Genomic DNA, 54,420 nt, shown 5'->3' on the forward strand with positions numbered 1-54,420 from the left:
CAAGCGATTCGTGTGTCATCTCCAGCGTAGAATCACAACCGATTCCGCGCCGCAATACCTATCTTAGCGCCTATGCCTCAAGGGGGGAGAAGGGGAAGCGCTACTCCTCCAGGTCGATCTCCTCGGTCTGGCCGCCGCTGCAGGTGTAGCAGCAGTCCTCGCAGGTTTCCTTGTTGTTGGGGCCGACGCCCCAATAGGTTTCCTCGTCGCCGTCGACCCAGGCGCCGTAGCAGATCTTCTCGCCCTCATTGCAGGAGATCGGCAATTGCTTGGTCTCGCCGTCGTCGAGATAGAAATCCTTGCCGTCGCCCGGCCAGACATAGTCGCGGTCTTGGCTGTAGAGCTCGACACGCATGGCGTTGGGATGATTGTTTTTGATCTGGAAGGTGACGTCGCCGGCACGGGCGGCGGGCACGATGAGGACGGCTAGCGAAAGCGTGGCGGCAACGCGACGCGCAAAGGTGGAAGACATGAAAACCCCCGAGGTAGAATCGGCCCTCACGGCCGATTGCGCGATGATGGCATGGCGCCAGCCGATGCCAAGGGGCGGGGCGAAAATAGCTGAGATTTTGGGGAAAGCGCCGCGTTACTCCGCCAGGTCCACCGTCTCGGTGGAATGCTCGGTGCAGATGAAGCAGCAGGTGTCGCAGGGCTGGTCGTTGTCGGGGCCGACGCCGGCGGTGACGGAATCGTCGCCGTTCACCCAGGCGCCCCAGCAGATGTGCTCGCCCGGCTCGCAGGAGATCGGCACGGATTTTCGCGCCTTCGGCCGGATGAGGAACACCTTGTCGTCGCCCGGCCAGACTTTTTGGCTGTCGCGGCTGAACAGCTCGACCGCGACCCCGTCCGAGCGCTGGTTGCGCACGAAGACCGACATGTCGGCGGCGAAAGCCGGCGAGGTGAGGAGAAGGAAGGCGAGCAGAGCGCGAATCATGGCGAGGTCCCCAAGGGGAGTAGAGCATGGGTTGAGACGGGGCGCGACCTCCCCTTCCCCCCTTGTGGGGGAAGGTGGCTCGGCGCGTAGCGCCGAGACGGATGAGGGGTGTTCCAGGGAAAGCCGACGTCTCACTCCGCTGGAACACCCCTCATCCGGCCGCTTCGCGGCCACCTTCTCCCACAGGGGGAGAAGGGGAAGTCAGCGCTTGACCACCACATGCGGCGCGAATGTCTTCACCGCGTCGACCATCTCCTCTCCCCGCACGTCGAGCGAGGAGATTTCCATATGCACGATGTTCCGGCCGAAGGGCATCAGGCCGAAGGCGTTGGCGGAGGAATAGCGGATTGCGTCCGGCGCCTCCTCGGTGAGCTCGAAATTGAGCATCGCCGCGCCCTTGCCGCCGGCGGCGAGCCGCACGCTGGTCACCTTGCTCCACGGCACCAGCACGTCGCCGGCGCGACTATCGCGGAAACCGCGCTGATCCAAGATCACCTTGACCGAATTGTCGAAGGCGCCGCGCGCGATTGATACGCCGAGCCCTAGGCAGGCGGCGCCAAGCAGCGCGATCCACAGCACATGCCCGCTATTCGCCCCCGAAGCCACGCCCTGCAGCGCGCCGAAGCCGAAAATGCCGCCAAGCAGGAACGGTCCGACGGCGGGCAGGATCTTTCCCGAAGGGCTGTTGCGGAGTTCGAGCGGCGCGGCCATCGCCTTTGCACTCAACGCTCCGCTTTCAGCAAAGTCCAGATCCAGCCGATGAAGGTCAGCACCAGCAACGGATAGCCGAGCGCCGGCAGCGGCGCCGAGGTGGGCAGCAGCGGCGCGCCCCACAGGATCATGAGGACCGAGGCGGCGAAGAGCAGAGCGGCGACGGACGCCGTGAGCCGCATCCACAGCGCGAATGTGGCTTGAGCGCTGACCATCACCAGCCCCGCCGCCCACAGCGCAATGCCGCCGGCATAGGAAGGCACGCTCGCCTGCAGGCCCGCCGCATTGCCGGCCAGAAGCAGGCTTTCGCCGGCGAGGAAAGTCAGGAAGCCGGCCGCGACGAGATCATTTCCTAGCCGCTGGTATTTCATCGTCAGCAGCGCCGTGGCGACAACGATGCCGACGCCGTCGATTGTCCACAGCGTCTCGCGCAGCGCGTCGCTGGCAACGAAAGTGCCCGCCATGCCCAACGCGCCGCCGATGGCGAGGCCGACCGCGGCGACGGTGTCCGAGGTGGAGCGCATGTGATGTCTCCCCAAGCCCGGGAGAGGATAGCGCAGACCTGCACGCATTTAAAAGGGTTGGCGCGGTTTCGGGATTCCGAACGGATGCGCTTGCGACTAAAATAGCCTCGTGATTCTGCGGCTGACGCGCAAGCCAATCGCTGATGGAGTTCAAAATTTTCCGGTTCGATAAACTTCAGATAACATCTCCAAAGCGCGACAGACATCCTCAAACAGGATGGGAGGCGTTCTTTCCATATTATGCGGGTTATCCGGAAGATTTCGTAAGAAATCTTCTTGTAAGTGCGAAGTTGACTCCCAAGGCTACGATCCTCGACCCTTGGAATGGCAGTGGAACATCTACGTTTGTTGCGTCCCGCCTCGGGTATGCAGCAACTGGCATTGATATCAATCCGGTAATGGTTGTGATCGCTCGCGCGAGAATGCTTCCATCGAGTGAGGCGGACTCTCTTGTCCCGCTCGCGCTCACGCTTACTGAGCAAAGCTCCCGCCCCCTGCCCTCGGCCTCTGACGATCCCTTGAACGACTGGTTTGTCCCCGAGAGCGCCAACGCAATACGTCAGATCGAAATGGCTATCCGGGAAAGCACCACAGGCGGCGTCGCTCACCTTGACGGCAGTGTTAGTGTGGGTCGCATCTCCGGCTTGACTGCAACGCTCTATCTGGCGCTCTTCGCTACGTGTCGGTCGCTGAGCCGTGACCATCGCTCAACCAATCCGACATGGTTGCGTCGGCCAAGATCGGACGCGGATAGAACAGCTGTACCTCGCGAAGATGTAGTCTCTACGTTTGTAGGCAATGTTAAAGCGATGGCTAACGAACTGGCTGCTGTAAGCCAACCGCTTACCGCGACACTTCATTGGAGTATCGAAGTCGCCGATACTACAAATGCGAACTTGACACCGGAAAGCGTTGACTTCGTTGTTACGTCACCACCCTACTGTACCCGAATTGACTACACGGCTGCGACCCGTATTGAATTAGCCGTCTTGGGACCAATTTTGCAGGAAGCTCGAGAGGAACTAAGCCGTAACATGATAGGGTCGATCAGGGTTCCGACTAGATCGATCGAACCGTCGCAAGAATGGGGTAAGACCTGTATCGAATTTTTGTCCGATGTTAAAAGCCACATTTCTAAGGCATCGTCTACCTACTATTATAAAACTCACCTTGACTATTTTGACAAACTCAACAGATCTCTGCGACGCATTTCATCGTCTCTTCGACCAAACGGGGCGGCTTGTGTGGTCGTCCAGGACTCGTATTACAAGGATATACATAATGATCTTCCGACAATAGTTACGCAGATGTGTGACCGGCACGGCCTGAGGCTTCGTCGGCGAGAAGAGTTTCGCTCAAATCGGTCGATGGTGCGCGTGAACCGGCATACAAAAATATATGGCCGGCCGTCGGAGCCAACCGAGGCGGTTTTGTGTTTTGAGAAAGCGTTCTGATGGCCGACAAACCAGACCTGATTGCAGCAATAGCTGCGAGCGTTCGCCAGGCGAACACTGCTGCGCTTGACGTGTCATTTAACGAACTGCTGGACATGTGGGAAAGCAAAGAGCTCGACATTCAACCCGACTATCAGAGGTTGTTTCGATGGACGCCCGCCCAGCAGTCACGCTTCATAGAGTCGCTTCTATTGGAAATGCCAGTCCCTCCGATTTTTGTAATCGAAGAGGAATCGAATACCTATCAGCTGATTGATGGGCTCCAGCGAATTTCATCGTATCTCCATTTGAGAGGCAAGCTAGAGGCCCTGCAGGCCAATCCGCCCGTCAAGATTGGTGATCTTCTCGTCCTGGAAGAGTGCGATATCGTGCCCGAACTCAATGGACTCACTTATGACGACTTACCGACTGCTCTGCAAATAAGGCTCAAGCGCCGATTTATTCGGATGGAGGTCGTAAGGAAGGAGACGGACAGACGCTTCAAGTATCACATGTTCAAGCGCCTTAACACGGGGGGTGAGACGCTATCCGCGCATCAGGTTCGAAACTCCGCGATGAGGATGCTTAGCGATACGTTTCCGAACTTTATCGTTGAAATGGCAAAGGTCAGTGATTTCAAGGCCTGCACCGAATACCTGACGTATGAACGCCGAATGTCGGCTTTCGATGAAGAGCTGGTTCTGAGGTTCTTCGCGCTTAAAAATCAGCGGTCAGAATTCAAACACGAGGTAACGGACTTCCTGGACGAGTACATGGAGGCAATTTGCGACCCATCCAGAAATGCTCCGTTTGATTATACCAAGGAGGAAGCGATCTTCAGAAAGACATTTCAGGCCCTGTGGTTATCTTTAGGCGAATATGCATTTGCATTTGCGAATCGCGACAAGACTGCTCTAAGCTTGGGCTTTAGCATCTATCATTTCGAAGGAATAACCCTTGGAATTCAATCCGTCATTGATCGCATCGATCTATCTGACAGCTCAGCATTGGAGCGCCTAGCAGCGGCATTGAAAGCAATCAAGTTGGATCCGGGCTTTATAGCAATCACGACAGGTGGTGGAAAGAATTCGCCCGGACCTTTGAACGCAAGAATTTCGTTTGTTTCTGAAAGACTTGAAGTTGCGTTCCCCTAACGAAATTTTCCAGGAACTCGAATCCGGCCGCGCATTGCGGGAAGCAGAGATTCGCCTGCTACAAAATCTCGCCGAAGGCGAGGACGATGAGAGTAGGCAAAAGGCCATCCGACGATCTTTGGTTCTGGTGACATACGCTCACCTCGAAGGCTTTGCGAAATTCGCCATGGAAAGTTACGCCTCCGCGGTCAACTCGGCCAAAATCCCTTGCAGCAAGGCTGCCGCGCCTCTCGTAGCAGCAACCTTACACAAGGCCTTCACGGCACTTAGGAACGTGCAGTCAAAGCACCCGGTATTCGTAGGACCATCGCCCGACGACTCTGCGCTCCATATAGCATGGCGAGAGCAGCGATTTGTACAGGAACTCGATGCCTTGATGGCAACCGCCGTCGAGATTCCGGATAGCTTCGTCAATACAGAATCAAACCTCAGCGCAGTAGTTCTGAAAAAGAATTTGTATAAGCTTGGGCTTGCCTTTGATGCTATCGACGGACACGGCAGAACCATTGGAATGCTGTTGGGCAAGCGAAATCAGATTGCTCACGGAGAAATGGTAACGCCGACAAAAGCCGACACAGATCGTTACGTCGCAGCTGCGTTCGATGTAATGAAGTTTGTTCAAGCAGAGGTCTACGAAGCATTGAACAACAGAGCGTATCAAAAGTCGGTAGCCGCCTGATCGAAGCGAATCTTCAATCCCCCATCTTCAGCGCCTGGATAAACGCCTCCTGCGGAATATCCACCTTGCCAAACTGGCGCATCCGCTTCTTGCCCTCTTTCTGCTTGTCGAGCAGCTTGCGCTTGCGGGTCACGTCGCCGCCATAGCATTTGGCGGTGACGTCCTTGCGCAGCGCCGAGATGGTCTCGCGGGCGATAACCTTGCCGCCTATTGCCGCCTGGATCGGGATCTTGAACAGATGGTGCGGGATCAGCTCCTTCAGCTTCTCGCACATGGCGCGGCCGCGCTTTTCCGCCGCCGTGCGGTGCACCAGCATGGACAGCGCATCGACCGGCTCCTCATTGACCAGGATCGACATCTTGACCAGGTCGCCCTCGCGATAGTCGGTCAGGTGATAGTCGAAGGAGGCGTAGCCCTTGGAGATCGACTTCAGCCGGTCGTAGAAGTCGAAGACCACCTCGTTGAGCGGCAGGTCGTAGGTGAGCATGGCGCGTTTTCCCACATAGGAAAGATCGGCCTGGATGCCGCGCCTGTCCTGGCAGAGCTTCAGGATGCCGCCGAGATAGTCGTCGGGGGTCAGGATGGTGGCGCGGATCCACGGCTCCTCGATCGAGGCGATCTTGACCACGTCGGGCATGTCGGCCGGGTTGTGCAGTTCCTTCACCGAGCCGTCATTGAGGTTCAGCCGGTAGACGACGGAGGGCGCCGTGGCGATGAGGTCGAGGTTGAACTCGCGCTCCAGCCGCTCCTGGATGATCTCCAGATGCAGCAGGCCAAGGAAGCCGCAGCGATAGCCGAAGCCGAGCGCGGCGCTGGTTTCCATCTCATAGGAAAAGCTCGCATCGTTGAGGCGCAATTTGCCGACGGCAGCGCGCAAATCCTCGAAATCGGCGGCGTCGACCGGGAACAGGCCGCAGAACACCACCGGCTGCGCCGGCTTGAAGCCGGGGAGCGCCTTTTGCGTCGGGCGGCGGTCCTCGGTGATGGTGTCGCCGACGCGGGTGTCGGCCACTTCCTTGATCGAGCCGGTGAAGAAGCCGAACTCGCCGGGGCCGAGCTCGTCGACATTGACGCGGGCCGGCTTGAAGACGCCGGTGCGCTCGACGAGGTATTTTGCGCCGGTGCCCATCATGCGGATGGTCTGGCCCTTCTTCATCACGCCGTCGATGATGCGCACCAGGACGATGACGCCGAGATAGGCGTCGTACCAGCTGTCGACCAGCATGGCCTTGAGCGGTGCCGCGATGTCGCCCTCGCGCGGCGGCGGCAGCTGATGGACGATCGCCTCCAGCACGTCGGGCACGCCAAGCCCCGTCTTGGCCGAGATCAGCACGGCATTGGAGGCGTCGAGGCCGATCACCTCCTCCACCTGCTCGCGGATGCGCTCGGGCTCGGCCGCCGGCAGGTCGACCTTGTTCAGCACCACGACGATCTCGTGGTTGTTGTCGATGGCCTGGTAGACATTGGCCAGCGTCTGCGCCTCGACACCCTGGCTGGCGTCGACCACCAGCAGCGAGCCCTCGCAGGCGGCCAGCGAACGCGACACTTCATAGGCGAAGTCGACATGGCCGGGCGTGTCGATGAGGTTCAGCACATAATCCTCGCCGTTTTTGGCGCGGTAGTTGAGCCTCACGGTCTGGGCCTTGATGGTGATGCCGCGCTCGCGCTCGATATCCATCGAGTCCAGCACCTGCTCCTTCATGTCGCGCTCCTCCAGCGCGCCGGTGAGCTGGATCAGCCGGTCGGCAAGCGTGGATTTGCCATGGTCGATATGGGCGACGATGGAGAAATTGCGGATATGGTCGAGGGGCGTCGTCATGCGGCGGGCTTTAGCAGGGGCGGGGTTGAGGGGCAAGCGGAACGCCCTTTTCCCCTTCTCCCCTTGTGGGACAAGGTGTCGCCGAAGGCGACGGATGAGGGGTGCTCCAGGGAAAGCCAACGTCTCACTCCGCTGGAACACCCCTCATCCGTCTCGGCGCTCCGCGCCGATCCACCTTCCCCCACATGGGGGAGGGGAGACCTTGCGCCACTTCACATCCCGCTCACGAAACATTCAAAGCCGCTTAAATGTTCATACACCGCTTTCGCGCATGCTTCGCGCCCGGATGGTAAATCGACTTAGCCGCGACGACGAAGGCCCTGAAATGCCCAGTTTTGCCCGAAAGTTCCGCCCGGTCGCGCTTGCCGGGACGTTGAAGCAATTTCTCGCGCGCCGCGACGGCTCGATGATGCCGATGATGGTGCTGCTGACGATCCCGCTGGTGGCGGGGGTCGGGTTTTCGGTCGACTACACCTCGGCGGTGACGACGCGCAGCGACATGCAGAACGCGCTCGACGCCGCGATCATCGCGGTCACCACGCTGCCCACCTCGACAAGCTTCTCCGATCGCCAGACGGCGCTGCAGCAGGCCTACGCGGCCAATGCCGGCCAGGGCACGGCGACGCTGACCGGCGTCAATGTCGATGCGACCGGCGCGGCCACCTTCACCGCAACGGCAAGCTACCCGATGCCCACCACTTTCATGCAGGTCGCCCGCATCGATGCGGTGCAGGTCGGCGTCGGCGCCTCGGTGCGCAAGACGCCGGCGCTGGTGCAGACCACCTTCAAGGTGACGAAGGTATCGGGCTATTGGGCAAAGACGATGACGCTGTGGGGCACCAAATTCGGCCAGACCACCCCTCAGAAGCTGATGACGATCAGCTACACCTATAATGGCTACGGCGATCCGAAGGGCTACGGCACCACGACCGTGAACACGGTCAACGGCTTGACCTCGACCACGGTGCAGAAGCAGGCCTGCACCACCGGCACGCTGAAGAACCTGCAGAAATCCGTGCCCACCGGGACGACCATCCAGACCGACAACTACGGCACTAGCTATTATTGCGTCGATACGTTCTATCCGGCCAATGGTTCGGGCGCGGTGATCGACGTCAGCCAGATGGACCAGCTCTATCTCGAAATGGACGTGCCGTCCGGCAACCCGAAGGTGCTGAAGTCCAGCGATCCGACCACCTCGAACCGGCTCTATATCGGCACCAGCTTTGCCGACATGCCGGAAGTGGCGACCGGGCAAAAGGTCGACATCTTCACCGCCGTGCCCTGCGGCCAGACCGGCTACCAGGCCTGGGAAGACGGCGGCAATGCCGTGCCGGCGCCGGTTTCCAACGCCGACTTCTTCTACACCGTGCAAGGCAAATGCGACTACAACCAGCGCCCGTCGGCGACGGTGCTGACGCAGTAGAGTTGCCGCCTCTCCTTTCCCCTTGTGGCAGCTGAGACCGATTCCAACGCCGCGATCCTTCACACCCCCCTCTGGCCTGCCGGCCATCTCCCCCGCAAGGGGGGAGATCGGATGTCGCGCAGGCTTTCGCCAATCTCCCACGCTGGACGGAGGGCGCCGGCGTTGGAGCTGCCAATCTCCCCCCTTGCGGGGGAGATGCCCGGCAGGGCAGAGGGGGGTGCTGTCCCTCCAACATTGCGCACCGAGGCGCCCCAATCACAAACCGGTGAAGCTGTAACGAACCTCTCCACCCCGGCGAAATGGGAGCATGACCCAGTGGAGACTGCTTCCCATGACCGGATTGAAGACAAGCCTGCTCGCCGGCGCGATGCTTGCCGCCACGCTCGGCGCCGCTTCCGCGCAGCCGCTCACCGTGGTCGAGCTGTTCACCAGCCAGGGCTGCTCGTCCTGCCCGCCGGCCAATGCCAACCTGATCAAGGTCAAGGACCAGCCGGGCGTGCTGGCGCTGTCGTTCAACGTCACCTATTGGGACTATCTCGGCTGGAAGGACACTTTTGGCCGCAAGGAATTCACCGAACGCCAGGTGACCTACGAGCCGTCGCTCGGCCATGACGGGCCGTTCACGCCGCAAGTGGTGGTGAATGGCAGCCACGACGCCGTGGGCGCGGCACCGGGCGAGATCCAGAGCTTGATCGCCAACAGCAGCCGCGCGCAGGGGCCGGAGCTTTCGCTTGGGCAGGGCAAGGTCAGCATCGGCGCCGGCAAGGCGCCGGGCGGCGGCGCCGATATCTGGCTGGTGCGCTACACCAGAGGCGTCGTCGAGGTGCCAGTGGCGCGCGGCGAGAACACCGGCCGCACCCTGCCGCACGCCAATGTCGTGCATGCGCTCACCAAGCTCGGCAGCTGGAACGGCGAGGCGACGACTTTGCCGCTGCCGGTGGCCTCGGGTGGCTTGAGCACCGCGGTGCTGGTGCAGGGTCCGAACGGCGGACCGATCCTCGCCGCCGCCGCCAACTGATTTCCTTCTCTTCGCGCGGGGCCGCCTGAAAGCGGCAACGCTTCACCATGGCCCGCATGCGCGCGCCCAAACCCAAGGAGTACGACCCATGACCAAGTTCCTCACGCTGCCGGCGCTCGCCTTCGCGCTTTCCGCCTCGGTCTTCGTTGCCGGCGCCCGCGCCGATGATGCGACCAATGCGATGAAGCCCGCCAATGCGATGGCGACCGACGCCATGAAGCCGGCGACGGACGCGATGAAACCGGCCGACGCCATGAAGCCCGACGCGATGAGCACCGAGGCGATGAAGCCCGCGGATGCGATGAAGCCCGCCACCGACGCCATGAAGCCGGCGGACACCACCGCTCAGTAAGGTGAGCTTGGCACTGCCCCTCACCCGGATTGCCAACCGAATTGCGAAGAGCAATTCGAGGCAATCCGACCTCTCCCCGGCGGGGAGAGGTCGCGGTCGGCACCGGCGCTCTCTTCTCCCCACCGGGGAGAAGGTGGCCCGAAGGGCTGGATGAGGGGGAGCGCCCTCGGCCATTGGCCGCCGCACGGCAAAGTGAGAACCGCTTCGCGGCTGCGTTCGTATATAATGGAGCGACAACAAGGAGACCCAACATGACCGGCATTGAAAAGAAAGCCGCGCAGCGGCCATTCCTTGCCAAGGGTGCGCTGGCGGCGCTGGTGCTCAGCGCGGCCGCGGCCATCTTCTGGCAGAGCCCGGCCCGATCGGCCGAGGACGCGGTGGTGATCCCGCCGCCGGCTTTGGACGAAAAGGCGACGAGCGGCACCGAAAAGGCGATCTTCGCCGGCGGCTGCTTCTGGGGCGTCCAAGGCGTGTTCCAGCACGTCAAGGGCGTGAGCAAGGCCGTCTCCGGCTATACCGGCGGCAGCGCCGAAAACGCCGTCTACGAAGTGGTCGGCACCGGCCGCACGGGCCACGCCGAATCCGTCGAGATCACCTACGACCCGTCGAAGGTCACCTATGGCCAGCTCCTGCAGGTCTATTTCTCGGTCGCGCACAATCCGACGCAGTTGAACTACCAGGGACCGGACCGGGGCACCCAGTACCGCTCGACGATCTTCGCCGAGAATGACGAGCAGAAGAAGGTGGCCGAGAGCTACATCACCCAGCTCGACAAGGCCAAGGTCTTCCCCAAGCCGATCGTCACCACGATCGAAACCGGCAAGACCTTCTACCCGGCCGAGGATTACCATCAGGACTTCCTGACGCTGAACCCGACCTATCCTTATATCGTCTACAACGATCTGCCCAAGATCGAAAATCTGAAGGCGCTGTTCCCTAAGCTCTACAGCGAGAAGCCGGTGCTGGTGCTGGCCTCCAGCAAGAGCTGAGGAGGAGAGCCGGCCAGTTCCTGGCGCACGGATCTTCGTTAGATATCGGCAGCTGACATGCCTTGCGATTGGCGAAGCCCTCAGTCTCGTCATTCCAGGGCGAAGCAGCCGCGAAGCGGCGTCGCGGAGACCCTGGTATCCATTACGTAACCCTGATCGTAGAATGCAGCGGAGCAGAATTCTGCACCGCAGCAGCGCTCTTAAGTCACGGAATGGATCCGCGGGTCTGCGCGCGTCGCTTCGCTCCTTGCTCCGCCCGTGGATGACGAGGTTCGGGCGGCTTCCGCCAATCTCCGGCGCCGGTGCTGATCGCCGGGTATGTCTGCCCGAAACCGGGAGAAAGACGCGCCCACTGTCCAGAACTGTCAGCAGCAGCGTCGATTCCAGTTGCGCCGGACAACAGCCGACCTATATCAGGTCACCTTTTCCAGCCGGCCGTATTTCAGCATGTCATCCATCATCTCGATCTCCGGTGTCACGAAAACTTATGCCACCGGCTTCAAGGCGCTGAAGGAAATCAATCTCGACATCGAGCGCGGCGAGATCTTCGCGCTGCTGGGGCCGAACGGCGCCGGCAAGACGACGCTGATCTCGATCGTCTGCGGCATCGTCAACCGCTCGTCGGGCACTGTCACCGTGAACGGCCACGACATCGGCCGGGATTACCGCGCGGCGCGCAGCCTGATCGGGCTGGTGCCGCAGGAACTCACCATCGATGCCTTCGAGACCGTCTGGGCGACGGTGAACTACAGCCGCGGCCTGTTCGGCAAGGCACCCAACAAGGAGTTCGTCGAAAAGGTGCTGCGCGACCTCTCGCTGTGGGACAAGAAGGATTCCAAGGCGATCACGCTGTCGGGCGGCATGAAGCGCCGGCTGATGATCGCCAAGGCGCTGTCGCACGAACCGCGTGTGCTGTTCCTCGACGAGCCGACGGCCGGCGTCGACGTGGAGCTGCGCCAGGACATGTGGGCAATGGTCCGTCGCCTGCGCGAGGAGGGCGTCACCATCATTCTCACCACGCATTACATCGAGGAAGCCGAGGCGATGGCCGACCGCGTCGGCGTCATCAACAAAGGCGAGATCATCCTGGTCGAAGGCAAGGCCGAGCTGATGCGCAAGCTCGGCCGCAAGCAGATGAATCTGGAGCTGCGCGCGCCGCTTGCCGCCGTTCCGGACAGCCTGTCGCACTATTCATTGGAGCTGTCGGACGACGGCAACCAGCTCACCTACACCTATGACAACCAGAGCGACCGTCCGGGCGTCGCCTCGCTGATCCGCGACCTCGAGGCGGCCGGCGTCCAGTTCCGCGACCTCGAAACCAAGAACAGCTCGCTCGAAGAGATTTTCGTCAATCTTCTGAGGCAAGAGCCATGAACCTGCGCGCTGCCCCCAATTTTCGCGCTGTATGGGCGATCTACCGGGTGGAGATGGCGCGCGCCTTCCGCACGGTTCTGCAGAGCATCATCTCGCCGGTCATCTCGACATCGCTCTATTTCGTCGTCTTCGGCTCGGCCATCGGCTCGCGCATCACCGAGATCGACGGCATCGCCTACGGCGCCTTCATCGTGCCCGGTCTGATGATGCTGTCGCTCTTGACGCAATCGATCTCCAACGCCTCCTTCGCTATCTATTTTCCGAAATTCGTCGGCTCGATCTACGAGCTCCTGTCGGCGCCGGTCTCCTATCTCGAGATCATCATCGCCTATGTCGGGGGTGCCGCGACCAAGTCGGTCATACTCGGCCTGATCATCCTGGCCACCGCGGCGCTGTTCGTGCCGCTCAGGATCGAGCATCCGTTCTGGATGATCGCCTTCCTGGTGCTGACGGCGGTGACCTTCAGCCTGTTCGGCTTTATCATCGGCATCTGGGCAAAGACCTTCGAGCAGCTGCAGCTGGTGCCGCTCTTGATCGTCACGCCGCTCACCTTCCTCGGCGGCAGCTTCTATTCGATCCACATGCTGCCCGGCATCTGGAAGACAATCACCCTGTTCAACCCGGTCGTCTACCTGATCAGCGGGTTCCGCTGGAGCTTTTACGGTAAGGCGGATGTCTCGGTCGGCGTCAGCCTCGGCATGACGCTGGTGTTCCTGGCCATCTGCATCGCGATCGTCGCCTGGATATTCAAGACGGGATACCGGTTGAGGAACTGACGAGTTCCTCGCCCCCGAAGTGGGGAGAGGTGGCCCGGCGAAGCCGGGACGGAGAGGGGAGGCCTGCTCTAAATCGCCTTCAGCAGCCGCAGCAGGCCTAGCATCTCCATGAAAGTCCCTTTGCGGAACGCGATATAGGTCGGCTCCTCGACGCCGTGGAAGCGGCGCTTGAAGGCCGCCTGACCCTGCAGGTTGAAGCGCGAGCGGTTGACCCAGGGCGAGTTGTAGGCGCGCTGGAAGGCGCCGCGCCAGAAGCTCGATTCGGCAAAGCCGCTGGGCTCGATATCGAGCAGCGGCGAAAGGCCGAGCGTCACCTCGGAGATGCCTTCCTCGCGAAATCGGTCGACGGCGAATTTGGTCAGGCCGATCTCGGCATGCGGCGTGGCGTCGGTCTGCTTGCGCTTGAACGAGGTGGTGTAGCCGATGACCTTGCCGTCGCGGAACAGTGGGTCGAAGTCGAGGATGGCGAGAAGCCGGCCCTCAGGGCTGTGCAGGAGGAAGCGGCGCATGTCGACGCCGAGCTCTTCGGAAAAGCGGCGGTTGAGGAAACCCATCTCCCAGCGCTTGATGATGCGCTGCTTGCGCCAGTCGGCGGAAAGCTGGACGATCTCCTCGTGCAGCCCGTCGCCCCTGTCCTCGGCGATGGTAAAGCCCTTCTTCGTCAGCCAGCGTTGGGAATAGCGCACGGTCTCGTTGCGCTTGCCGGAAAAATCATGCGCCGGCAAAACCAGCCTCGTATCGATGCCGAGGCGATTCACCATGTAGCCGAGGCCGGCGAGCACCTTGGCCGTGTCGGCGCCGATCTGGACGAACCAAGGGCCGCCGGCGGCTTCGACGAAGCGCTTGATATAGGCCGCGCGATCCGCCGGATCGACCACCGGATCGCCCAGCGCGAAATGCCGGCCCATCTTGGTGCCGAAGGCGATATAGCCGTCGCCATCGCTGAAATAGGCCAGTTTCTGCTGCACGGCCGTCGAATAGGCCAGCGAGAAATCGCCGTATCGGCGCACCAGCGCCAGGCGTTCGGCATCCGTCAAGTCGCGCCGCGGAACCTTGGGCGCCACAGCGTCGAGAAGCCTGTCGAAATAGATGCGCAGGGGCGCCATGAGCTCCGCGTGCCAAGAAGTGATGACCTGCCGCCCTCAGGTCGCGAATCGCTGGCGACCGCTGCCGGCCGCGTGCGTCAACGCGATATAGGATGCAATTGACCGCGAATGAAGGGCAAACGTCCGAAGGCGGTGCTGTCACTCATCGGCTGCCGCAACGGATATGCGAAAGATCGCCTTGATATTTCCATGCATTGTTATATATCAAGTTATCAATATGCGACGAGGCTGCTATGGAAGACGTTCTCCGATCCCTCGGCTTTCTCTGCCTCGGCAGCCGGATGAAGCGCATAGGCGAGCAGTTGCAGGCCGACACGCAGCACGTGCTCGACCGCCTGGATGTGCGCATCCAGTCGAGCCAGTACCCGTTGCTTGCCGCGCTTGACAGGCTGGGCCGGCTGCCGGTCGGCGAGCTGGCCCAATCCTTGGGCATCGCCCAACCCGGCGTGACGCGCAGCGTGGCGCTGCTTTCCGAGCTGGGCCTGGTCGAGGTCAACCCGTCGGAAGACGATCAGCGGCGCAGGATCGTTTCGCTGAGCCGCAACGGCCGGCATCTGGTCAACCAGGCGAAGCGGGAGATCTGGCCGAGCATCGAGAATGCCGTGGCGGATGTGTGCGCCGATCTTTCCGGGCCGCTGCTTAGCCAGCTTGCGGCAATCGAGGATCGCCTGGCCGCAACGCCGCTCCATCGCCGCGCCGAAAATGCCAGGGTGGCCGCGTCATGAAACATGTTCTCGACCGCCCCATCTGGAGCGCGCTTGCAACGCGGCACCAGACCTTCGCCGAGGGCGGCGCCCTTGCCCGACGATATCGCCCGTCGATCGTGCCCTTCGCCGCCACTGCGGCTGACGATGTGGACAGCCTGCGGGCGCTGGCCGGGCTTCTCCCGCCGGGCGAAACAGCCGTCCTGGTCCAGGCGCATGAGATCGCCCTGTCGCCGGAAATCTCCGCGATCTCCGCAGCGCCGCTGGTGCAGATGGTCGCCGAAGCGCCGATGCCCGCGACGTCCGATGAGCGCATCCGGCAGCTGACAAAAGACGATGCCGAGGAAATGCTGGCGCTCGCCTCGCTCACCAAGCCCGGCCCTTTCACGCTGGAGGCGCTGAGCCTCGGCGATTTCTGGGGGATCAAGATCGACGGCAGGCTGGCGGCAATGGCCGGCGAGCGTATGAAGCAGTCCAGATACTCGGAACTCAGCGGCGTGTGCACGCACCCGGATTTCCGCGGCGGCGGCCTTGCCCGCCTGCTGTCGGTGTTCGTGGCCGGCCGGATCGCGGCACGCGGCGAGGTTCCATACCTGCACGCCTATGACAGCAACGAAGCGGCGATCAGGCTTTACGAGTCCATCGGCTTCCGCTTGAGAAGCAAGATGAACATGGCCATGGTTCAACGCGCGGAGTGACGAAAGGGAGGATTTGATCGAAATCTTCCCTCTCGACGCCTCAGCTACAAGAGGTCACACCGCGATCTTGCCGCCGCCCTGCTTCGTAATCGCAACGACGGACGGACGCACCGGCATGTCCGGCTTGAAGTCCGGCCAGCGGGTCGACGGATCCTCGTAGTAGGAGGGGCGGCCGAACCCTTCCCAGTCCTCGCCGCCATCGCCCGGATGCTGCACGGCGACGAAAGCCGTCTGGTCGTCGGGCGCGAAGAGCGGACCGCACATTTCGGCGCCGATCGGCACGCGGAAGAACAGCTTCGACGTTGCCCGCGCCGCACCCTCGGTGTCGACGGCCCAGAGGCCGTCGGTGCGGCCGGTGGCCTTCGGACCCTGGCCGTCGGTGGCGACCCACAGGCGCCCGGCGGAATCGACGGCGCAATTGTCCGGCATGCCGAACCAGCCATGGGCGGTGGTCGCCGTCGAGAAGGTGGCGCCGACATCGGCCACGGAAGGATCGCCGCATTTTAACAGCACTTCCCACTTGCCCTTGGTTGCGGCGAAATCGCCGCCGTCCTCGACGATCTCGATGATGTGGCCGAAGGCATTGTCGGCGCGGGGATTGGCGGCGTCGACCTGCGCGGCCTTGCGCTTGGAATTGTTGGTCAGCATGACATAGACCTTGCCATTGCCGGCATTGGGCTGGATGTCCTCCGGCCGGTCCATCTTGGTGGCGCCGAGCAGGTCGGCGGCGCGCCGCGTCTCGATGAGAACGTCGGCTTGGGAAGCAAAGCCGTTCTCCGCCGTCAGCGGCGCCTTCCCGAACACGATCGGCATCCATTCCACCGAACCGTCCTCGGCGAATTTGGCGACATAGAGCGTGCCGTCGTCGAGCAGGTTCATGTTGGCAGCGCGGTCGTTGGGGTTGAACGTGCCGGCGGTGACGAATTTGTAGACATAGTCGAAGCGCTCATCGTCGCCGAGATAGAAGACGACGCGGCCGTCCTTGGCGACGATCGACTCGGCGCCCTCATGCTTGAAGCGGCCCATGGCGGTGCGCTTTCTAGGCACCGAGTTCGGATCGTTGACGTCGACCTCGACGATCCAGCCGAAACGATTGGGCTCGTTCGGCTCCTTGGCAAGGTTGAAGCGGTCGTAATGCGCGCCCCACTCATAAGCGCCTTCGGGGATGCCGAGGCGCTTGTAATTGGCCGCTTCCCTGTGGCCCTCCGGCAATTCGCCCGAGAAATAGCCGTGGATGTTCTCCTCGGCCATCACATAAGTGCCCCAGGGCGTGACGCCGCCGGCGCAATTGTTGAGCGTGCCGAAGACCTTGGTGCCGGACGGGTCGGCATTGGTCTTGACGCGGTCGTGGCCGGCGACCGGGCCGGACAGTGCCATCTCGGTGGTCGACATGATGCGGCGGTTGAGCTTGCCGTCGCGCACCACCTGCCATTTGCCGTCTTGCTTGCGGATCTCGACGATGGTGCCGCCATGCGCGGCCATCTCGACATCGACCTGCTCCTTGGAGAGCGGCGCGACCTCGGCCTTCTTCTTTCCGTCCTTCTCCACGATCGAAACGATGTCGGGGAACATCAGATGCGGATTGGTGTATTCGTGGTTGACGACCAAAAGGCCATGCTCGGCCGAGCCGTCGATCGGGATATAGCCGACATAGTCGTTGTTGTAGCCGAACTGTTTCGCCTGGGCTTCGGCCGACTGCTTCAGCGGGTCGAACTCCGGCGAATCGCCAAACAGCGGATCGCCCCAGCGCAACAGCACGTCGGCATCATAGCCCTGCGCGACATGGTGCTTGTCGTCGATGCCGGCTTCGAGCTCGTCGAACTTGAAAGCCGAGGCCTCGGTGGCGCGCGCTTCGTCGGCGGCGACCAACGCCAGCGGGCTGACGGTTGCGGCGATGGCCGAGACGGCCAGCGAGCCCTTCAGGAAGCCGCGCCGCGAGAAACGCGCGGCGATGATCTCGCCCATGGTGCGGTTGTCGGTGGGATTGACGGGCGGGCCGTCATTGTCCTCGAGCTGGCTGGTGCGGAAGCGGGTCTCAGGGGTCACGGTCATAGCTGTTCCTCTGGCTTCTTGAGGTGGCTGGGATTTCGACCTCTCGACCCCTAAAGCGCGCCGATCACATTTTCGTGACATCATTGTGATTGAATCGTAATGGCTGTTTGCCGGCTGAGCAGCGGCGGCCGGCTTGGATCCTCCAAATGGGCGAACGATCGACCGCGATCGGCTTGACGGCCTCGCCCGCTTCGGGAAACAAGGGCTGCGGCAGGCGTGGCGACGGCACTTGAAAAGGGGATGGCGGGTGAGTTTCTGGGGACTGGCGCAGCTCGGCATTTCGACCGTGATGTTCCTGCTGGCGGCAATGGCGGCCAAGCAATGGGGGCTGGCGCCGAGCTTGGCCAAGCTGCTTTTGACGCTGGCGCTCTACTCGGCCGGCAATCTGATCATGCTCAGGCTGGTGCGCGAATTCGGCATGTCGGTGTCGTTCAGCCTGTCGGCGGTGATCCAGCTTGTCGCCGTCAATGTCGTGGCGCTCGCCTTCTACGGCGAACGGCTCAATGCCTTGCAGGCGACCGGCATCGTGCTGGCGATCGCCGCCGTCGCGCTGATCACGCTCGGGCCCTATATTCAGCGGCTGTAGCTGGACCCGAAGGCCCGAATGAAATCGACCGCCAACGCGCTCCTCAACAAGTTGGAATTCCCGGTGCTGCTGGCCGGGCTGGTGATTGCCGGCGGGCTATGGGGCCTGGTGGAACTCCTGGAGCTGGCGCGCGCCACGACCCCGCACGCCTTCGACACGGAAATCCTGCTCGCCTTCCGCCATGCCGGGCAGCCGGACAGCCCGATCGGTCCGCCTTGGCTGGAGGGCGCGGTGCGCGACGTCACCGCGCTGGGCAGCACCGCTGTGCTGGTGCTGATCACGACGGCGACCATCCTCTATCTGCTCTTGATCCGCAGACCTTCGACAGCGCTGTTCATGTTCGCGGCGGTGGCGGGCGGGCAAGTGCTTTCGAGCCTGCTCAAATTCGAGGTCGACCGGCCGCGGCCCGATCTCGTCTCGCATCTCGTCAACGAGACGTCGCTGTCCTTTCCGAGCGGCCACGCGATGCTGTCGGCGGTAACCTATCTGACGCTCGGTTCCTTGACGGCCCGCTTCCTGCCGGACCGCAGGACGAAGGTCTTCGTGCTCGGCCTCGCGGTGCTCACCACCGTGCTGGTCGGCGCCAGCCGCGTCTATCTCGGGGTGCACTGGCCGTCCGATGTGCTTGCCGGCTGGTGCGCGGGCTTTGCCTGGGCCATGCTGTGCTGGCTCGCGGCGCGGCTGCTGCAGCGACGCAAGGTCGTTAAGGATAGCGAATAACCAATGTCTCATCTACATTAAATGACGCTTGAAACATCACTATGCTTGTATTACCCATTGATATCGCAGACTCAGACAAAGGTTCTGGCCGATGATCACTGCTGCGCAGATGCGCGCCGCAAGGGCGTTGGCCGGTATCGACCAGCGAACGCTTGCCGAGCGCGCCGGCGTTTCGCTTCCGACGATACAGCGTATGGAAGCGAGCGAAGGCGTCGTGCGAGGCGTCGTCGACACGCTAATGAAGGTCATCCATGCCCTCGATGAGGTCGGGGTGGAATTGATCGGCGAGAACCAGACCAGCGAACGCGGCGGCAGGGGCGTGCGCCTCAAGGCCACCGTGGCACAGAACCCGCAGGGCTGAGCCGCAACCGCATCCGCCTCGGGAACCGTTACCGGTTTTCGGGCAGCGATGCGGCGTCGCAACGGTTTATCGCGACGGCGACCGCCGACATCCAGCCGACGATCCCGCCGCCCTGTGGAGCGGAAGCAGTTCATGGATCAGGCGCGGCGGGCAATTCACCACCAAGCACGGCCGACCTTCGCCGAGCTGTTCACACCAAAGCTGGTGACGGTGCTGCGCGAGGGCTACCACCTCAAGCAGCTGAGGGCCGATGTGATCGCCGGCCTGACGGTCGCCATCGTGGCGTTGCCGCTGTCGATGGCGATCGCGATCGCCTCGCATGTGGAGCCCGAGCGCGGACTGTTTACGGCGATCATCGGCGGTTTCATCGTCGGCGCGCTTGGCGGCAGCCGTTTCCAGATCGGCGGGCCCGCCGGCGCCTTCATCGTGGTCGTGGCCTCGACGGTCGACCGGCACGGTGTCGACGGGCTGATCCTGGCAATGCTCATGGCCGGCGCCTTCCTGCTCGCGGCCGGCTATCTGAGGCTCGGCGCCTATGTGAAGTTCATTCCCTATCCGGTGACGGTGGGTTTCACGGCGGGCATCGCCGTCATCATCCTGTCCAGCCAGTTGCACGACCTGTTCGGCCTGGCGCTGCCAGGCAAGGAACCAGGCGACCTGCTGCCGCGGCTTATCGCGCTCGGCAAGGCGGCCCGAACGGCAAATCCGGCGGCCATTGCGCTCGCCGCGCTGACGATAGGGATCATCGTGGCCATGAAGCGCTGGCGCCCTTCGTGGCCGGGCCTCCTGATCGCGGTGACTGCGGCCTCGCTGGCGACGACGCTTCTCGGTCTTCCCGTAGAGACGATCGGAACGCAATTCGGCGGCATTCCGCGGATGTTACCGGATCCGGCTCTTCCGGCGCTCGATGCGCAGAAGCTCGTCTCCGTGGTGCCCGACGCAATTTCCTTCGCCCTGCTCGGAGCAATCGAATCGCTGCTTTCCGCCGTAGTCGCGGACGGTATGACCGGACGACGGCACCGGTCCAACTGCGAACTGGTGGCGCAGGGCATCGCCAATATCGGCTCAGCGCTGTTCGGCGGGATCTGCGTGACCGGACTGATCGCGCGCACGGCGACCAACATCCGCGCCGGCGCGCATGGACCGTTGTCGGGAATATTCCATTCCGCCTTCCTGCTGCTGTTCATGCTGGTGGCTGCGCCGCTTGCCAGCTACATCCCGCTGGCGGCGCTTGCCGGGGTGCTGGCCACGGTGGCCTGGAACATGGTGGAGAAGCCCGCCTTCCTGGCGCTGCTCCGATCGTCCTGGGGCGACGCCCTGGTGCTTCTGGTTACCTTCGGACTCGTCATCTTCCGCGACCTCACTACCGGCATCGTGGTCGGCTTTGCGCTGGGCGCTCTGCTGTTCATCGGGCGGATGGCGCGTTCGGTCGAGGTGGAGGCACATGTCCCGCCGGTGACGGAGGACCGCGCCGACGCCGCAAATGGCGGGCGCGTTGCCTATGACCTCGCCGCCGCCACCGATCCGGATACCGTCATCTACCGCATATCGGGGGCGTTCTTCTTCGGCGCTGCGGCAACGATCGCGACCGTGCTGGACCGTATCGCCGACCAGCGCAGGAACTTCATCCTCGATTGCTCGGCGGTGCCCTTCCTCGATTCGACCGCGGCAAACGTCATCGAAAGCACCGCGAACAACGCAAGGCGCGCCGGAGGACGCTTCATCATCGCGGGCGCCTCGTCGCAAGTCAGGCGCACCCTGATAAGCCATGGCGTCAAGCGGCCGCTGGTGACCTATGCGGCGTCGATCCGGGACGCGCGGGCGCAGCTGGACGGAAAAGCGGAGACGGCGTAGGCGCCGTGATCAAACGGCCGCTTCGATCGGCTCGGCAAGCTTGGGGCTGGCGCGTGCGGCGATCAGGCAGCCGGCGACGATGAGACATGCGCCCGCAAGCGTGGTCCAGGCCACCTTCTCACCGAAGAAGAACCAGCCAAGCGCGATCGCCCAGATGAAGGCCGAGTACTCTGTCGGGATGAGATATTGCGCTTCGGCACGGGCGTAGGACCAACTCATCAGGAATTGGCCGGCGAGCGACAGCAGCGCCACGCCTGCCAAGGGAAGCCAAAGTTCTCTCGGCAGCGCGACGGCAAGCCAGGGCGCCGCGCAACCAAGAATAATCCCGACGAAGATATTCTGGAACAGCATGATCTCGACCGGCTTGGCCAGAAGCGCCTGTCGCCGGGCGAGGATCAGATTGTAGCCGTAGAAGACCGTCGATACGAGCACGGCGACCGTGCCCAAAAGCGCATCCTGCGAATGGCCTGCCTGCCCGAACTGGCCGGCCAGTATGATCAAGACGCCCGCGATACCGGCCAGCGACGCCCACATCGCCTGCCGCCTTATGCGCTCGCCCAGCAGCAATGCGGCGAGGAAAAGCGCAAACAACGGCGCGACGAAGCTCAGGCCTATAGCCTCGGCGAGCGGCAGCCTGGCCAGACCCCAGAAGAACGAGACTAGGACGATACCGACAATGACGGCGCGTAGCGCATGCAGACCGAGCACCGGGAAGCTCGGTTTCGAGCGTGGCCCCGTCGACCAGGCCGCGCCCGCGACCACGGTCGCGACCATGCTGCGCCATAGCACCGTATTGTAGACGCCGACCGCGATGACCAGCGACTTCATCGCCGCATCCATGCCTGACAGCAGGAAGATCGCCAGCGCGCAGACGAGCACCGGGATCGTCGGGGAAACGGCGACGTTCAGGCTTGATGTCTTCACGGCTTCGCTCACATGACGGATTGCCGCCGAATAGTCCGGAGCGGCCGGCGAAACCAGATGGCAGCCGCCACCGACATTGCGGTCCAATCGCGATTGGCGAGGTGAAAAACTCGCCTCGCCGTTGAGTGCCGAGATGCGAAACGCTGCCCCGCCGGCGTTGCAATGCTTCTCCGCCGCGACATGCTCAATCCAGTGACAGCGCCACGACCTCGCCCTCGCCCATCAGCGGCACGAAGATCCTTTCGCCGTCCGTGCCGATATCGGCGCTGCCCGGCTTGAAGGTCGCTACCACCGTCGGCGCGCCGCCGGGCTTGTAGCTGTAGAGCGTGCCGGTCATGTAGGCGGTGGCGTAGATAGTGTCGCCAATGGCGATGACGCCGTCGAGGTCGGCGAATTTTTGGGCGCCGGGCAGCGGCGTGACCTTCTTCGTGGCAAGGTCGACCGACAGCAGGCCGCCGGGCTCCGCGGTGCTGAAATCGGTCGTGTTGATGCGTTTGCCCCAGGAAGCGACAATCAGCCTGCCGCCATCGGCGAACACGCCGTTCGGCGAAGCGAGCAGCGCATCCTTGACGAACAGTTCCGGCCTGTCGCCGTCGATGCGGTAGATCGTGTCGGCCAGCATGTCGCTGACATAAACCTTGCCGGCGCTGTCCTGCGTCATGTCGTTGAGGAACACGGCGCCGGGCACATCGATGGTCTCGACCAGTCTGCCGCTGGCGAGATCGACGACGCGCACCTTGGTGATATCGGCGGCGTAGAGCCTGCCGCCGGCGATCGCCATGCCCTTGGGCGCGTCCAAGCCTTCCACCCAGTGACGCGCGAGGACCTGACCGTCCATCGACAGCAGCGACAAATAGCCATTGCCGTCCGCCGCGCCGGGATTGCCGACGATATTGGATATGACGATGCGGTTGTGGGCGGCATCGACAAGCGCGGATTCCGGCTGCTCGAAGCCGGTGGCGCGCCAGAGCTCCCCGGCCTGCGCGGCGGATATGACGGAGATGGCGGCGAAGGCGGCCGAAGCGATGAGATATTTCATGGATGCTCTCCTGTGATGACGGCCGAGAGCTAGGCTTTCCGATACTTTCCGAGAAGCCGGAACAGGACTAGTATCGTAATTCAATACGAATTCGCACGAATGAGGCGCAGTCCATGAACGGTCCGATCTTCGAGGCGCTGAAACGGACGCTGAAGGCCAAGGGCCTGACCTACCGGACGCTCGCCGAGCGCATGGGCGTTTCCGAGCCGACGGTGAAGCGTATTTTCCATGAGAAGAACTGCAAGCTCGACCGGCTGATGGAGATCTGCGCCGCGGCCGGTGTCGAGTTGGAGAACGTGCTCGGCGCAATGAACCGCGGGCCGGGTCCGGCCAACCGCGTCGCGCCGGAAATCGAGCGCCGGCTGGCGGCGCGGCCGGCCCTGCTCTTCGTCTTCGTCATGCTGTCGGAGAAGTTCACGCCCGAAGGCATCATGCGCTCGCAAGGCCTGAGCGAAGCCTCGATGTTCCTCTATCTGCGCGACCTCGAGGAGCTCGGGCTGGTGGCGCTGGGGCGCGGGCTGTCGGCAAGGCTGCTGGTCGACGCGCCGATCCAGTGGGATTTCGAGGGGCCGCTGAAGCCGCATTTCGAGATGACCAACAAGAACTTCATCGGCTGGGCGATCGGCCATATGGAGCAGGCCGCGACCTTCATCAGCTTTTCCAGGCGGATGCGGCCCGAAACGGCGGAAATGCTGCGCCGCGAGGCCGACGAGCTCGCCGAACGCGCCAGGCTGCTTGCCCATCACGACCAGCACACCACGCCCGAGGACCAGCTCACCGGCTACAAGTGGACCTTCGCCTTCGGCGCGACGCCGTTTCCGGCGATCATGCCGATCGGGCCGCATCCGAGGGATGCGGGCGCCAGGGCTGCGAAGGAGAAACGGGCATTGCCGGCGTAGCGGAGCGCCTTTTCCTTCTCCCACAAGGGGAGAAGGTCAGGGCCGGCGTCACGCCGCTTTCGCTTCTTCCTGCGGTGCGGCGAGGTCGTCGCGCGCCTTGCGGGCAAGTCTTTTGGCCGAGCGTTTCGGGCTGTCGCCGAATAGGTCGGCGGCATCGGCAAGGCAGGCCTTGGCCAGGCTCTTTTCGGCACGCTTCAGCAGCCTGCGCAGAAGCTTCGTCTCGTCGGCGGGGCCGAGCGGCTCGCCTTCGGCGTCGAGCAGGGCGCAAATGACGAAGACGTCGTGCAATTCGCCGAGCTGCTCGCCGAGCCTGTCGACCGCCTTGCGACGCGCCTTGATCGGCGTCGGCCACAGGCGGCCGAGCAGCGACAGATGCATGCTGTGCGTCTTTGCCGCCTTGCGCAGGTCGTGAAAATCGTCGGCCGCGCCGCGCGAGCCGGCCTTGTCCAGCGCCTTCCTGGCGCGCCGCAAGGTGGCGCGGGCGCCGTCGGCCAATATATCGGCCGCCTGCTCGGGCTGATCGGGCAAGGCCAGCCTGTCGACGCGTTCGAGGCCTTCCCGGCAGGCAGCTATGGCCGCATTGATGGCGGCGTCGAGGCCGGGACCGGCATGGAGCTCGTGCTGGCGCAGCACCAGCCGTTCGCGCACGGGGTCGAGACCGCCGCCTGCGGATTGTTCCGGAAACACATCTGCCAGACGATCGATAGTCTCGATCAAGGCAGTCGCCTCGCGTGGACCGGCAAGCAGCGCCGACACCTGCTTATAGCATTCGTTCTCGGTCTGGCAGAACGGTTCGTCTCCGGAACGAACCAGGCGCAGCAAGGCTCGCACGTTCTTCAGCCGCTTGCGGCATTTGTGCAGTCCCTGCTCCGGCTTCTCGCGCGCCATCTCGAGATGAGCGACTGCCTTGCCGATCTCGTCCGCCAATATGCGCCTGACCTCGCCGGTAAGCGGCAAGCGCGGATCGATGCGGAAGCTCATGCGGCGATCTCCGGAATCCCCTTGAAAGCCAGCGACGCGTTGTAGAACCTCGACTCGCCGGTGACCTCGCGACCGAGCCAGTCGGGCAGCATTTCGTCAGATACGTCCTCCGGCGTCTCCAGCTCCGCGATCACCAGCCGCGCGAGCTCGCCGCCGAAAACATCGACCTCATAGAGATAGCCGCGGTGTCTAACATGGTGGCGTGTCTTCTCGATGACACGTCCGATGGCGAACGCCATCAATTCCTCAGCCTCGGCAAGCGGGATCGAATATTCGAATTCGTCGCGCTCGCGCGCCCTGTCGCCGAACTTCAGCGTGAGCTTAGCGGAGCGCCCGTCGCTGATGCGCACCCGCACCGTGCGGCCGGGCTGCGCGGCGACATAGAATTGACGAATGCGGATTTCCGCCCCGACCTCATCGCGCCAGGCGGGACTGGAGACCAGGAACTTACGCTCGACTTCCTTGCCCATGGCCGCGCAATAAAGCCTGTGGGGGTCGCGAAGGCAAGCCGACTCAGCCGTCAACTTGACTTTAATCAATCGATTGATTAAATGCGATCCATGAACAAGCAGCCGCACGCAAGGAAGCATCAGCGCGAAGCCACCGCCGCCGACCAAACGCGCGCGGCGCTGGTGCATGCGGCGCTCAAGCTGTTCGGACGGCAGGGTTTCGATGGCACCTCGACACGCGAGATCGCGGCCGAGGCCAAGGCCAATATCGGCTCGATCGCCTACCATTTCGGTGGCAAGGAAGGCCTGCGCGCCGCCGCCGCCGACTTCATCGTCGAAACCATCCAGGGCATCGCCGGCCAGGCGCTGGGCGCAACCCAGGCGGCCGCCCCGGCAAGCCCGGACGCTGCGAGAGCACAGCTTTTCGCGGCACTGGAGCGGATGGTGGGCTTCGTCGTGGCCAGTCCGCAGGCCGGCGAGATCGTACAATTCGTACTTCGCGAACTCTCGCATCCGACCGCCGCGCTCGACCGCATCTATGCCGGCGTGTTCGAGCCGACGCACCGGCGGCTGTGCCAGATCTGGGACCAAGCGACCGGCGAGCCAGCCGAGAGCGAAGCGACCAAGCTCACCGTCTTCACGTTGATCGGCCAAGCCATCTATTTCCGGATCGGCCGCGAGGCGGTGATACGCCGGATGGGCTGGCGCGAGATCGGCAATGAAGAGGCCGCCAAGGTGGTGGCGGTCACGACAGACAATCTCAGGGCGATGCTGGCGGCGCGCGATGCAGACGCCGGCAAGAAGGGCAAATCATGAGCTTTCTCTGTTCGCTGCCGCTCGCCGCCCAGCTGTTCGGCGCCTGCGCGCCGGCAGCCCCGCTCGCGGTCGGCTATGTCGAAGGCGAATATGTGCTGATGGCGCCGATCGAAGTGGCGCAGGTGGCGACGGTGACGGTCAGGCGCGGCGACCGTGTCGAGACCGGCGAGGCGGTGGCGACGCTGGAAGATGCCGACGCCAAGATCGAGGTGGCGCAGGCGAAAGCTGCGCTTGCGCAGGCCCAGGCGCAGCTTGCCGACCTGCAGGTCGGCAAGCGTCCCGAAGAAATTGCCGTGCTCAAGGCCGAGGTCGACATGGCCAGGGCCCAGGCCGCCGACGCCAAGCGCAAATATGACCGCGCCAGCGACCTCTATAAGCGCGGCACCGGCACCCAAGCCGACTACGACACTGCCTCGGCCTCGCTCGAAACCGCCAATGCCCAGGTCGGCCAGGCGGAGGCCAATCTCGCCGTCGGCAATCTGCCGGCGCGGCCCGAGACTATCAAGGCCGCCGACAATCAGGTCAAGCAGGCGCAGTCGACCTTGCGGCAGGCCGAGTGGCGGCTGTCGAAGCGGGTGCTGACCGCACCCTCGCCCGGCCGCGTCAACGACGTCATCCGCAATCCCGGCGACACGGCCGGGCCGACCGCGCCGGTGATCTCGATGTTACCCGACGGCGCCGTGAAGCTTAGCGTCTATGTGCCCGAAAGCGCTTTTTCGTCGGTCAAGGTCGGCACCGAGCTCAAGGTCCATTGCGATGGCTGCGGGGCAGGGCTGAAGGCGCGCGTCAGCTACGTCTCGCCCGATCCCGAATTCACGCCGCCGGTGATCTACTCGCTCGAGAACCGGCAGAAGCTGGTCTATCTCGTCGAGGCCCGGCCGGAGGGCAATGCGGGACCATTGCAGCCCGGCCAGATCGTCGATGTCGACTTGGCCGACATCGGGGCGGATCTCGGGCAATGAACGCCATCGACGTTCGCGGCCTGGTTAAGCGCTTCGGCGACAAGACCGTCGTCGACCATGTGACGATGACGGTCGCTGAAGGCGAGATCGTCGGCTTCCTCGGGCCGAACGGCTCGGGCAAGACGACGACCATCCGCATCATGTGCGGGCTGCTCACGCCGGACGAGGGCGACGGCACGGTGCTCGGCTTCGACATCCGCACCGACGCGCTCAGGATCAAGCGCGAAGTCGGCTACATGACGCAGAAATTCTCGTTCTACGAGGATCTGACGATCGGCGAGAACCTCGAATTCGTGGCGCGGCTCTACCGGCTGAAACCGGTCGAGGAGTATGTCTCGCGCACGCTTCAGGATCTCGGCCTGACGAGCCGCCGCAACCAGCTGGCCGGCACGCTTTCCGGCGGCTGGAAGCAGCGGCTGGCGCTGGCCGCCTGCATCATGCACGAGCCGAAGCTGCTTCTGCTCGACGAGCCGACGGCGGGTGTCGATCCCAAGGCGCGGCGCGAGTTCTGGGACGAGATCCATCGCCTCGCCGGCGGCGGGCTCACCGTGCTCGTCTCCACCCATTACATGGACGAGGCCGAGCGCTGCCACCGCATCAGCTACATTTCCTACGGCAAGATGCTCGCCACCGGCACGGTGGACGAGGTGGTAAAGAATGCCGGGCTGACCACTTTCGTGCTGCAGGGGCCGCGGCTCGACCAGGTGGCCCAAGCGCTGCAGGGCCGGCCCGGCGTCGACCAGGTGGCGCCGTTCGGCGCGACGCTGCATGTCGTCGGCTCCGACAAGGCGGCGCTCGAAAAGGCGTTGGCCGATGTCGAGAAGGAGCATAAGGGCGTCACGGTGAAGCCCGGCGAGACCAGCCTCGAGGACGTGTTCATCCAGTTCATGTCCGGCTCGAAGGACAATATGGCATGAACGCGGTCTTCTCCTTCGCCAGGCTGGGCGCGCTGCTGACCAAGGAATTCATCCAGATGCGGCGCGATCGCATCACCTTCGCCATGATGCTGGGCGTGCCGCTGATCCAGCTGGTGCTGTTCGGCTATGCGATCAACAACGACCCGAAGAGCCTGCCGGCAGCGCTCGTGGCGACCAGCAGCGATCCCTACACGCGGGCGATGGTCTCGGCGCTGCAGACGACGGGCTACTACCGTTTCGACCATGTCGCGCAAAGTGCCGAGCAAGCCGAGTTCCTGATGGCACGCGGCGACGTCTCCTTCGTCGTCACCATCCCCGCCGATTTCGCGCGCCGCGTCGAGCGCGGCGACAATCCGCAGATCCTGATCGAGGCCGACGCCACCGATCCGGCGGTGGCCAGCGGCGCGATCTCGACGCTCGGCACCGTCGCCAGCCAGGCGCTGCTCAGGGCGCAGGGCACGCAGGAAACGGCCAAGGAGGCGGCGCGCGGCCAGCTCGATGTCGTCGTGCACCGGCGCTACAACCCCGAAGGCATCTCGCAATACAATATCGTGCCCGGCCTGCTCGGCGTCATCCTGCAGATGACGATGGTGATGATGACCTCGATCGCGCTGACGCGCGAGACCGAACGCGGCACGATGGAAAACCTTCTGGCCATGCCGTCGAGCCCGCTGGAGATCATGCTGGGCAAGGTACTGCCCTACCTGGTGGTGGGCGCGGTGCAGGTGGTGGTGGTGCTGGCCGCGGCGAAGTTGCTGTTTGCCATTCCCTTCATGGGCTCGCTGTCGCTGCTGCTCTCGACCGTGCTGGTGTTCGTGCTGTCGCTGGTGCTGCTCGGCTACACGATCTCGACGATCGCGCGCACGCAGATGCAGGCGCTGCAGCTCACCTTCTTCTTCTTTCTGCCTTCGATCATGCTGTCGGGCTTCATGTTCCCCTATCGCGGCATGCCGGGCTGGGCACAGACTTTCGGCGAGATCTTCCCGCTCACGCATTTTTTGCGCATCACCCGCGCGGTCATGCTGAAAGGGGCGGAGCTTCCGGCTGTGGCGACGGAAGTCGGCTGGCTGGTGGTGTTCGTGGCATTGTTCGCCGGCGTGGCGCTGGTGCGGTTCAGGCGCACGCTGGATTAGGGTCAAACTAATGGTTGGGAGCGCCCGAATTAAGCCGAAATCGGACCTAAGCGCGTTCCCCAAAGACATAGACAATGAGGAGAAGAGTGCCGAAGGAGCCGAGGCCGCCAATTACTGCAGCGAATAGAAGATAGCGCAGATGTTTGAATTCGCTTCGGACGAAGATGCCACTAGCTCGGCTATTCTTGCGTGCAGCTCGCTCCCAATATGGAAGTCCCCTTTCATCGGGCTTTGTTGCGAGCGCTTCCGTCTTTGTCAGGGTGAGATAGATACCGTAAAGCATTCCCACGAAGCTGACGAGAAAGACAGCAACACCGGCCCCCACCGCAAGATGGACGAGCAGTGGTTGTCCTTCCATGACGAGTTGCATACGCTCCTAGTCCCTGATTGTGCTATCTCTGCTATTCTGGACGCATTAACATCTGCTTTCCACCCATCGCGATCAGTTGCGGCTGGTCATGCGCTCGCAAATGGCGCCGCCGACGGCAGGCAACAGGCCAAAGAGCAACAACTGGGCGGTTCCACCGATGCCAAACGCTCCAGCAAGCAGAAACGCAGCCAGCAGCCCGAGTGCCCCGCCCAAGACAAATGGCAGGTAACCTAGCAACAGCTTCTCCCGGCAGTGAACCAATTGATGGAAAACGTAACGTGATCGACGCTAAAGGCAAGTGTCCCGCTACGAAGGGCCTCTATGCCGCCGCCATGATCTCCGAATAGGTGCGGAAATCGACATTGCCGCCGGACAGGATGACGGCCACGCATTTGCCGGCAAGGTCGATCTCGCCGGACGCGAGCGCGGCAAACGCGACACAGCCGCCGGGCTCGACCACGAGCTTGAGATAAGCCATGGCGTCGCGCATCGCCTGGGCGGCGGCCTTGTCGGAGACGGCGATGGCGCCGGCGAGATTCCGGCGGTTGATCTCGAAGGTGATGGCGCCCGGCTCGGCGGTGAGCAGCGCATCGCATATCGAGCTGTGGCCGGGCTCGTTCGCGACCCTTTCGCCCTTGGCCAGCGAGCGGCGCGTGTCGTCGAAATGCTCGGGCTCGACCGCCCAGACTTGCGTGCGCGGCGAAGCGTCCATGACCGCGACGGAAATGCCGCTCGACAGGCCGCCGCCGCCGCAAGGGACGACGATGGCGTCGAGCGCCACGCCGAGCGCTTTCGCCTGCTTCATCAGCTCCAGGCCGATCGTACCCTGGCCGGCAATGATCGCCGGATCGTCGAAGGGCGGCACCAGCACCATGCCCTTCTCGATATAGGGGCGCACGACAGCCATGCGGTCGTCCTTGAAACGGTCGAACGGCACCACTTCGGCGCCCATCTTGCGGACATTGCCGACTTTCAGCGCCGGCGCGTCGGCCGGCATGGCGATGACCGCCTTGACGCCGAACATGGCGGCCGAAGCTGCCACGCCTTGCGCATGGTTGCCGGAAGAGAAGGCCACGACGCCACGGCCGCGCTCTTCCTCGCTGAGCGATGACAGCTTGTTGTAGGCGCCGCGGATCTTGAAGGAGCCGGTGCGCTGCAGCGTCTCGGGCTTGAACAGGATGCGGCCGCGATAGCGCTTGTTGAGCTCCGGCGATTCGATCAGCGGCGTTTCGACGATCAGGCCGGAAAGCCGCTCGGCGGCGGCGCGGATGTCGGAGATGCCGGGCAGGGTGGTCATGGGCGAGGGCCTTGCGAAGAACGGGATCGCCCATGGTGCACGCAAAAGGCCGCGGCGCGCCAACGAAAAAATGTCATGGTTACAAGGTTGGCGATGGTGGCGCCGTCCGCCTTCATCTTCGCCTATGGATGGCGAAAGCGAAGGCTTTGCCCTTTTCCTGGTGCCTGACCGGCTACTCGTCGCCTTCGACGACCCGCAGCCTGAGCTGACCCGTCTTTGAATCGGCCACCCGCGCGCCGGTTTCCGCCTTGGCGGGACCGCCGCGCGGCGCCTCGGCCTCGCCCTCGGCAAATTCCAGCGCCTCGATCTTCTGACCGCGCTTGGTCACCTTCGACGTCGAGACCAGGATGTCGTCTATGTCCCGCGCCGCCTGGCCGAAATGCGTCTGCAGCCGGCGCACCCGCTCGTCGACCCGCGCCACATCCTCCATCAGCCGGATGACCTCGCCCTGGATCAGATGCGCCTGCTCGCGCATGCGGGCGTCCTTCAGGATCGCCTGGATGACCTGGATCGACAGCATCAGCAGCGAGGGCGAGACGATGACGACGCGGGCGCGATGCGCCTTCTGCACCACCGCCTCGAAATTCTCGTGGATCTCGGCGAACACCGATTCCGACGGAACGAACATGAAGGCGGTGTCTTGGGTCTCGCCCTGGATCAGGTATTTTTCGGCGATATCGCGGATATGCACCTCGATGTCGCGCCGGAAAGCCTGCGCCGCCGCCTTCTGCATGTTCTCCCCCTCGGCGGCGCGGATGGCGTTCCACGCTTCCAGTGGGAATTTTGCGTCGATGGCGAGCATCGGCGCGCCGTTCGGCATCCGCACCAGGCAGTCGGGCCGGCTGCCGTTGGAGAGGCTGGCCTGGAATTCATAGGCGCCGTGCGGTAGACCGTCGGCGACGATCGCTTCCATGCGCGACTGGCCGAAGGCGCCGCGCGTCTGCTTGTTGGACAAGATCGCCTGCAGTTGCACGACCTGGCCGGCCAAGGACTGGATATTGCCCTGCGCGGTATCGATCACCGCCAGCCGCTCCTGCAGCTTGGCCAGGCTTTCATGCGTCGACTTGGTCTGCTCGGCCATGGTCTGGCCGAGGCGGCCGGTCATGGCGTCAAGCCGCTGTCCCAGAGACTGGGTGAGCTCGGCCTGCCGCGCCCCGAACACCTCGGCGATCGCGCCCATGCGCCCCTGCATCTCGGCCTGCGCCTGCATGATGTCGGCCATCCTCGCCTCGGCATCGCGGGCATGGTCGGCTGCTTCCGCAGCGGCCGCCGCGCGCGCCCCGGCCGCGCGCCACAAGGCGATGACAAGCGCCACGAACAGCGCAAGCAGAAGGATTGCGCCGAAAGCCAGCGCCTGGCCAAGCGTGATGGTCGTGGCGCCAAGCCGCGCGATGGGCTCGGAAAGGATCGAGGTCATGTCGTTCATTTGGACAGCATAACCGATTCGGCCGCGTGGCACAGATCAAAACGTGAACAGGCCAACGGTGCCCCGGTTGACGCTTGTCAAGCGAGGTCTTAGGTGAGACGCCATGTCGATCAAGCCGCTCATCATCCTTCCCGATCCCGTCCTGCGCCAGGTTTCCAAGCCGGTGGAGCGCGTCGATGCCGATTTGCGCAAGCTCGCCGACGACATGCTGGAAACCATGTATGACGCGCCCGGCATCGGCCTTGCGGCGATCCAGGTCGGCGTGCCGAGGCGGCTGTTGGTCATCGATCTCGCCAAGGAGGGTGAGCCGCCGGAGCCGCATGTCTTCATCAACCCGGAAATCCTCGAAAGCGCCGACCAGCGCTCGGTCTATGAGGAGGGCTGCCTGTCGATTCCCGATTATTATGCCGAGGTCGAGCGCCCGGCTTCGGTGCGCGTGAAATATCTCGACCGCGACGGCAAATTGCAGGAGATGCAGGCGGAAGGCCTGATGGCCACCTGCCTGCAGCACGAGATCGACCATCTCAACGGCGTGCTGTTCATCGACCATATATCGAAACTGAAGCGCGACATGGTGGTGCGGAAGTTCAAGAAGCTCGCCAAGGACAAGGCGCCGGGCAAGATGGTGGGCTAGAGGGGCATGCCCCTTCGCGCCATCTTCATGGGCACGCCGGATTTTTCCGTGCCGACCTTGCGCGCTATTGCCGAGGCCGGCCACGAGATCGCGGCCGTCTACACCCAGCCGCCGCGCGCTGGCGGCCGGCGCGGGCTGGAATTGACGCCCTCGCCGGTGCAGCGCGAGGCGGAGCGGTTGGGGCTTGAGGTGCGCACGCCGAAATCGCTGAAAAGCGAGGCCGAGCAGCAGGCCTTCGCCGCCTTGAAGGCCGATGTCGCTGTCGTCGTGGCTTACGGCCTGCTCCTGCCGAAGGCCGTTTTGGACGCGCCGAGGCTGGGCTGCCTCAACGGCCATGCCTCGCTTTTGCCACGCTGGCGTGGTGCAGCTCCGATCCAGCGCGCCATCATGGCCGGCGATACCGAGACCGGCATGATGGTCATGAAGATGGAAGAGGGTCTGGACACCGGACCGGTGGCTATGGTTGAAAAATGCGCCATCGGACCCGATATGACGGCCGGCGAATTGCATGATCGCCTGATGGTGCAGGGCGCATCGCTGATGGTCGAGGCGCTCGCGCAGTTGGGGATAAATTGTATGACATTTACCCCGCAGGCGGCGGAAGGGGTGACCTACGCCCAAAAGATCGATAAATCGGAGACACGCGTAGACTGGACGCGGCCTTCTGGCGAAGTCCACAATCACATTCGCGGCCTCTCGCCCTTCCCGGGCGCGTGGTGCGAGGTCGAAATTGGCGGCCGCATGGAGCGGCTGAAACTGCTTCGCTCGACGCTCTCGGATGGCGCCGGCGAGTCGGGAGGAATTCTCGATGACCGGCTGACGGTCGCCTGCGGATCGGGCGCGGTCAGGCTGGTCGAAGTTCAACGGGCGGGCGGAAGGCCTGCCGCCGCGCAGGAGTTTTTGCGCGGAGCCAAGATCGCAAAAGGAACTAAACTCACATGAGCATGATGTCGATACGCGCGGCGACGCCGCGGGATCGCGAGGCGATCCGTCTCGTCGAAGAGCATGCCTTTGGCCAGCAGGCGGAAGCCGGTCTGGTCGACGCGCTGGTCACCGGCGGCGACGCCGTCGTCGAGCTGGTTGCAGAGGAAGACGGCCAGGTCGTCGGCCACATCCTGTTTTCCAGGCTTTACGTAGACAATGGCGGCAAGCGCTTCGCGGCCGTCGCGCTGGCGCCGCTGGCGGTCGAACCCTCCTTCCACGGCACCGGCATCGGCGGCGCATTGATCCGCGAGGCGCATGTGCGGCTCAAGGAAGCCGGCGAGACGCTTGCCGTGGTCTTGGGTGATCCGACCTATTACGGTCGGTTTGGCTACACCCATGATCGCGCCGGAAGGTTCGAAAGCGAGTATCAGGGCGAGGCGCTGCAGGCCTTGGCTTGGGGCGACGCGCCGGAGACCGGCAGGCTGGTCTACGCTTCGGCCTTCACCGCGCTCGCTGCTTAGAGCATGATCCCGAACCGAAGGTCCGCGTCCGCGAAAAGTGGGAACAGGTTTTCGGATAAGATCATGCTCAAACGAGAAGACAGTGTCTCGTTTCGACCGCAGACAATTATCTGAACATGCCGCGTTTTCGGCTCGATATCGAATATGACGGCAGCCAATTCGCCGGCTGGCAGCATCAGGCCGACCAGCCCTCGGTGCAGCAGGCGATCGAGCAGGCGATCCAGAAGTTCTGCGGTGAAGAGGTAAGAATACGCGCCGCCGGCCGCACCGATGCCGGCGTGCACGCCACCGCCCAGGTGGCTCATGTCGATCTGGCCAAAGCGTGGTCGGGCGACAAGGTGCGCGATGCGGTCAACGCCCATTTGCACGCGGCCGGCGCGCGTGTAGCCGTCCTCAAGGCGGCGGTCGTCGCCGACGGTTTCGACGCGCGCTTTTCCGCCACCGGCCGCCACTATCTTTATCGCATCCTTAACCGCCGGGCACCGGCGGCGCTGGAAAAGGGCAAGGTCTGGTGGGTGCCGAAGCGGCTCGATGCCGAGGCCATGCATGAGGCGGCCAAGGTGCTGCTCGGAAAGCATGACTTTACCACCTTCCGCTCCACCCAGTGCCAGGCCGAAAGCCCGGTCCGCACGCTTGACCGCCTCGACGTCGGCCGCAATGGGGACTTCGTCGAGGTGCGCAGCTCGGCGCGCTCCTTCCTGCACAACCAGGTTCGCTCGATGGTCGGCTCGCTGAAGCGCGTCGGCGACGGCTCCTGGAGCGCCGCCGATCTCAAAGCGGCGCTCGAAGCGCGCGACCGCGCCGCCTGCGGCCAGGTAGCGCCGCCGGACGGACTGTTTCTTGTCGGGGTGGACTATCCAGAGGCGCCCGGCAAATCCGCCATCGCTGGGGACACAGACATCTAACCCGTCGTGCCGTCCGGTATGTCGATGCCGAGCAGCGCCTGCAGGCCGAACAGGACGAGCAGCGAGGCAACGAACATGCCGACGAACACGGCCGTGCCCACGGCGGGGCCTTTACCGATCGATGCATTGGTCATGCGCCAGGTCAGCACCATCGACAGGGCAAACAGAACCAGCGACAACAGGCTGGTGATCTCGCTGCTGGAGGGGAGGAAGAGCCTGAGCAGCGCCGCGGGCAGCATCAGCCAGGCGATGATCGCCGACGCCCAGTTGGACGCGACGACATAGTGGACGAAGCGGCTGCCTATGCCGGCGCGTGGCGCGACGAGCGCCAGCGCCACCAACGGCAGCACCCAGGAGCCGAGATCGACGGTCGCCAGCCGGATCAGCATGCCGAGGCGCCCGGCGAAGGCGTCCGGATCGCCGATCTCGTTGGCGATCCCGACCCAGCCGACGATCAGCGCCGGGGCGGCCACGACGATGGCGAAGAAGGAATTCCAGAAACCGTCCGCCGAAAGGTCGAGCAGGCGCAACCCGTCGGCCTTGCCGAACATCAGCCGCCAGGCGCCGGCCAGCGAAGCATAGGTTTCGTCCGCCGAAAGCATGGTCACGAAAGGCCTTGTCCGAACCAATCTTCGATAAAGCGTTCGTAGATTTGCGTCAGCGTCTCCAGATCGGCAAGGGCGACGCGCTCGTCCACCATATGCATGGTCTTGCCGACCAGGCCGAACTCGACCACCGGGCAATAATCCTTGATGAAGCGCGCGTCCGACGTACCGCCGGAGGTGGAGAGCGCCGGCGTCTTGCCGACCACGGCCTTGACCGAGCTGCTCAGCGTATCGATCAGCCTGTCGTCGCGGGTCAGGAAGACATGGCTTGGCCGGTCGCGCCAGACGAGCTCGTACTCGACCGGTGTCTTCTTGCCCGGCCGATATTTCCTGCGCCCGGCGGCCTGGTCGAGCCGGTTGTGGATCTCGGCCTGGATCGTCTCTGCATCCCAACTGTCGTTGAAGCGGATGTTGAACGTCGCGGTCGCCTTGGCCGGGATGACGTTGGTCGCCGGATTGCCGACGTCGATCGACGTCACTTCGAGATTGGTCGGCTGGAAATCCTTCGTTCCCTTGTCGAACACGGGATGGAGCAGCGCGTCGACCAGGCTGATCAGACCGCGCACCGGATTGTCGGCAAGCTGCGGATAGGCGGCATGGCCCTGGCGTCCGTTGACGATGACGCTGCCGGAGAGCGAGCCGCGCCGGCCGATCTTGATCATGTCGCCGAGCGCATCCGGATTGGTCGGCTCGCCGACGATCGAAGCGTCCCACTTCTCGCCTTTGGCCGCCGCCCAGTCGAGCAGCTTGGTGGTGCCGTTGATGGCCGGTCCTTCCTCGTCGCCGGTGACGAGCAGCGACACCGAGCCTTTCGGGCCGCCATTCTTTGCGACATGGCGCGCCACGGCGGCGACGAAGCAGGCGATGCCGCCCTTCATATCGACCGCGCCCCGGCCATACATCTCGCCATTGGCGATTTCGGCGGCGAAGGGAGGATGCGTCCAGGCCGCCTCGTCGCCCACCGGCACCACGTCCGTATGGCCGGCAAACATCAGATGCGGGCCGTTGCCCGAACGCCGCGCATAGAGGTTTTCGATGTCCGGCGTGCCGTCTTCCGAGAAGATTGGACGTTCGACCGAGAAGCCGAGCGGCTTCAGCATGTCTTGCAGCGCGGCAAGCGCGCCACCCTCGGCGGGAGTCACGGACGGGCAGCGGATCAGGGCGGCAAGATTCGCGGCGGGATCGGTCGGCAATGTCATGGGCAAAGCGATAGTCGAAAGCGTTTGTCGTGTCACGATGGCAGATGATCGCCGGTCATGCCGCCGACAACATGGTTTTCATGACGTGTAAACGCATGTCGCCCGGAAGTGTGCAGCGGTTCTGGGAGAACGATATGCATAATAGTAAATTGCGGGCCAAGCGAGGACGAGTGCATGGCCAGTGAAACGAGGACCATCGCGATAGCCGGCGCCGGCAGCATCGGCTGCTATGTCGGCGGCTGCCTGGCGCTCGCCGGACGCAAGGTCGTCTTCCTCGGCCGCGGCCGCGTCGTCGAGGCCATGCGCGAAAGCGGGCTGCGCGTCAGCGATCTCGACGGCCGAGACCGCCGCGTCGAGGCACAAGCGATTTCGGCGAGCGACGATCCGGCGATCGCACTGACAGATGCGGATGTCATCCTGGTGACGGTGAAGAGCGGCGCGACCGGGGGGATGGCCAGGCTGATCGCAGCCCATGGGCGCCCGGATGCCGTGGTGGTCAGCCTGCAGAACGGCGTCAACAATGCCGACAGGCTGCGCGCCGCACTCCTTGGACGGCGGGTGCTGACCGGCATGGTAATGTTCAACGTCGTCCTGTCGCCCGATGGCGAGGCGCCGTTGCGTGCGCACCGCGCCAGCCAGGGCGAGGTGATGATCGATACCGGCGTCGACGGTCTCGTCGATCTGCTCGATGTTGATGGGCTTGCCGTCGAAGCGCGCGCCGACATGAAGGCGGTGCAATGGGGCAAATTGCTGATGAACCTCAACAATGCGCTGGTGGCGCTCTCCGACCTGCCGCTGGTCAGGCAACTGGCCGACCGAAGCTGGCGCTCAATCCTCGCCGCCGAGATCGACGAGGGGCTCGCCGTGATGAGGGCCGCGGGCATCAGGCCGGCGCGCATCACCGGCCTGCCGCCGATGCTGCTGCCGAATTGCTGCGGCTCCCCGACTGGTTGTTTGGGCTTCTGGCCCGCCGCATGCTGGCGATCGACCCTCAGGCGCGCTCGTCGATGTGGGACGACCTGAAACGCGGCCGTCCGACAGAGATCGACGAATTGCAAGGCGCGGTCATTCGCCTGGCGAAACAAACGGGTATCCCGACGCCGGTCAATGAACGCGTCACGGCGCTGATGCGTCAGGCGGAAGCGGAAAAGCGCGGTCCGCCCGGCCTCAGGCCGGAAGCGGTCAGCGCCGGTCCTGAATCAGCGTGATCTTCTGCCAGATCTTGCGCGACAGATTGGAGCTCAGGTTCTCGATATCATTGATGGCATCGCCCTGGCGGCCTTGGCGAGGTCCCGCGACAGCGACACCAGTTCGCCGGCGACGGCGCGCAGTCCCCTTTGCGGAAAACGCTCGGCGACACGCTCCTCGAGCCTCTGGGCGGTATCGATGATCCGCGCCGGATCGAGCGTGCGGTGGCGCATGGCGGTCTCAGCTATCGCCTGGCGCGTTGGTGCGCCTGCCGTAGCGATTCGGTCCGGGATCGCTGCGGAAACAGGAGAGGATGATGAGCAGGATGGGCCCGATGATAAGCGAGATCAGCGCAAAATAGGTCGGCTTGCCGAAATCGTGGAAGCGCTTCGCCGTGACCGCGAAGGTGGCCCAGGCCGAGATCAGCAGCACCCCCCAGCAGATCATGGCCCAGTTCTGGCTGGCCGCGGTGTTCAGTTCAACCCGCGCGAACTGGTAGAACGGGAAAAACTGGATAAGCACCAGCAGGATCCCGGCCAGCGCATAGGCGACCGGGCTCAGCCGCCCCGAAAGGCTGAAGAACAGCCAGAGGAATTGCGATCTGTCAGACAATAGCGTCCGCTCCGTTGGGGAGGATCAATCGCGCAGCAATTCGTTGATCGAGGTCTTGGACCGGGTCTTGGCGTCGACGCGCTTGACGATGACGGCGCAATAAAGGCTCGGGCCCGGGTCGCCATTGGGCAGCGGCTTGCCCGGCAGCGATCCGGCGACGACGACCGAGTTCGGCGGCACCTCGCCGTAAAAGACCTCGCCGGTGGCGCGGTCGACGATCTTGGTCGACTGGCCGATGAACACGCCCATGCCGAGCACGGAGCCTTCGCGCACGATGCAGCCCTCGACCACTTCCGAGCGCGCGCCGATGAAGCAATTGTCCTCGATGATGGTCGGGCCGGCCTGCATCGGCTCCAGCACGCCGCCGATGCCGACGCCGCCGGAGAGATGCACGTTCTTGCCGATCTGGGCGCAGGAGCCGACCGAGGCCCAAGTGTCGACCATGGTGCCGGTATCGACGTAGGCGCCGACATTGACGAAGGACGGCATCAGCACGGCGCCCGGCGCGACATAGGCCGAGCGGCGCACGATCGAGGACGGCACGGCGCGGAAGCCGGCCTTCTCGAAATCGACGGCGCTCCAGCCGTCGAACTTGGACGGCACCTTGTCCCACCACACGGCCTGGCCGGGACCGCCCTTGATGATCTCCATCGGGTTCAGCCGGAAGGAGAGCAGCACTGCCTTCTTCAGCCACTGGTTGACGTGCCACTTGCCGTCGTCCCGCCGTTCGGCGACGCGGGCGACGCCGCGATCGAGCAGGTCGAGCGCCGCCTGGATGGCGTCGCGCGTCTCGCCGCGCGTCGCGGTCGAAATCGTGTCGCGCTCCTCGAAGGCCCTTTCGATGGTCTTTTCGAGGCTCGCCAGATCGGGCTTCGACATGATTTCGCTCCATTACCAAGCTGTTAAGGCGCTCAGCCTTAACCTGTTTAAAAGTCGCGCGGACCCTATGTTAAGGCTCAATGGGGGTCAATCGCGCCAGCGTCACGGGACGGCGCAAGTGAAGGAATTGGACGGGTGGATTCGATGACTCCCATGGAAAAGGCAGGGTGGACGCCGCTGCCGCATTCGGACGAGGACCTGGAACGCTCGAAAAGCGTGCCGGATACCCCGCAGACACGTGCCGAAACCTACCGGCTGGCCTGGAACGATCCCGACTTCATGACGCGGCGCGAATTGCGCGCCGTGCGGCTGCAGCTCGAACTCCTGAAGCCGGAGATGATCCTGGCCGAGCGCGGCATTCGCTCGACCGTCATCCTGTTCGGCGGCGCTCGCCTGCCCGAACCGGGCGGCGAGGCCTGGGCGGCCAAGAACGAGACGCAGAAGGAGAACCTCGAGGCGAACAGCAAATATTACGAGGAGGCGCGTAAATTCGCCCGTCTGTGCTCGCGGCAGTCGGCCACCTCCTATTATCGGGAGTATGTCGTCGTCACGGGCGGCGGACCGGGCGTCATGGAGGCCGGCAACCGCGGCGCCGACGACGTCGGCGCGCCGTCGATCGGCTTGAACATCGTGCTCCCGCACGAGCAGGCGCCCAATGCCTATGTCACGCCGGAGCTCTGCTTCAACTTCCACTATTTTGCCATCCGCAAGATGCATTTCGTCATGCGGGCCAAGGCGGTCGCAGTCTTCCCGGGCGGCTTCGGCACGATGGACGAGTTCTTCGAGACGCTGACGCTCATCCAGACGGGGCGCATGGAGCGCGTGCCGGTCATTCTGTTCGGCAAGACGTTCTGGCAAAGGGCGATCGATCTCGACTTCCTCGCCGAGCAGGGCACGATCTCGCCCGGAGATCAGGACATCATCGATTTCGTCGACACCGCCGACGAGGCCTGGGAGATCATCCGCCGCTTCTACAAGCTTTAAGATAATTGCCACGGCTCGGAAGGCCACGCGTCCGACGGCAAGGCCGGCCGGGAGGTCCGCTTGGAGTTGGTCAGACCACGACGTCGACGATCGCGGTCAGGAAGCCGGCGAGATCGTCGGTGACGAAATCGACGTCGTCCTCGTTTGCCGGGTCGCGTTCCCAGATTTCCGAGAAGGTCGGCTCGAAATTGCGCGGCACCACCAGCACGGTCGTCATCCCGAGCGTTTTCGGCACCGCCAGATTGCGCGCCAGGTCCTCGAACATCACCGCATTGTGCCCGGTCACCGAGTGCAATTCGGCAAAGCGCTCATAGGTCTGGCGCTCCGGCTTGGGGTTCAGCCCCGCCGCCACGATGTCGAAGATGGCGTCGAAATGCTCCAATATGCCGAGTTGGCGCGCGGTGCGCTCGGCATGCCTGCGGTCGCCATTGGTGAAGATGAATTTGCGCCCGGGAAGCTGGCGGATCGCCGCGCCCAGCACCGGGTCCGGCACCAGCCGCGAATAGTCGATGTCGTGCACCTTCTCGAGAAAATCGTCGGGATCGATGCCGTGCCGCTTCATCAGCCCATTCAGCGTCGTGCCGTATTCCAGGTAGAGCTCCTTCTGCAGCTTGCGCGCGTCATCGCGCGAAAGCGTCAGCAGCTCCCCGACATAGGCGGTCATCTTCACGTCGATCTGCGCGAACAGGTTCGAGTGATGCGGATAGAGCGTGTTGTCGAGGTCGAACACCCAGTCCGTGACATGGGCGAAGCGGGCGGGATCGGGTGTCGTTGTCATGGATTTCTTATGGCATGCCGACGCTGGATTTATCCACAACTTATGCGCGTCACGAAATGCGAAAATGGCGCCTCGCTTCAAATTTTAAAAGTCCTGGAAAGGTCGCCTTTAACGCTTGCTGGCACACAAGCTGACCGTTGGGAGCAAGTGATGAGTCGCATATTTTTGAGGGCCGCTGCCGTGGCATTCGCTTCGGTCGCTGCCTCGCTGTTGTTGACGCTGATTGTGATGCCGGCAATGGGCTTTCCGATGAGCCGCACGGTCTGGCTAGCGTCGACGGTTTGCCCGCTCGTCCTCGCCTGGGCTGCCAGCGCCAGCAGCTTCTGGCAGAGCGATCGGTTGCAGAATGCTCATCGCGAACTTGCCCGCGCCCACGCGCAGCTCGCGGCGGCCCACAGGCGCCTGTCGGAAAAGGCAAGCCGCGACGACATGACCGGCATGCTCAACCGCGAAACTTTCTTTGCCGCGCTCGACGGATCGCGGCGCAAGAGCGATCGCGGCGCGCTCCTCATCATCGACGCCGATCACTTCAAGAGGATCAATGACAGCTATGGTCATCTGACAGGCGACCAAGCGCTGCTGCTGATCGCCGGCGCCATCGAGCGCGGCATCCGCCGCGGCGACGTGCTCGGCCGCATCGGTGGCGAGGAGTTCGCGGCCTTCCTGGTCGGCGCCAGCGAAGCGGAAGCCAAGCATATCGCCGAACGCATCCGCCGCGAGGTCGAGCTCATCCGTTTCCGCCCCGTCGACGAGCGGACCGTGCCGCTCACCGTCTCGATCGGCGGCATAAGCTGCGGCGAAAGCGCGACCGTTTCCGATTTGATGCGCGCCGCCGATCGCAGGCTTTACGAGGCCAAGAACCGCGGCCGCAATCTTTCGATCCTCGATCGCGAGCTTCCGGAAGCGGCTTGAGCTTCGCCGCGGGCGTTAGCAGAGCCCTAACCATGTCGATATTCAACCGCGCTAAACTTCCTGGTGTAACGCGGTTTTCATCTGGCTTTGGCACGAAACTGGCCTCGGTGGCGGCATGTGTGCCGTTCAGGAACGGCATGCGTGGATCGAGGCCCCTGTCGAGAGACGTGTCATGAGCAGGTTCATAAGAAAAATGTCGCGCCGCGCGATCATGCAGGCGCTGATCACGCTGCCCGCCCTGTCGCTGTTCCGCAGCCAGCAACCCGTGGTCGATGCCGATGAGATCGTCGAGATCAATGGCTGGATCCTGCGGCGGAGCGACCTCGCATGATCTTCGACAGCTACGAAGCCTATAAGCAGACCGGCTTCAAGCCCAAGGCCTGTATCCTCGGTTCCGGTCCCACCGGCATGACAATCGCCAGGAAGCTCGGCACCGCCGGCATTCCGATCGTCGTGCTGGAGGCGGGCTCGCGCGAATTCAGCGAGGAGTCGCAGGATTTCTACCGTGGCAAGACGGTCGGCGATTTCTACTTCGACCTCGACATCACCAGGCTGCGCTTCATGGGCGGCTCGTCCAACCACTGGGCCGGCTGGTGCCGCGTGCTCGACAAGCAGGATTTCGAACCCAAGGCATGGGCGCCGGACACCGGCTGGCCGATCAGCCGCGCCGACATCGAGCCCTATCTTGGCGAGGTCCACGATATCCTCGAGCTTCCGGCGTTCCGTCCGGACGTCCCGGTTTCGGACGACATCCGCTGGGTGCAGTTGATCAAGAGCCCCGCGGTTCGTTTCGGCGAGAAATATGCGGACGAGCTCGACAAGAGCAAGAACATCGCCGTCGTGCTCAACACCTATGCGACTGAGCTTACCGGCGACGGCAAACGCATCACCGGCGCGAAGCTGTGGCCGAACGGGCAAGACGCCGGCACCTTCAGCGCCGATTATTTCGTCGCCTGCACCGGCGGACTGGAGAACTCGCGGCTGCTGTTGTGGTCGAATGACCGCTCGAATGGCGGCGTGGTGCCGAACGCGGCTGCGCTCGGCCGCTACTGGATGGAGCATCCGACCTTCGAAGGTGGCAACGCCGTTCTTGCCAACTATTCGGAGTTCGAGGTCGACGGCTCGAATGAAGCCTTCTTCTCGCCGACGCTTGCCGCGATGGAGCGGCTGCAGATCATGAATTTCGGCATCCGCCTGATCGAGAGCCCCTATCCCAATGTCAAGAAGCTGATCGCCGATCTTGCCTGCACCGCGCCGAACATGGCGGAGTGGATGTCGTTCCAGCTGGACCAGAGGCTGCGTTGCGCCGCCCAGCTCTATGTCGCCTGGGAGCAGGCGCCGCTCGCCTCGAACCAGATCGAGCTGTCGAAGACCGATGTCGATCACGCCGGCGTGCCGCGCATCGAACTGCGCTGGAAGAAGTCGCCGCTCGAGCGCCGCACCCTGCTCGAGGGCCTCAGGCTTTTCGGCACGACCATGGCGCAGAAGAATCTCGGCCGCGTCCGCATCGACGACTGGATCGGCAATGGTGGCGATTATCCGACCAACGAGGAGACGGCAGGACACCACCATATGGGCGGCACCCGCATGGGCACCGATGTCTTGAAGAGCGTCGTCGATGCCAACTGCAAGGTACATGGCATGGACAATTTCTATGTCGGCGGCTCCTCGGTGTTCTGCACGTCGGGCCAGTGCAATCCCACCACCACCATCACCGCGCTTGCCTGCCGCCTGGGCGAGCACCTCGGCAAGGTGATTGCCGTCTGATTTCGACCACGCTGCGCTTCATCCACGCCGCTCTCGACCTGCAGAGCGAGCAACTGGCCAGGATCAAGACCGAGCACGATAAAGTCGATTGATCCGAAAAAGCGCGAAGCGGCCCAGCCGCCTGCCGGCAACTGAACCGCCCTGAATGTCGGTTGGGCGAGAACCGACCTCAGACCGTCGCCGGGTCGAGCGCCGGCTGACCCTTGAACCGCGCCACGATGCCGGCGAGGTCGCCATGGGCGAAAGCATCGCGCAGCGCATCGAAGGACGGCAGCACGAAATAGGCGCGCTGGAACTTGTCGATCTCATAGCCGGTGCGCATCACCGTCTCGAGATCGAACGGCACATGGTGGGCGTCCTTGCTTTCAACCGCGAATTGCAGCTCGGTGAAGGACGACATCAGCCCGGCGCCGAAGGCCTTCAGCGGCTGGCCAGCTTCCTGGATGAGGCCGTATTCGGCGCTGTACCAGTAAAGCCTTGTGATCATCTCGTCGCCGCCGAGCGCGATCAAGTCCTCGGCCTTCTGGCCATAGATCTGCATGAAATCGGCGAACACCGGCTGGGTCAGGATCGGCACATGACCGAAGAAATCGTGGAACATGTCCGGCTCGACGATGTAGTCGAGCTCTTTTTTCGTCCGCAGCCAGTTAGTGACCGGGAAGCGCCGATTGGCGAGATGCTCGAAGAACGGGCCGGCCGGGATGAGGCCAGGCACCGCGACGATCTCCCAGCCCGTCGCTTTGGCGAGCTTTTCGCTGACCTCGTCGAAATTGGGAATCCTGTCGAGCAGGCCGAGCGCGGCAACGCCGTCCAGATAGGAACGGTGCGCGAGCTTCTGGGTCAGCTTCGTCTGGCGGTCGCAGAGCGTGCGCCACACCGCCTGTTCCTCGGGTGAATAATCGTAGCTCTGCGCCACGGTGAAATCGCTGCGGCACACCGAATAGTCGCCGCGAAGGCCCTGCGCCGCGCATTCAGCGGCGTAATCGGCAACGCTGATCGTCATCGTATCCTCCTCAAGATCGTGATCCACGGATCGTGACGAGTAGTTTAGCGGCGATCCATGAGGCAAATCAGCCTTGTTCTGTAGCCCGCCGGCAGTTTCTGAGGTAAAAGCACTCGGATCAACGCGAGATCCAGGATACATGCCTCCATTCGACGATTTCGAGATCAAGATGCTCGACATCCTGCAGCGCGATGGCCGCAAGCCCGTCTCGGAGCTGGCGCAAGAGATCGGCCTGTCGACCACGCCTTGCGCGCGCCGCTTCGACGCCTTGCAGGAGACCGGCATCATCAAAGGCTTTGCCGCCGTGCTCAGCCGCCGCGCCGTCGGGTTGACGGTCGAGGTGTTCATCCAGGTGCGGCTGGTCAGCCACAGCGACGGCTCGCCCGAAAGCTTCATCGCCGCCGTGCAGCGCATGGACGAGGTCTCGTCCTGCTGGACCATGACCGGCGACTACGATTTCCTGCTGCATGTCATGGTGCCGTCGGTCGACGACCTCAACGCCTTCGTCATGCACCGGCTGATGCGGCTGCCCGGGGTGCGCGACGTTCACACGCAACTGGTGCTGCAGAACATCAAGGGACCTGGCCACGTGCCGCTCAGCCATCTGCGGCGCTAAAGCAACTCCATTAAGAATGTGAAGCGTTTAGGCTCGGCAACTTCGCCGTAGCCCTCCGTCCGGAATTGCTTCAAACAAACTTCTCCCGAAAAGCTGCGTGGAAACTGCTGAACCGCGCCAAGGCGGCTTCGACATGGGCGACTAGCACAAGCGGACCAACATGGAGGTCCGCCTTGAACATCGTGCTGATCAATCCGCCGCACACGGCCATCGGCAGCCGCGTGCCCGACGACCATCTGCCGCCGCTCGGGCTACTGGCGATCGGCGGGCCGCTGATCGATTCCGGCCATCAGGTGCGCCTGGTCGACGCCGAGTTCGGTCCCATGCCACTTGCCACACTGGTCGATGAGGCTTTGCGCGACGATCCCGATTTCATTCTGATCGGCCATTCCGGTTCGACTTCGGCGCATCCGACGGCTTTACGCATCGCCGAAATGATCAAGGCCCGCGCGCCGGACGTCATCGTCATCTATGGCGATGTCTTCCCGACCTATCATTGGCGCGACATCCTCGCCGCGAGCGACGTCTTCGACTTCATCGTGCGCGGCGAGGGCGAGGCGACCGCGACGGCGCTGGTCGAGGCGATCGAGATGCGCCAGCCGGTGGCGAGCGTTGCCGGCATTGCCTATCGTGACGACCTCGGCCGTCCTGTCGCGACGCAGCCGGCCATGACCATTGCCGATCTCGATGCTTACCGCGTCGGCTGGGAACTGATCGATCATCGCCGCTACTCCTATTGGGGCGGCAAGCGGGCCGTGGTCATGCAGTTCTCGCGCGGCTGCCCGCATCTGTGCAACTATTGCGGCCAGCGCGGGTTCTGGACCCGCTGGCGCCATCGCGACCCGGTCAAATTCGCCAGGGAGATCGCCTGGCTATATCGCGAGCACGGCGTCGAGCTGATCAATCTGGCCGATGAGAACCCGACCTCCTCGAAAAAGGCCTGGCGCGCCTTTCTCGACGCCATGATCGCCGAGAACGTGCCGGTGTTGATCGTCGGCTCGACCCGCGCCGACGATATCGTGCGCGATGCCGATATCCTCAACCTTTACCGCAAGGCTGGCGTCATCCGCTGGCTGCTCGGCATGGAAAATACCGACGAGGCGACTTTGTCGCTGATCCGCAAGGGCGGCAGCACCAAGTCCGACCGCGAGGCGATCCGGCTGCTCCGGCAACACGGGATCCTGTCGATGACGACCTGGGTCGCCGGCTTCGAGGACGAGACCTTGCGCGATCTCTGGCGCGGTTTCCGCCAGCTCATCGCTTATGACCCCGACCAGATCCAGGCGCTCTATGTCACACCGCACCGCTGGACGCCGTTCTTCCGCATCGCCAGCGGCCGCAAGGTGATCCAGCAGGATGTGCGCCTCTGGGACTACAAGCACCAGGTTCTGCACATGACCCGGCTGAAGCCATGGATGCTGTTCTTCGCCGTCAAGCTGATCGAAGTCGCGGTGCAGTCGCGGCCGAAGGCGCTGGCGCGCATCCTGTTCCATCCCGATCCCGAGCAGCGGCATTCGATGCGCTGGTACACGAAGATGGGCCGCCGCGTGTGGTTCCGCGAAGTCTGGGGGTTTCTCGCCCGCGACCGCCGCGTCACGGATGGACCGACGCTCGCCGAGTTCTGGGGCGCGCCGCAGGACGCCGAGGAGGAATCGATGGTCGTCCGGCGGCCGCCTGGAAAGTCTGGCGCGTGCGTCGTCGAGACCGCGCTTGTGCCGGACGAAAGAAGATTAGCCGGCTGATCATGGCAGATCACCGTTTACGGGTGACCTTGCCTTCTTAGGAAACGATCAGCGTGCCGGCGCCGTGCTCGGTGAAGAGCTCGAGCAGCACCGAATGCGGCGTCTTGCCGTTGAGGATGACGACGCCCTCGACGCCGCGCTCGATCGCCTCGATGCAGGTCTCGACCTTGGGGATCATGCCGCCCGACACCGTGCCGTCCTTGATCAGCGCCCTGGCTTCGGCGACCGTCAGCTCGTCGATCAGCTTCTTGTTCTTGTCGAGCACGCCGGGCACGTCGGTGAGGAAGAGCAGGCGCGAGGCGCGGCAAGCGCCGGCGATCGCACCCGCGAACGTGTCGGCATTGATGTTGTAGGTGTGGCCGTCGCGGCCGGGGGCGACCGGCGCCAGCACCGGGATCATCTCCGAACGCGCGAGAAGATCGAGCAATGTGCGGTCGACCTCGACCGGCTCGCCGACAAAGCCGAGATCGAGCACCCGCTCGATGTTGGAATCCGGGTCGATCATGGTCTTGCGCGCCTTTTCGGCGAACACCATGTTGCCGTCCTTGCCGCAGAGCCCGATTGCCCACTCGCCCTCGGCGTTGATCAGCGCCACGATCTCCTTGTTGATCGAGCCCGCCAGCACCATCTCGACGATCTCGACCGTCTTCTGGTCGGTGACGCGCAGCCCGCCCTCGAACTTGGATTCGATGCCCATCTTGGTGAGCATCGCGCCGATCTGCGGCCCGCCGCCATGCACCACGATCGGGTTGACGCCGGACTGCTTCAGGAGCGCGATGTCGCGGGCGAACGCCTTGCCGAGTTCGGTATCGCCCATGGCATGCCCGCCATATTTCACCACCACCGTCTTATTCTCGTAGCGCTGCATATAAGGCAGCGCGCGCGAGAGCAGCGCGGCCTGCATTTCGGCGGTGGCGGCGATGTCCGTCATCGATGTGATCCCGGCCTCTAGAAAGGAACGGCGGGGTCTTAGCGGGAATTGCCGCAGGCCGCAAACGGCTTTGCGGTCACAATGACGAAAACGTGTGTCGCTAAGCAGGCACCTTGAGCGGCGCGCGTCGCGCAAGCCATCCCGAAAGCTTCTCCATCTGCGCGGCGAAGGACAACAGCGTCTCCTCGTCGCCCGGCCGGCCGGCGGCCTGGATGCCGAGCGGCAGGCCGTCCGCCGTGACATGCACCGGCAGCGCGATCGAGGGCTGGCCGCTGACATTCTGGATCGCCGGCCAGTGGGTGAACCACAGGCTCTTGTCTATCAACTGGCCGAAGAACGACTTGACCTTGAGCAGGCCTGTCAGATGCAATTTGTCGAGCAGGTTCTCGAGGAACTCGTCCGCGCCCTTGGCGTTCATCGAACCGCAGGCCAGTGGCGGGTGCGCGATGATCGGCATCAGCACGGCGTCAAACCGGGCCGTCTCGTCGATCAACTGCCGCGCCGTGGCGTTGAGCCGCTGCACGGCCTCATAAACTTCGCCGGCGGACAGCATTTCGCCGCGACGGGCGAGCACGCGGGTCGCCCGCTCGACCTCGCCAGTCACCGGGCGGCCGACGCGCCGCGCCTCGGCCCGCATCGTGCCGGCAACGGCCGCGGCGACACTCCGGCAGAAATCAGCGATGAAGTCGCGGCCGATGAAAGGCAGCTCGATCTCCTCCACCGTGTGGCCGCCTTCGCGGGCCAGCGCCACCGCGATGTCGAGCGCCTGGAGCGTCTCGGCCGAGATCGGCAGGCCGAGCGGCGACTTGCGGTAGACGGCGAGGCTGAGCTTGCCCGGGTCGCGCGCGGCGGCCGCGGCAAACGAGCCTTTCGGCGCGCGGGCAGCATAGGGCGAGAGCGGATCGGCGCCATGGGTGAGATCGAGCAGCAGCGCGGTATCGCGCACCGAGCGGCTGACGGCGTGGTCGACGACCATGCCGTACCAGCTTTCGCTGACGAGCGGCGTCAGCGGCACGCGGCCGCGCGAGGTCTTCAGGCCGACCAGCCCGCTGCAGGCCGAAGGCACGCGGATCGAGCCGCCGCCGTCGGAAGCATGCGCCGCCGGCACAACGCCCGCGGCGACGAGCGCCGCCGAGCCGCCGGAGGAACCACCGGTCGAATGCCCGGTGTTCCACGGGTTGCGGGTGATGCCGAAGCATGCCGACTCCGTCATAAGCCTCAGCCCATGCTCGGGCGAGGTGCTGGTGGCGATCGGGATCAGCCCGGCGGCGAGATAGCGCTCGACCATCACCGAATTGAAATCGGCGGTGAAAGGCGGGATGCGGCTGCCGCCATGGATCGGCACGCCTTTGATGCCGATGCCGAGATCCTTGAGCGCGAACGGCACGCCGGCCAGCGGCAGCGTGCGGTCGATCGTTCTGGCCCGCGCCCGCGCGTCATCGTAAAGCGGCGTGGCAATGGCATTGATGTCCGGCCTTGTCGCTTCTGCGCGCGCGATCGCCGCGTCGACCAGCTCCGGCGGCGCGATTTCATTCCTGTGTACAAGCTCGGCAAGTCCGATCGCATCCTGTTCCCAAAGCACGCGCTCGATCGACATCGCCGCCCTCTTTTGGCGAAGACTATCTCATGAGCCTGTAAATCGGTATCGGGATTCGACAAGCCAATGGCACGACAACCTTGGGGGACGAAGCTCTCGGCGCCCGTTGCAATTAAATCGCAATCTTCTAATTTGCCGCCATGGGGCCTCAGGACATCAGCAAGCTGATCGTCCGGACTTCGATGAAGGACCGGGCTGCCTTCGATCTGCTCTACAAGCAGACCAGCGGGAAACTTTTCGGCGTCTGCCTTCGTGTCTTGAAGGACAGGGGAGATGCGGAAGAAGCGCTTCAGGAAGTCTTCGTCAAGATCTGGACGAAAGCGGATCGTTTCGCGGTTTCCGATCTGAGCCCGATTTCCTGGCTGGTGGCCATTGCGCGCAACCATGCGATCGATCGCATCAGGGCGCGGCGCAGTCCTTCCGCCAACATCGACGCCGCCCTCGACGTCGCCGATCCGACGCCGGGACCCGAGGCCATGGCTGTGGCAGGCGGCGAGACCGAACGCATCCACCATTGCCTTGACGAGTTGGAGAAAGACCGGGCGGCGGCCGTCCGGGGCGCCTATCTGAGCGGCGAAAGCTATGCCGAGCTGGCGGAGCGCTTCAAGATCCCACTGAACACGATGCGGACCTGGCTGCGGCGAAGCCTGCTCAAACTGAGAGAATGCCTGGAAAGATGACGCTGGCGCAAGACAACGGACCGGACGGTGGAGGCGACGACCTACTCGCCGCCGAATACGTTCTCGGCGTTCTGGCCGCCGACGAACGCCAGATCGCATCCCGTCGCATCGACACCGAGACAGAATTCGCCCGCCTGGTCGAAGCCTGGGAGGTCCACTTTGCGCCGATGGCCGCCGCCTATGCCGCGGTCGAGCCGCCGGCTTCTGTCAAGGCGGCGATCGATCGGCGCCTGTTTGCGTCGCCCGTCTCCACGGCGCCCGGCGGCGGCCTCTGGGCGAGCCTTGCCTTCTGGCGCGGCCTCGCCGCCGCGGCCATTGCCGCCCTGGCCGTCTATGTCGCGCTGCCTTACGTCAATCCGCCGGTCCAGGCGCCCGAGACCAGGCTGGTCGCCTCTCTGGCCGCCGACAACAGCAACGTCAAATATCTTGCGGTTTATGACGCCGCCCGTCATGAGGTCGGCCTGTCGCTGGTCTCCGGCGACCGCGGCGCCGGCAAGGATTTCGAATTGTGGATGATCGAAGGCAAGAACGCGCCGGTCTCGATGGGCGTCATCCCCGCCGGCCCGACCGCGCGCATGCCGGTCACGCCCGCCGTCCAGCAGAAGCTCGCGCAAGGCGCCGTGCTCGCCGTCAGCCTCGAGCCGGCCGGCGGTTCGCCGACCGGCCAGCCTACCGGTCCGGTTGTTGCTGCAGGCGACCTGAAGGGCATCTGACCCTGATCGCGACATCATCAAAGACTAATGAAGTCTATATCATATCTTGTTTGAATAGGGAAAGTTCGCGATCGCCGCCCGGCGGGGCGGACAAAATGAAGCGCCCCGAATAAAATCGCGCGACATTCGTGAAACTAAGATCTTTCGATCCCGTATCTCCTCGCGTTCCCAAGGACGGGAAGAAACAACCAGAGGAGACTGACACCATGCGCAAACTCGCCACCCTTTTGCTTGCCTTCACACTCGGCCTTTCGGCGCTCGGCGCCGTTGCTTACGCCGCCAATCCCATGGTCGGCGGCGCGCCGATGTATGCGAAGAAGAACATCATCGAGAATGTCGTAAATTCGAAGGACCACACCACGCTGGTCGCCGCCGTCAAGGCCGCCGGCCTCGTCGACACGCTGCAGGGCGCCGGTCCCTTCACCGTCTTCGCGCCGACCAACGAGGCGTTCGCGGCGTTGCCCGCCGGCACGGTCGACACGCTGCTCAAGCCCGAGAACAAGGACAAGCTCAGCAAGGTGCTGACCTGCCATGTCATCGCCGGCAAGGCGTTGGCAGCCGACGTCGCCAAGATGGCCAAGGCCGATGGTGGCGCGCACCAGGTCAAGACCGTCGGCGGCTGCGAGCTGACGCTGAAGGCGGAGAAGGGCAAGGTCACCGTCACCGACGAGAACGGCAATGTCGCCCATGTCACCATCGCCGATGTCCGCCAGTCGAACGGCGTCATCCACGTCATCGACAAGGTTCTCTTGCCGAAGATGTAACAAAGCGGACCTGGCCGGCGAAGACTTGGCTGAGCGCCAGCCGCGACATTCAAGATCGCGCCGCCGGCAAGAGTGTGCTCCGCGCCATTCCGTAGAGGAGGCGCGGAGCAGCAGCCGGAGCCAGGAAGGTTTCTGTCCGGAATTGCTCGAACCAGGAGATGGGGCGTCACCGGCTTTTGATTTCCGGACGGCGCTCTATCTTGGCAAAATGCGTCAGGAGGAACGGCCATGAACCGTCGCGATTTTCTCTGGAGCGGAGCCGCCGCTGCCGCTCTCATCGCCGGATCCGCAGCGATGCTGCGCGCCGGCGGGCCGAAGCCGGCTTTGGCAGCCGAGACTTTCGAAGTCACCAAGACCGATGCCGAATGGCATGCCATCCTGTCCGATGCCGCCTTCGACGTGCTGCGCAAGCAGGGTACGGAATATCCCGGCACCAGTCCGCTGCTCAACGAGCATCGCAAGGGCATTTTCGCCTGCGCCGGCTGTGACCTGCCGGTCTATTCGTCGGAGACGAAATTCGATTCCGGCACCGGCTGGCCGAGCTTCTGGCAGGAGATCCCGAACTCCATCGGCAAGACCGAAGACCGCTCGCTCGGCATGACCCGCACCGAGGTGCATTGCCGGCGCTGCGGCGGCCATCTCGGCCATGTCTTCGACGACGGCCCGCCGCCCACCGGCCTGCGCCATTGCATCAACGGCGTGGCGCTGAGCTTCAAGCCGGCGGCCGCCTAATCTCTCCAAAAGAATGACCCCGGAAATCGTCGCCGATTTCCGGGGTCGCGCGTTGAGGAAGCCAGGCGGGGGTTCCGGCTCCTCAATGGCCTCCGCCGCCACCGCCGCGCTGCTGCGCCGGCTTGTTGATGAACAGCACGAAAAATCCGAGCGAGGCGAAGAGCACGGTCAGCATCATGAACACGTCCATGAAGGACAAAAGCGCCGCCTGCTGGTGCACCATGCCCGACAGCTTCGAGACCGCAGCGCTTGTGGCGTCGAGGCCAGCGGTCTGCTCGAAATTCCGCGTCATGTTCTGCAGCTTGGTCTGCGCCGCCTCGCTGCCCCACTGCACATGCTCGGAGAGCCGCGCATAGTGGAAGGCGTTGCGGTCGATCAGCACCGTGTTGATCACCGCGAGGCCGACGGCGCCGCCGAGGTTGCGGGTCAGGTTGAACAGGCCCGACGCATTCTTCAGCCGCTCCGGCGGCAAGGTGCCGAGCGCGATGTTGTTGATCGGCACCATGCACAGCATCATCGAGCAGCCGCGCAGGATCTGCGGGATCAACAGCTCATAGAAATCCCAGTCGGCGGTGAGATGCGTCATCCACCAGGTGCCGGTGGCGAAACCCACGAAGCCGATCATCATCATCAGCCTGAGATCGATCTTGTTCGACAGGATGCCGGCGACGGGCGCGGTGAAGAACATCGCCAGACCGCTGACGAACAGCGCCTCGCCGATCATCATCGAATCGTAGCCGCGGATACGCCCGAGGAACACCGGATAGAGATAGGTGAGCCCGTAAAGCCCGATGCCGACGACGAAGGAGAACAGCGAACCGAAGGCGAAGTTGACGTTGCTGAAGGCCCTCAGATCGACGATCGGTTCCTCGGCGGTGAAGACGCGCCAGAAGAAGATGACGCCGCCGACGGTCATGATGATGGCGCAGGCAAAAACCGCCGGCTCCTGCAGCCAGTCATGGTTCGGGCCTTCCTCCAGCACATATTCCATGCAGCCGAGGAAAGCGGCCATGCCGATCAGGCCCCACCAGTCGAACTTGGAGAACAGTTTCAGGTTGGGCTTGTCGAAATCGATCAGCGACCAGGCTGCCGTCGCCACCAGAATGCCGGGCACGACATTGATCAGGAACAGCCAGTGCCAGGACATGGCATGGCTGATATAGCCGCCCACCGTCGGGCCGATCGTCGGCGCCAGCGTCGCCACCAGGCCGATCATCGGCGAGACGACGGCGCGCTTGGAGGGCGGGAAGA

The 54,420-nt window shown here is 63.7% G+C and carries 58 protein-coding genes and 1 pseudogene (1 of these 59 only partly in view); 34 read left to right on the plus strand and 25 right to left on the minus strand.

The features are described from left to right. Positions 1-100: 100 nt before the first annotated feature. From LB528_RS22595 to LB528_RS22610, 4 genes are all read right to left on the minus strand, one after another. Complete coding sequence (locus LB528_RS22595) at positions 101-472, minus strand: hypothetical protein (protein WP_224716347.1); 372 nt, start codon at positions 470-472, stop codon at positions 101-103. 114 nt (positions 473-586) lie between these two features. Next, positions 587-934: a hypothetical protein gene (locus LB528_RS22600; RefSeq protein ID WP_224606589.1), complete on the minus strand. Its 348-nt coding sequence runs from the start codon at positions 932-934 to the stop codon at positions 587-589. Positions 935-1,135: 201 nt separating this feature from the next. After that, a complete protein-coding gene (locus LB528_RS22605) occupies positions 1,136-1,660 on the minus strand; it encodes a hypothetical protein (RefSeq protein WP_224716348.1) in 525 nt (174 codons plus the stop codon). Next, complete coding sequence (locus tag LB528_RS22610; RefSeq protein WP_224716349.1) at positions 1,657-2,169, minus strand: hypothetical protein; 513 nt, start codon at positions 2,167-2,169, stop codon at positions 1,657-1,659. The genes LB528_RS22605 and LB528_RS22610 overlap by 4 nt, the downstream gene beginning before the upstream one ends. 1,453 nt (positions 2,170-3,622) lie before the next feature. Between LB528_RS22610 and LB528_RS22615 the strand changes: the two genes are divergently transcribed. Together LB528_RS22615 and LB528_RS22620 are read left to right on the plus strand one after the other, a co-directional pair. Continuing rightward, entirely contained in the window at positions 3,623-4,756 is a 1,134-nt protein-coding gene (locus tag LB528_RS22615; RefSeq protein WP_224716350.1) for a DUF262 domain-containing protein, read from the plus strand. Next, the gene (locus LB528_RS22620; protein WP_224716351.1) at positions 4,722-5,435 is read left to right on the plus strand and encodes an MAE_28990/MAE_18760 family HEPN-like nuclease; all 714 of its coding nucleotides are present in this window, start codon (positions 4,722-4,724) and stop codon (positions 5,433-5,435) included. Before LB528_RS22615 ends, LB528_RS22620 begins: the two co-directional genes overlap by 35 nt. A 13-nt stretch (positions 5,436-5,448) precedes the next feature. On the opposite strand, the gene lepA is transcribed toward LB528_RS22620, so the two are convergent. After that, positions 5,449-7,254 (minus strand): translation elongation factor 4, encoded by a 1,806-nt coding sequence (gene lepA / locus LB528_RS22625; protein ID WP_224716352.1) that lies wholly within the window; start codon positions 7,252-7,254, stop codon positions 5,449-5,451. Between the two features lie 325 nt (positions 7,255-7,579). Between lepA and LB528_RS22630 the strand changes: the two genes are divergently transcribed. From LB528_RS22630 to LB528_RS22655, 6 genes are all read left to right on the plus strand, one after another. Further along, complete coding sequence (locus LB528_RS22630; protein ID WP_224716353.1) at positions 7,580-8,680, plus strand: TadE/TadG family type IV pilus assembly protein; 1,101 nt, start codon at positions 7,580-7,582, stop codon at positions 8,678-8,680. 331 nt (positions 8,681-9,011) lie between these two features. Beyond that, positions 9,012-9,698: a DUF1223 domain-containing protein gene (locus LB528_RS22635; RefSeq protein WP_224517096.1), complete on the plus strand. Its 687-nt coding sequence runs from the start codon at positions 9,012-9,014 to the stop codon at positions 9,696-9,698. 88 nt (positions 9,699-9,786) lie between these two features. Beyond that, positions 9,787-10,050: a hypothetical protein gene (locus LB528_RS22640; protein ID WP_224716354.1), complete on the plus strand. Its 264-nt coding sequence runs from the start codon at positions 9,787-9,789 to the stop codon at positions 10,048-10,050. A 251-nt stretch (positions 10,051-10,301) separates the two neighbouring features. After that, positions 10,302-11,039 (plus strand): peptide-methionine (S)-S-oxide reductase MsrA, encoded by a 738-nt coding sequence (gene msrA / locus LB528_RS22645; RefSeq protein WP_224716355.1) that lies wholly within the window; start codon positions 10,302-10,304, stop codon positions 11,037-11,039. 447 nt (positions 11,040-11,486) lie between these two features. Next, positions 11,487-12,413: an ABC transporter ATP-binding protein gene (locus tag LB528_RS22650; RefSeq protein ID WP_224517102.1), complete on the plus strand. Its 927-nt coding sequence runs from the start codon at positions 11,487-11,489 to the stop codon at positions 12,411-12,413. Continuing rightward, positions 12,410-13,189 carry an ABC transporter permease gene (locus LB528_RS22655; RefSeq protein WP_224517103.1) on the plus strand — a complete coding sequence of 260 codons (780 nt, stop codon included), beginning with the start codon at positions 12,410-12,412 and terminating at the stop codon, positions 13,187-13,189. The genes LB528_RS22650 and LB528_RS22655 overlap by 4 nt, the downstream gene beginning before the upstream one ends. 68 nt (positions 13,190-13,257) lie before the next feature. Here LB528_RS22655 and LB528_RS22660 read toward each other — a convergent pair whose 3' ends face one another. Further along, entirely contained in the window at positions 13,258-14,295 is a 1,038-nt protein-coding gene (locus tag LB528_RS22660; RefSeq protein WP_224517105.1) for a phosphatidylglycerol lysyltransferase domain-containing protein, read from the minus strand. 233 nt (positions 14,296-14,528) lie between these two features. Between LB528_RS22660 and LB528_RS22665 the strand changes: the two genes are divergently transcribed. After that, a complete protein-coding gene (locus LB528_RS22665) occupies positions 14,529-15,020 on the plus strand; it encodes a MarR family winged helix-turn-helix transcriptional regulator (protein ID WP_224517107.1) in 492 nt (163 codons plus the stop codon). Beyond that, positions 15,017-15,697 (plus strand): GNAT family N-acetyltransferase, encoded by a 681-nt coding sequence (locus LB528_RS22670; RefSeq protein ID WP_224716356.1) that lies wholly within the window; start codon positions 15,017-15,019, stop codon positions 15,695-15,697. The genes LB528_RS22665 and LB528_RS22670 overlap by 4 nt, the downstream gene beginning before the upstream one ends. 54 nt (positions 15,698-15,751) lie before the next feature. Here LB528_RS22670 and LB528_RS22675 read toward each other — a convergent pair whose 3' ends face one another. Beyond that, positions 15,752-17,749, minus strand: a complete 1,998-nt coding sequence (locus LB528_RS22675) for a PhoX family protein (protein ID WP_224716357.1) — start codon at positions 17,747-17,749, stop codon at positions 15,752-15,754. A gap of 247 nt (positions 17,750-17,996) precedes the next feature. Between LB528_RS22675 and LB528_RS22680 the strand changes: the two genes are divergently transcribed. The 4 genes from LB528_RS22680 to LB528_RS22695 all read left to right on the plus strand — a co-directional run bounded on the left by LB528_RS22680 (position 17,997) and on the right by LB528_RS22695 (position 21,270). Next, positions 17,997-18,335, plus strand: a complete 339-nt coding sequence (locus LB528_RS22680) for a hypothetical protein (RefSeq protein WP_224716358.1) — start codon at positions 17,997-17,999, stop codon at positions 18,333-18,335. A gap of 18 nt (positions 18,336-18,353) precedes the next feature. Next, entirely contained in the window at positions 18,354-19,055 is a 702-nt protein-coding gene (locus tag LB528_RS22685) for a phosphatase PAP2 family protein (RefSeq protein ID WP_224716359.1), read from the plus strand. Positions 19,056-19,146: 91 nt separating this feature from the next. After that, entirely contained in the window at positions 19,147-19,416 is a 270-nt protein-coding gene (locus tag LB528_RS22690; RefSeq protein WP_095770123.1) for a helix-turn-helix domain-containing protein, read from the plus strand. A 132-nt stretch (positions 19,417-19,548) separates the two neighbouring features. Continuing rightward, a complete protein-coding gene (locus LB528_RS22695) occupies positions 19,549-21,270 on the plus strand; it encodes a SulP family inorganic anion transporter (protein WP_224716360.1) in 1,722 nt (573 codons plus the stop codon). 9 nt (positions 21,271-21,279) lie between these two features. Here the strand turns inward: LB528_RS22695 and LB528_RS22700 are convergent, their stop codons facing one another. Then, a complete protein-coding gene (locus LB528_RS22700) occupies positions 21,280-22,206 on the minus strand; it encodes a DMT family transporter (protein ID WP_224716399.1) in 927 nt (308 codons plus the stop codon). A 172-nt stretch (positions 22,207-22,378) separates the two neighbouring features. Further along, positions 22,379-23,233 carry an SMP-30/gluconolactonase/LRE family protein gene (locus tag LB528_RS22705; RefSeq protein ID WP_224716361.1) on the minus strand — a complete coding sequence of 285 codons (855 nt, stop codon included), beginning with the start codon at positions 23,231-23,233 and terminating at the stop codon, positions 22,379-22,381. A gap of 113 nt (positions 23,234-23,346) precedes the next feature. Between LB528_RS22705 and LB528_RS22710 the strand changes: the two genes are divergently transcribed. After that, entirely contained in the window at positions 23,347-24,132 is a 786-nt protein-coding gene (locus tag LB528_RS22710; RefSeq protein WP_224716362.1) for a helix-turn-helix domain-containing protein, read from the plus strand. A 48-nt stretch (positions 24,133-24,180) separates the two neighbouring features. On the opposite strand, the gene LB528_RS22715 is transcribed toward LB528_RS22710, so the two are convergent. After that, a complete protein-coding gene (locus LB528_RS22715; protein ID WP_224716363.1) occupies positions 24,181-25,113 on the minus strand; it encodes a CHAD domain-containing protein in 933 nt (310 codons plus the stop codon). Next, positions 25,110-25,583, minus strand: coding sequence for a CYTH domain-containing protein (locus LB528_RS22720; protein ID WP_224716364.1), 474 nt, complete (start codon positions 25,581-25,583; stop codon positions 25,110-25,112). Before LB528_RS22720 ends, LB528_RS22715 begins: the two co-directional genes overlap by 4 nt. Positions 25,584-25,673: 90 nt before the next feature. Between LB528_RS22720 and LB528_RS22725 the strand changes: the two genes are divergently transcribed. The 4 genes from LB528_RS22725 to LB528_RS22740 are packed head-to-tail and all read left to right on the plus strand — an operon-like array spanning position 25,674 to position 29,390. Next, positions 25,674-26,378, plus strand: a complete 705-nt coding sequence (locus LB528_RS22725; RefSeq protein ID WP_224716365.1) for a DUF1956 domain-containing protein — start codon at positions 25,674-25,676, stop codon at positions 26,376-26,378. After that, positions 26,375-27,340 (plus strand): HlyD family secretion protein, encoded by a 966-nt coding sequence (locus tag LB528_RS22730; RefSeq protein WP_224716366.1) that lies wholly within the window; start codon positions 26,375-26,377, stop codon positions 27,338-27,340. Before LB528_RS22725 ends, LB528_RS22730 begins: the two co-directional genes overlap by 4 nt. Continuing rightward, entirely contained in the window at positions 27,337-28,257 is a 921-nt protein-coding gene (locus tag LB528_RS22735) for an ABC transporter ATP-binding protein (protein WP_224716367.1), read from the plus strand. Before LB528_RS22730 ends, LB528_RS22735 begins: the two co-directional genes overlap by 4 nt. Further along, positions 28,254-29,390, plus strand: a complete 1,137-nt coding sequence (locus tag LB528_RS22740) for an ABC transporter permease (RefSeq protein WP_224716368.1) — start codon at positions 28,254-28,256, stop codon at positions 29,388-29,390. The genes LB528_RS22735 and LB528_RS22740 overlap by 4 nt, the downstream gene beginning before the upstream one ends. Before the next feature lie 46 nt (positions 29,391-29,436). Here LB528_RS22740 and LB528_RS22745 read toward each other — a convergent pair whose 3' ends face one another. The 4 genes from LB528_RS22745 to LB528_RS22760 form a co-directional block, all read right to left on the minus strand. Next, positions 29,437-29,760 carry a hypothetical protein gene (locus LB528_RS22745; RefSeq protein ID WP_224517133.1) on the minus strand — a complete coding sequence of 108 codons (324 nt, stop codon included), beginning with the start codon at positions 29,758-29,760 and terminating at the stop codon, positions 29,437-29,439. A gap of 72 nt (positions 29,761-29,832) precedes the next feature. Then, complete coding sequence (locus LB528_RS22750) at positions 29,833-29,997, minus strand: hypothetical protein (protein ID WP_224517136.1); 165 nt, start codon at positions 29,995-29,997, stop codon at positions 29,833-29,835. Positions 29,998-30,079: 82 nt separating this feature from the next. After that, the gene (locus LB528_RS22755; protein WP_224716369.1) at positions 30,080-31,057 is read right to left on the minus strand and encodes a threonine/serine dehydratase; all 978 of its coding nucleotides are present in this window, start codon (positions 31,055-31,057) and stop codon (positions 30,080-30,082) included. A gap of 172 nt (positions 31,058-31,229) precedes the next feature. Further along, positions 31,230-32,483 carry a DNA recombination protein RmuC gene (locus LB528_RS22760; protein ID WP_224517140.1) on the minus strand — a complete coding sequence of 418 codons (1,254 nt, stop codon included), beginning with the start codon at positions 32,481-32,483 and terminating at the stop codon, positions 31,230-31,232. A 103-nt stretch (positions 32,484-32,586) separates the two neighbouring features. Between LB528_RS22760 and def the strand changes: the two genes are divergently transcribed. The 4 genes from def (at position 32,587) to truA (ending at position 35,467) form a co-directional block, all read left to right on the plus strand. After that, a complete protein-coding gene (def, locus tag LB528_RS22765) occupies positions 32,587-33,117 on the plus strand; it encodes a peptide deformylase (RefSeq protein ID WP_224716370.1) in 531 nt (176 codons plus the stop codon). 6 nt (positions 33,118-33,123) lie between these two features. Next, positions 33,124-34,059: a methionyl-tRNA formyltransferase gene (gene fmt / locus LB528_RS22770; RefSeq protein ID WP_224716371.1), complete on the plus strand. Its 936-nt coding sequence runs from the start codon at positions 33,124-33,126 to the stop codon at positions 34,057-34,059. After that, on the plus strand, positions 34,056-34,562 hold the full coding sequence (locus LB528_RS22775; protein ID WP_224716372.1) for a GNAT family N-acetyltransferase: 507 nt from the start codon (positions 34,056-34,058) through the stop codon (positions 34,560-34,562). The genes fmt and LB528_RS22775 overlap by 4 nt, the downstream gene beginning before the upstream one ends. A 116-nt stretch (positions 34,563-34,678) precedes the next feature. After that, positions 34,679-35,467: a tRNA pseudouridine(38-40) synthase TruA gene (truA, locus tag LB528_RS22780; protein WP_224716373.1), complete on the plus strand. Its 789-nt coding sequence runs from the start codon at positions 34,679-34,681 to the stop codon at positions 35,465-35,467. Here truA and LB528_RS22785 read toward each other — a convergent pair. Further along, complete coding sequence (locus LB528_RS22785) at positions 35,464-36,069, minus strand: transporter (RefSeq protein WP_224716400.1); 606 nt, start codon at positions 36,067-36,069, stop codon at positions 35,464-35,466. The two genes, truA and LB528_RS22785, sit on opposite strands and share 4 nt — an antisense overlap. A 2-nt stretch (positions 36,070-36,071) precedes the next feature. Next, positions 36,072-37,271 carry a succinyl-diaminopimelate desuccinylase gene (gene dapE / locus LB528_RS22790; RefSeq protein ID WP_224716374.1) on the minus strand — a complete coding sequence of 400 codons (1,200 nt, stop codon included), beginning with the start codon at positions 37,269-37,271 and terminating at the stop codon, positions 36,072-36,074. Positions 37,272-37,445: 174 nt separating this feature from the next. Here dapE and LB528_RS22795 point away from each other — a divergent pair. Continuing rightward, a pseudogene (locus LB528_RS22795) lies at positions 37,446-38,479 on the plus strand (2-dehydropantoate 2-reductase). A 33-nt stretch (positions 38,480-38,512) separates the two neighbouring features. Here LB528_RS22795 and LB528_RS22800 read toward each other — a convergent pair. The 3 genes from LB528_RS22800 to dapD are packed head-to-tail and all read right to left on the minus strand — an operon-like array spanning position 38,513 to position 39,950. Continuing rightward, entirely contained in the window at positions 38,513-38,692 is a 180-nt protein-coding gene (locus tag LB528_RS22800) for a hypothetical protein (RefSeq protein WP_224716404.1), read from the minus strand. Between the two features lie 7 nt (positions 38,693-38,699). Further along, on the minus strand, positions 38,700-39,071 hold the full coding sequence (locus LB528_RS22805) for a DUF805 domain-containing protein (protein WP_224517156.1): 372 nt from the start codon (positions 39,069-39,071) through the stop codon (positions 38,700-38,702). 24 nt (positions 39,072-39,095) lie between these two features. Next, positions 39,096-39,950 carry a 2,3,4,5-tetrahydropyridine-2,6-dicarboxylate N-succinyltransferase gene (gene dapD, locus LB528_RS22810; protein ID WP_224517157.1) on the minus strand — a complete coding sequence of 285 codons (855 nt, stop codon included), beginning with the start codon at positions 39,948-39,950 and terminating at the stop codon, positions 39,096-39,098. A gap of 144 nt (positions 39,951-40,094) precedes the next feature. Here dapD and LB528_RS22815 point away from each other — a divergent pair, with 144 nt between their 5' ends. Continuing rightward, positions 40,095-40,934 (plus strand): LOG family protein, encoded by an 840-nt coding sequence (locus LB528_RS22815; protein ID WP_224716401.1) that lies wholly within the window; start codon positions 40,095-40,097, stop codon positions 40,932-40,934. A gap of 70 nt (positions 40,935-41,004) precedes the next feature. Here LB528_RS22815 and LB528_RS22820 read toward each other — a convergent pair whose 3' ends face one another. After that, on the minus strand, positions 41,005-41,712 hold the full coding sequence (locus LB528_RS22820) for a pyrimidine 5'-nucleotidase (protein ID WP_224716375.1): 708 nt from the start codon (positions 41,710-41,712) through the stop codon (positions 41,005-41,007). A gap of 150 nt (positions 41,713-41,862) precedes the next feature. On the opposite strand from LB528_RS22820, the gene LB528_RS22825 reads away from it, so the two are divergent. The 3 genes from LB528_RS22825 (at position 41,863) to LB528_RS22835 (ending at position 44,391) form a co-directional block, all read left to right on the plus strand. Next, positions 41,863-42,624 (plus strand): GGDEF domain-containing protein, encoded by a 762-nt coding sequence (locus tag LB528_RS22825; RefSeq protein ID WP_224716402.1) that lies wholly within the window; start codon positions 41,863-41,865, stop codon positions 42,622-42,624. 172 nt (positions 42,625-42,796) lie between these two features. Continuing rightward, positions 42,797-42,955 (plus strand): hypothetical protein, encoded by a 159-nt coding sequence (locus LB528_RS22830; protein ID WP_224716376.1) that lies wholly within the window; start codon positions 42,797-42,799, stop codon positions 42,953-42,955. Then, positions 42,952-44,391, plus strand: coding sequence for a GMC family oxidoreductase (locus LB528_RS22835; protein WP_224716377.1), 1,440 nt, complete (start codon positions 42,952-42,954; stop codon positions 44,389-44,391). Before LB528_RS22830 ends, LB528_RS22835 begins: the two co-directional genes overlap by 4 nt. A 169-nt stretch (positions 44,392-44,560) precedes the next feature. On the opposite strand, the gene phhA is transcribed toward LB528_RS22835, so the two are convergent. After that, positions 44,561-45,394, minus strand: coding sequence for a phenylalanine 4-monooxygenase (gene phhA, locus LB528_RS22840; RefSeq protein ID WP_224716378.1), 834 nt, complete (start codon positions 45,392-45,394; stop codon positions 44,561-44,563). A 139-nt stretch (positions 45,395-45,533) separates the two neighbouring features. On the opposite strand from phhA, the gene LB528_RS22845 reads away from it, so the two are divergent. Together LB528_RS22845 and bchE are read left to right on the plus strand one after the other, a co-directional pair. Continuing rightward, a complete protein-coding gene (locus tag LB528_RS22845; RefSeq protein WP_224716379.1) occupies positions 45,534-46,010 on the plus strand; it encodes an Lrp/AsnC family transcriptional regulator in 477 nt (158 codons plus the stop codon). A gap of 173 nt (positions 46,011-46,183) precedes the next feature. After that, positions 46,184-47,752 (plus strand): magnesium-protoporphyrin IX monomethyl ester anaerobic oxidative cyclase, encoded by a 1,569-nt coding sequence (gene bchE / locus LB528_RS22850; protein WP_224716380.1) that lies wholly within the window; start codon positions 46,184-46,186, stop codon positions 47,750-47,752. Between the two features lie 37 nt (positions 47,753-47,789). On the opposite strand, the gene argB is transcribed toward bchE, so the two are convergent. Together argB and LB528_RS22860 are read right to left on the minus strand one after the other, a co-directional pair. Continuing rightward, entirely contained in the window at positions 47,790-48,683 is an 894-nt protein-coding gene (gene argB / locus LB528_RS22855; protein WP_224517174.1) for an acetylglutamate kinase, read from the minus strand. 100 nt (positions 48,684-48,783) lie between these two features. Continuing rightward, entirely contained in the window at positions 48,784-50,280 is a 1,497-nt protein-coding gene (locus tag LB528_RS22860) for an amidase (RefSeq protein ID WP_224716381.1), read from the minus strand. 140 nt (positions 50,281-50,420) lie between these two features. Between LB528_RS22860 and LB528_RS22865 the strand changes: the two genes are divergently transcribed. From LB528_RS22865 to msrB, 4 genes are all read left to right on the plus strand, one after another. Continuing rightward, on the plus strand, positions 50,421-50,960 hold the full coding sequence (locus LB528_RS22865) for a sigma-70 family RNA polymerase sigma factor (protein WP_224517178.1): 540 nt from the start codon (positions 50,421-50,423) through the stop codon (positions 50,958-50,960). Then, positions 50,957-51,673 carry an anti-sigma factor domain-containing protein gene (locus tag LB528_RS22870; protein ID WP_224716382.1) on the plus strand — a complete coding sequence of 239 codons (717 nt, stop codon included), beginning with the start codon at positions 50,957-50,959 and terminating at the stop codon, positions 51,671-51,673. Before LB528_RS22865 ends, LB528_RS22870 begins: the two co-directional genes overlap by 4 nt. A gap of 206 nt (positions 51,674-51,879) precedes the next feature. Further along, on the plus strand, positions 51,880-52,437 hold the full coding sequence (locus LB528_RS22875) for a fasciclin domain-containing protein (protein WP_224716383.1): 558 nt from the start codon (positions 51,880-51,882) through the stop codon (positions 52,435-52,437). Between the two features lie 228 nt (positions 52,438-52,665). Beyond that, entirely contained in the window at positions 52,666-53,169 is a 504-nt protein-coding gene (msrB, locus tag LB528_RS22880) for a peptide-methionine (R)-S-oxide reductase MsrB (protein ID WP_224716384.1), read from the plus strand. 82 nt (positions 53,170-53,251) lie between these two features. On the opposite strand, the gene LB528_RS22885 is transcribed toward msrB, so the two are convergent. Beyond that, positions 53,252-54,420, minus strand: partial view of a DHA2 family efflux MFS transporter permease subunit gene (locus LB528_RS22885; RefSeq protein WP_411962243.1) — the 3' portion only. Its footprint extends 445 nt past the window's final position; the window shows 1,169 of its 1,614 coding nt (coding positions 446-1,614); its start codon lies beyond the right edge, outside the window; the stop codon is at positions 53,252-53,254.

The sequence above is a fragment of the Mesorhizobium sp. CA4 genome, assembly GCF_020165075.1.
Classification (GTDB): Bacteria; Pseudomonadota; Alphaproteobacteria; order Rhizobiales; family Rhizobiaceae; genus Mesorhizobium.

Excerpts from the sequence above, each read along its gene's own strand:
- LB528_RS22755 (WP_224716369.1), bottom strand. The coding sequence starts at position 31,057 with ATGACCACCCTGCCCGGCATCTCCGACATCCGCGCCGCCGCCGAGCGG.
- def (WP_224716370.1), top strand. The coding sequence starts at position 32,587 with ATGTCGATCAAGCCGCTCATCATCCTTCCCGATCCCGTCCTGCGCCAG.
- LB528_RS22760 (WP_224517140.1), bottom strand. The coding sequence starts at position 32,483 with ATGAACGACATGACCTCGATCCTTTCCGAGCCCATCGCGCGGCTTGGC.
- LB528_RS22595 (WP_224716347.1), bottom strand. The coding sequence starts at position 472 with ATGTCTTCCACCTTTGCGCGTCGCGTTGCCGCCACGCTTTCGCTAGCC.
- LB528_RS22715 (WP_224716363.1), bottom strand. The coding sequence starts at position 25,113 with ATGAGCTTCCGCATCGATCCGCGCTTGCCGCTTACCGGCGAGGTCAGG.
- LB528_RS22870 (WP_224716382.1), top strand. The coding sequence starts at position 50,957 with ATGACGCTGGCGCAAGACAACGGACCGGACGGTGGAGGCGACGACCTA.
- LB528_RS22865 (WP_224517178.1), top strand. The coding sequence starts at position 50,421 with ATGGGGCCTCAGGACATCAGCAAGCTGATCGTCCGGACTTCGATGAAG.
- LB528_RS22745 (WP_224517133.1), bottom strand. The coding sequence starts at position 29,760 with ATGCAACTCGTCATGGAAGGACAACCACTGCTCGTCCATCTTGCGGTG.
- LB528_RS22710 (WP_224716362.1), top strand. The coding sequence starts at position 23,347 with ATGAACGGTCCGATCTTCGAGGCGCTGAAACGGACGCTGAAGGCCAAG.
- LB528_RS22785 (WP_224716400.1), bottom strand. The coding sequence starts at position 36,069 with ATGCTTTCGGCGGACGAAACCTATGCTTCGCTGGCCGGCGCCTGGCGG.
- LB528_RS22655 (WP_224517103.1), top strand. The coding sequence starts at position 12,410 with ATGAACCTGCGCGCTGCCCCCAATTTTCGCGCTGTATGGGCGATCTAC.
- LB528_RS22600 (WP_224606589.1), bottom strand. The coding sequence starts at position 934 with ATGATTCGCGCTCTGCTCGCCTTCCTTCTCCTCACCTCGCCGGCTTTC.
- LB528_RS22830 (WP_224716376.1), top strand. The coding sequence starts at position 42,797 with ATGAGCAGGTTCATAAGAAAAATGTCGCGCCGCGCGATCATGCAGGCG.
- LB528_RS22845 (WP_224716379.1), top strand. The coding sequence starts at position 45,534 with ATGCCTCCATTCGACGATTTCGAGATCAAGATGCTCGACATCCTGCAG.
- LB528_RS22670 (WP_224716356.1), top strand. The coding sequence starts at position 15,017 with ATGAAACATGTTCTCGACCGCCCCATCTGGAGCGCGCTTGCAACGCGG.
- LB528_RS22610 (WP_224716349.1), bottom strand. The coding sequence starts at position 2,169 with ATGCGCTCCACCTCGGACACCGTCGCCGCGGTCGGCCTCGCCATCGGC.
- LB528_RS22815 (WP_224716401.1), top strand. The coding sequence starts at position 40,095 with ATGACTCCCATGGAAAAGGCAGGGTGGACGCCGCTGCCGCATTCGGAC.
- LB528_RS22720 (WP_224716364.1), bottom strand. The coding sequence starts at position 25,583 with ATGGGCAAGGAAGTCGAGCGTAAGTTCCTGGTCTCCAGTCCCGCCTGG.
- LB528_RS22630 (WP_224716353.1), top strand. The coding sequence starts at position 7,580 with ATGCCCAGTTTTGCCCGAAAGTTCCGCCCGGTCGCGCTTGCCGGGACG.
- msrB (WP_224716384.1), top strand. The coding sequence starts at position 52,666 with ATGAACCGTCGCGATTTTCTCTGGAGCGGAGCCGCCGCTGCCGCTCTC.
- LB528_RS22730 (WP_224716366.1), top strand. The coding sequence starts at position 26,375 with ATGAGCTTTCTCTGTTCGCTGCCGCTCGCCGCCCAGCTGTTCGGCGCC.
- LB528_RS22740 (WP_224716368.1), top strand. The coding sequence starts at position 28,254 with ATGAACGCGGTCTTCTCCTTCGCCAGGCTGGGCGCGCTGCTGACCAAG.
- LB528_RS22860 (WP_224716381.1), bottom strand. The coding sequence starts at position 50,280 with ATGTCGATCGAGCGCGTGCTTTGGGAACAGGATGCGATCGGACTTGCC.
- LB528_RS22660 (WP_224517105.1), bottom strand. The coding sequence starts at position 14,295 with ATGGCGCCCCTGCGCATCTATTTCGACAGGCTTCTCGACGCTGTGGCG.
- LB528_RS22800 (WP_224716404.1), bottom strand. The coding sequence starts at position 38,692 with ATGCGCCACCGCACGCTCGATCCGGCGCGGATCATCGATACCGCCCAG.
- LB528_RS22820 (WP_224716375.1), bottom strand. The coding sequence starts at position 41,712 with ATGACAACGACACCCGATCCCGCCCGCTTCGCCCATGTCACGGACTGG.
- dapD (WP_224517157.1), bottom strand. The coding sequence starts at position 39,950 with ATGTCGAAGCCCGATCTGGCGAGCCTCGAAAAGACCATCGAAAGGGCC.
- phhA (WP_224716378.1), bottom strand. The coding sequence starts at position 45,394 with ATGACGATCAGCGTTGCCGATTACGCCGCTGAATGCGCGGCGCAGGGC.
- LB528_RS22665 (WP_224517107.1), top strand. The coding sequence starts at position 14,529 with ATGGAAGACGTTCTCCGATCCCTCGGCTTTCTCTGCCTCGGCAGCCGG.
- lepA (WP_224716352.1), bottom strand. The coding sequence starts at position 7,254 with ATGACGACGCCCCTCGACCATATCCGCAATTTCTCCATCGTCGCCCAT.
- argB (WP_224517174.1), bottom strand. The coding sequence starts at position 48,683 with ATGACGGACATCGCCGCCACCGCCGAAATGCAGGCCGCGCTGCTCTCG.
- LB528_RS22725 (WP_224716365.1), top strand. The coding sequence starts at position 25,674 with ATGAACAAGCAGCCGCACGCAAGGAAGCATCAGCGCGAAGCCACCGCC.
- msrA (WP_224716355.1), top strand. The coding sequence starts at position 10,302 with ATGACCGGCATTGAAAAGAAAGCCGCGCAGCGGCCATTCCTTGCCAAG.
- LB528_RS22635 (WP_224517096.1), top strand. The coding sequence starts at position 9,012 with ATGACCGGATTGAAGACAAGCCTGCTCGCCGGCGCGATGCTTGCCGCC.
- LB528_RS22650 (WP_224517102.1), top strand. The coding sequence starts at position 11,487 with ATGTCATCCATCATCTCGATCTCCGGTGTCACGAAAACTTATGCCACC.
- LB528_RS22825 (WP_224716402.1), top strand. The coding sequence starts at position 41,863 with ATGAGTCGCATATTTTTGAGGGCCGCTGCCGTGGCATTCGCTTCGGTC.
- LB528_RS22640 (WP_224716354.1), top strand. The coding sequence starts at position 9,787 with ATGACCAAGTTCCTCACGCTGCCGGCGCTCGCCTTCGCGCTTTCCGCC.
- LB528_RS22705 (WP_224716361.1), bottom strand. The coding sequence starts at position 23,233 with ATGAAATATCTCATCGCTTCGGCCGCCTTCGCCGCCATCTCCGTCATA.
- LB528_RS22685 (WP_224716359.1), top strand. The coding sequence starts at position 18,354 with ATGAAATCGACCGCCAACGCGCTCCTCAACAAGTTGGAATTCCCGGTG.
- LB528_RS22690 (WP_095770123.1), top strand. The coding sequence starts at position 19,147 with ATGATCACTGCTGCGCAGATGCGCGCCGCAAGGGCGTTGGCCGGTATC.
- LB528_RS22695 (WP_224716360.1), top strand. The coding sequence starts at position 19,549 with ATGGATCAGGCGCGGCGGGCAATTCACCACCAAGCACGGCCGACCTTC.
- dapE (WP_224716374.1), bottom strand. The coding sequence starts at position 37,271 with ATGACATTGCCGACCGATCCCGCCGCGAATCTTGCCGCCCTGATCCGC.
- LB528_RS22835 (WP_224716377.1), top strand. The coding sequence starts at position 42,952 with ATGATCTTCGACAGCTACGAAGCCTATAAGCAGACCGGCTTCAAGCCC.
- LB528_RS22735 (WP_224716367.1), top strand. The coding sequence starts at position 27,337 with ATGAACGCCATCGACGTTCGCGGCCTGGTTAAGCGCTTCGGCGACAAG.
- LB528_RS22775 (WP_224716372.1), top strand. The coding sequence starts at position 34,056 with ATGAGCATGATGTCGATACGCGCGGCGACGCCGCGGGATCGCGAGGCG.
- fmt (WP_224716371.1), top strand. The coding sequence starts at position 33,124 with ATGCCCCTTCGCGCCATCTTCATGGGCACGCCGGATTTTTCCGTGCCG.
- LB528_RS22875 (WP_224716383.1), top strand. The coding sequence starts at position 51,880 with ATGCGCAAACTCGCCACCCTTTTGCTTGCCTTCACACTCGGCCTTTCG.
- truA (WP_224716373.1), top strand. The coding sequence starts at position 34,679 with ATGCCGCGTTTTCGGCTCGATATCGAATATGACGGCAGCCAATTCGCC.
- LB528_RS22675 (WP_224716357.1), bottom strand. The coding sequence starts at position 17,749 with ATGACCGTGACCCCTGAGACCCGCTTCCGCACCAGCCAGCTCGAGGAC.
- LB528_RS22615 (WP_224716350.1), top strand. The coding sequence starts at position 3,623 with ATGGCCGACAAACCAGACCTGATTGCAGCAATAGCTGCGAGCGTTCGC.